This is a genomic window from Prevotella sp. CAG:255 (assembly GCF_000431195.1).
Lineage (GTDB): Bacteria > Bacteroidota > Bacteroidia > Bacteroidales > Bacteroidaceae > Prevotella > Prevotella rara.
In genome coordinates, this window is sequence record NZ_HF986835.1 from 27,307 (window position 1) to 77,348 (window position 50,042).

The following is a 50,042-nucleotide window of genomic DNA, read 5'->3' on the forward strand; positions in this document are numbered from 1 at the left end:
TTCCTGCTGCATTGGCATACATGGGAACTGCAAACAGAACAGAAAGAGGAACAGCAAACCAGTTTGTCTCTGACATATACTGTTCAAAAAAGCCTTCTGGCACATAACCATGCATGAAAGCCCCAATGCCAATACCTATTACGACATAAAACAACACACCCTTAACTATACCTAACGATTCTTTTACTATTATCGGCAAACGCTGCATGAACGGAGTATTGTCTCGTTCCCATGCATTAGAACCGGCGATGGAATTAAGTTGGATTTGCCTAACCCAATCGCTCAGATAACGCTCCAATCTCATTTTTCCCAGAATGTAACCGCCAATCATTCCAAGTAAAATGCCGCTTATTACATATATGGCAGTTATCCTTATGCCGAATGTTCCGATAAACAGTGCTACAGCCACCTCATTTACCAATGGTGAGGTTATAAGATATGCAAAAGTAACTCCCAATGGTATTCCGCCCTTTACGAAGCCTATAAACAATGGTATTGACGAACAGGAACAGAATGGCGTTATTGCACCAAACAGCGAAGCGAAAAAATACTGCAAGCCATATAACTTACGCGAAACCAGATATTCGCGCAGACGCTCTATTGGAAAATATGCATTAATAATGCCCATGATTATACTAATCAGAAGCAACAGCAGCAATATTTTAATCGTATCATAAAAAAAGAAATTAATTGACGATCCCAACGCCGTACCTGTATTAAGACCAAACACATCATACACAAGCCAATCTGCAAAACTTTGTATCATAATATCACATCTTTTATGTTTGTAAAAATACGAACAGAAAATATAAAAAAATACTATTCACACACGCAGCGGGGCAGTTCCGCTTTTTTTATTTCTGTCAGATAAAATCTGGCAAAGGCATTTTTAATCTCGTCGCGCACTCTCCTAAATTCCGTCATAATAAAATTTACGTCACCCGACAATCTTGAAGGATCATCAAAACCGATATGCAACCTCTTACCCACCCTGCCTTTAAATGCCGGACATGTTGCATCGGCATCGGAACATACTGTTATGACGTAATCCCAATACTCATCAAGATATTCCATCACATTCACAGGAATATGACTGCTTATGTCAACTCCGGCCTCTTTCATTACGGCCACAGCTTTCGAGTTTACCTGTTCAGCCGGCTTTGTTCCGGCTGAACGTACATAAAGACTATCGTCAAACGACTGTAAGAAACCATGCGCGATTTGACTCCGGCAACTGTTTCCGGTACACAATATCAAAATTTTCATATCAAATTATACATCATCAAGCCATAATATATTCCGACAAATATAAACACAACTGCAACTATACGGCTGAACCATTTCTGAAAGACTTGCATTTTATTATAGAATTTTCCTATTCCGGACACACTATAGGCTAATACCCATGCCGCCAGCATGACCGGCAAGCCTGTAGCCAGGGCATAGACAACGGGCAGGAAATAGCCCTCACCTTCCATAGCAGCCATAGGAATAAGCATACCAAAATAAAACAGTCCGCTTGTAGGACAAAATGCCATGGCAAATAATATCCCAAGAAGGAGGCTGCCCCATGCTCCTTTCAGCCTTTCAGTCCTTTCCGAGGCACTGAAACCAAATTTCGGCAAATGAAGTTTGTCGCTAAAAAGCATAAACAAGCCGATTAGAACCAATGCTGGAGCTAGAAGCAGCTCGCCCCACTCGCTAACACCTTTTTGTATAAAAAACATGTCGGCTCCACGCCTAAGCAACACTATAAGTATTGCGCCAAGGACGGAATACGCAATCATACGGCCGGCTGTGTATAACAAACCATTCAAGAATATGCGATTACGGCTGTCAAGATTTTTACTGATAAAACCTATTGCAGTAATATTGGTTGCAAGAGGGCAAGGACTTACAGCTGTAAGCAGCCCAAGCAAAAATGCTGTAACAACAGGTATCTCGCTGCTATCAAGCAAGCTTTGCAAGTATTCCATACGTAAATACTATTTCAACAACTGATTAATCTTTTTCTTAAGCTCGGTTTTAAATTGTGCCGTATTATTTCTGGCATACTTAAAACCCATACGTGTCAGGTCATTCCTTTTTTCTTTTCCGTTATTCCATCCGTTTACATATAACGAAGACCAGCTGACACGATATTTATCGGCTATCTTTTCGCCTTGAGGTGTAGAAATATCAACCTCTTTGAAACGCACCTTGCCGCTCTTGACAAACTTGGCAAAATCGTTATACACAACTTCTTTGGTGTATTTTTCAATAGCTCTACATGTCGGACATCGCTGTTTGCCATGAAAATAAATAACCTCAACATACTTGCCGGTTTGTGCAAAAACCCATCCTGTAGACAAGAACATGCACAATAATGAAAGCAACACGAATTTCTTCATAATTTCAATATTTTCATTTTGTCAAAATTGTGCGTATCTCATCTTTAGTTATACGTCCTTTGGCTACAACTTTTCCATCAACAACCAAAGCAGGAAGACTCATGACGTTATATTCCATTATTTTCATCAAATCCTCCTCTTTCACTAAATCAGCTTTTAAGCCTAACTCATTAACAACCTGCTCTACCGCAGAATAAAGTGCCCTACAATTTGCACATCCAGTACCTAAAACTTTAATTTCCATTTTACAATATTTATTAGTTAAACGTTATTCGCAAAACAACGAACATAAGACATAAAAAGAGAAGGTTGTCAGTCGCAACACCCTCCTGCTTTACATATGCATTGCCCAAAGAAGTCTGAGAATAAGGCTTTAGCCAAATTCCAATTCTCATTATTAATACAATATTTCACTTTAGGAGCCTCTACCTCACCCTGTATCAGACCGGCATCTTTAAGTTCCTTTAGATGCTGAGAAACAGTAGCCTTTGCAATAGGAAGCTCTTCATTAATGTCACCAAAATAGCAAGTTTTTTGCTTTGCCAAGAAATTCATTATGGCAATACGTGCCGGATGGCCCAATGCTTTTGCAAATCTGGCAAGCCTTTCCTGCTTTATTGTATAATCCCTTTTTTCATCCATATAATCAAATGTTGTTCGCAAATATACGAACATATTTTTAAATCAACAAATATTATTATATTTTTTTGACCAAATGGCTTTAAAAAAGAATAATGACGGAAAGCAGAACAAAGTCTATATTCCCCGCCATTATTCTTTTCTGGCACATTCAGAATAAACCTAATCTAAATATGCACGAAAGTTTATATTCCTATCTGTTCTTATTTTTAATATACCAAGTATGCGTAAACAGCAGATACATCAGCATGGCCATACATAATATTGTCAATGCCACAATGTACATAGCACTAATGTCATTATAGAAAAAATAATATCCCAAAAATATTCCTAAGGAAATACCAAATTCCCATGACAAGAAAAACGTGCTTTGCGACGTTCCACGCTGACAATGAAGGCTTAATTTCAGAAAGAACAAAAGAAAACGTGCTCCAATTATGCCAATTCCACATCCCAACAATGTTGGTGAAATTAAATTAATCGCATTCCTGTCACCCGAAAAATACATCAGGCACGCTGCCATCATCAGCAATATTCCGGTGACAACCTCACTCTTTAATTCTGCATTTACGAACACAAAACGCTGCGACAACATAGCAAGAATAAATCCCGCCATCAGCATGGCGTAAAAAGTGGACGTATGTTCTGCGGATAGAAACAACCCTACGACAACGGCAACCAATGAAAGATTTAGAAACAGCCATTTGCCTTGAGGGAGAAAGAATCTATCTAATGAAACCTTACATATCACATCTTCAGGTGCTCTGAACGGAAACTTCACCGATAATATCAAAAACGTTGACAATAAGCACAATACAGCAGAAATTAAAGTGATAGTGCTAACGCTCAACATTGGCATGAGTAATATCGATATTAATGGTCCGACAGATAATGCCAATCTGGAAAACCAAGCAGAAGAATGATTTGCTTCTGTACGTTGGAAAGACTCGCATGTATCAATTATTAATGTACTGGACAATACCATCTGAGCTAAGCCAAAGGCGGCTCCCTGAATAAACCGAAGTACAGGAATCAGTATGTATCCCTCTATCTGAAATACATGCCCACGCTGTATGTAGTAAAGTGCGCAAAAACATATGACCAATACCCAAATCGATCTGATACATACAAGATTTCTGCGATACTTCTGCACAAGATAGGAACAAAAAAAGCCAAGAGAAAAAACTCCCAGGCCAAATATTCCTAATGATACAGCTACTACACCAGGCGAAAATCCGGCATCCTTTATCATCCATATTGGCAATAAGGGTATTTGGATATAAACGGCAACTGTCAATAACAAATTGGCTACCGCCATTAGCCAAAAATCCTTATGCCAAAGCTTTACATGTACTGGAGTATTTTGTGTGTACATTAATAAGATTCGTTTTCATTCGGGAAGGAGCAATCTTTCACGTCAGTGATGTATTGTCCTATTGCATCAGTCATGATGCTATTAAGATCTGCATATCTACGTAAGAAACGAGGATTAAATCCTTTTGTTTTACCTAACATGTCATCAACAACAAGAATCTGACCGTCAGTGCCATTTCCTGCACCAATACCAATTGTAGGTATATGAATATCCTTTGAAACTTCTGTAGCTAAAACAGATGGAACCTTTTCAAGAACCAAGGCAAAACATCCTGCCTCAGAAAGCAACTTGGCATCTGAAAGCAATTTATTAGCCTCTGCATCATCTTTAGCACGTACAGCATAAGTGCCAAACTTGTTGATGCTCTGTGGTGTCAGACCGAGATGGCCCATTACAGGAATTCCGGCATCAAGTATACCTTTTATCGTGTCTATAATTTCAGCACCACCTTCAAGTTTTAAAGCATCGCATCCGCTTTCCTTCATTATGCGGATAGCATTCTTTATGCCTTCCTTGCGGTCAACCTGATAACTGCCGAACGGCATATCGCATACAACTAAAGCACGACTAACTCCGCGTACAACAGATTTTGCATGATAAATCATCTGATCTATTGTTATAGGCAACGTAGTTCCGTTACCAGCCATAACATTTGAAGCTGAGTCACCAATCAATATTCCATCAATACCGGCTCCGTCTACAATGCTTGCTGTCGTAAAATCATAAGATGTCAGCATAGATATTTTTTCTCCACGCTGCTTCATCTCAATAAAACGATGGGTTGTTACCTTACGGGTGTCGTTAACCAAATATCCTGTCATATTTATCTTTTATTTGATATGTTTTGAGTATTTACAATTAAACCCCTATCTTAAAATTGGCTGCAAAATTAATGCTTTTAAATTAAGTTACACAATATTTTGCATAAATTTTGATAATTAAGCCCTTTGAAATCAGATATGACATAATCGGAATATGGAGAAATCGACTCTTTTGTATTTGTTGTAGCCAATCCTACAACCATCATTTGTGCGGCCCTTCCCGATTTCAGTCCGTTAAAACTATCTTCAAATACAACACATTCATCATGTGACAGACCAAAGTGTTTTGCACCTTTTAAATAACAATCAGGATCTGGCTTGCTTCTCTCAAAATCCTCAGAAGTAAGTATAATATCAAATAATGATTTAAATTCTGGTCTTGACTCATACACTGAATTCATTTTCATTATATTAGAACTGGTAACTACCGCTGTCTTTATATTATTCTCCTTAAGATCCTTGATAAAATCAATAAATCCGTCTACATACTCGAACTTCATTGTATGCTCAAATTCATCGAGTCGCTTTACTATTTCAGACTGTTCTTTCTCCATTCCTGCAAAATACTTATCAAATATTTGCACAAGAGTTTGTCCTTTGATGGTATATTCCAATCCAGGTTTATCAGGATGATATAAACGGCACTGACTGCCCCAGAAAACAGTATACTGGTCCTCTGTATTAAAGACAACACCATCTAAATCAAAAAGTGCTGCACGAATCTGTTTACTTGCCATAACTAATATAATTTTACGGCTGCAAAATTAATCAATTTATAAAATAAAACAGAAATTATTTGTGGTTTTCCTTGGTTTGATTTAATTTTGCAATTAAATAGTGATAAAATGAGAAGATTAATAATTTCCTTATGCTTTGTTTTTTCCGTATTATCAATGATTTGTTCATGCGGAGGCGCATCTAGTTCCAATAAGAGTGGAACGGACAGCATCATGTTTGACAGTATCAAAATGGATTCTACAGTATTTCTTACAGAAGATACGGCAGGTCCACGATGCCATATCAGTTTATGTCTCACTTATGCAAAAGGGAAAAACGCTGAATATATAAACGATTCTATTATAAGATCTGGAGTATTGTGTCCTGACTACTTTTCTATAACACCACAGAAAATATCTGTACCTGAAGCTGCAGATTCTTTTATGACAAGGTATCTGAATGATTATAAGGTTGATTATGGTAGTTTATATAAAGCAGACAAAACTCATGGCAGTTCATACAATTGTGAATATATTGTCAAAACATATGTCAGCCAAGAAGCTGAAGATTACTATACCTATATAGCAAACATTTATAGTTATGGTGGCGGTGCTCATGGGAGTTCTGTTATAATAACAAAGAACATAGATAAAAAAAGCGGTAAAATTGTTTCATTAAAAGACCTTTTTGTACCTGGTTATGAAATTGAGCTGAATGATTTGATTGTAAAAAATCTATGTAAGACATATAATGTGAAAAATTTGAATGAACTTAACGAAAAAAGCATCTTTATGGGTATAGATGTTTACCCTTCAGATAATTTTATAATTAATGATGATGGAATAACTTTCATTTATTCGCCTGACGAAATTGCATATCATGCAGCAGGAGAAATTAGAGTTGATATTAGTAATTCTGAATTGGAAAATCTTTTTAAGAAGAAATAATGCCTAATGGAGACAATATTAAAATATTTCAGCAAACTTACAGATGCTCAAAAGCAGCAGTTTGAAGCATTGTATGATTTATATCACGACTGGAACAATAAAATAAATGTTATATCAAGAAAAGACATTGATTCTTTATATGAACATCATGTTTTACATTCCCTGGCAATAGCTAATGCGATAAAATTCAGACCTGGAACAAAAGTATTAGATTTTGGTACCGGAGGCGGATTTCCTGGTATTCCTCTTGCAATAATGTTTCCTGAAACTCAATTCAAATTAATAGACGGTACAGGTAAAAAAATATTAGTTGTAAATGAAGTCTCGAAAGCTATCGAGCTGAAGAACTGTGAAGCTGAACAAATAAGAGGTGAAAACGAGCAGGGTAAATATGATTTTGTCGTTAGCAGGGCTGTAATGCAATTGCCTGATTTAATACGCATAATAAAGAAAAATATAAGTAATAATCACCGCAATTCTATGCCCAATGGCATATTCTGCCTCAAAGGAGGAGACGTCTCTAATGAAATAAGCAAGTTTAAGCATATTGCAGAAGTTACAGATATAAGCAAAATGTTTAATGAAGAATGGTTTAAGAATAAATACCTTATTTACGTTCCACTTTAAGTTATATTAAATGCAATGCTGAACATACAAAGAATCGTATGTAACATGTTTCAAGAAAACTGTTACATTGTAAGCGATGACACCAAAGAATGTGTTATCATTGATTGTGGTGCTTTTTATGAAGAAGAGAAAAAGGAAATTACAAATTATATAAGAGACAACCAACTCATTCCAAAACATCTGCTTTGTACACATGCACATATTGATCATAATTTTGGGAATTATGCTATATATAAAGAATTTGGGCTTAAACCGGAAGTATGCATTAATGATAAAATATTGATGCATAAATTAAAAGAACAAGCCTATACTTTTATCGGATTAACTTACAACGAAGAAATCCCTGAAGTTGAAAAATATTTAAAAGAAGCAGATACAATTTCATTTGGTACACATTGTTTCAGCATACTGCAAACCCCAGGCCATACGCCCGGTTCCGTATTGTTTTATTGTAAAGATGAATCTATAGCATTTTCTGGAGATACCTTATTTAGAATGAGTATAGGCAGGACAGACTTTGAATTTGGTAGTTATAATGAAATAATAAATAGTTTAAAGAAAATTGCCTCGTCTCTCCCTGCAGAAACAATAATACTTCCTGGGCATGGCGACAAGACAACACTCAAAGACGAGATAACATATAACCCATATTTTAAATAAATATTTAAACAACGTAATGACAATTAAACCGGAAAAGATTATATTAGGCATAGACCCCGGAACAAATATAATGGGATATGGGTTGCTCAAAGTTAATGGCAACAAAGCTTCTATGATGGCTATGGGTGTCATAGATATGAGAAAAATTCATGACCCATATCTAAGACTAGGACGCATCTTCGACCGAGTGAGTAGTCTTATAAAAGAATTTTTACCTGACGAAATGGCGATTGAAGCACCTTTTTTCGGTAAAAACATACAATCGATGCTCAAACTTGGCAGAGCACAAGGAGTTGCTATTGCAGCAGCGATACACTACGATATTCCAATACACGAATATGCCCCATTAAAAATTAAAATGGCAATAACAGGACAGGGGCTTGCCTCAAAAGAACAAGTTGCTGGTATGCTCAAACGTTTATTAAATATAAAAGAAGAAGAATTGACCCCATTTATGGATGCAACAGATGCATTGGCTGCTGCATATTGTCATTTCCTGCAGTCTAACGCCCCAACTACAAGCCATACATATAGAAGTTGGAAAGATTTTATAAACAAGAATAAAGAAAAAATACATGCCTAAAAGAAGAGATTTACTTTTCTCATAAGCAAATATAATAAAAGAAATAGTAAACACACGTTTTAATTCAGTAAACCACATTTGTCCTTTTTAGAAAGAAGATTAAACTGCTTATCAATGTCGATAAATTAAGATTCTAACAATTCTATAACAATATCAGTGGTAAGCTTTTTCTAATTCGCATCTCAAAATCAATAATCTATTTCAGCCGATATTTCAACATGCAGATTATCATAGTTGCAATAATACTCATCTCCGGCATCGTATATATTGGTATAAAAATATATCGAACATTTACACACAATAATGGTCCATGTACAGGATGTCCTCTTAGTGATGCATGTTCAAAAGGAAAAAAGAAAGACAATTGTAAATCATCCGAAAAATCAAATAACATAAAATATTAGACTATAATTTTAAGTTTTTAAATTCTAGAAAAACATTATATATAATTTCGATGAGATATGGAATAATTGAAATTATGCAATAAATTATATCCTAACCAAACGACACCGCACACGTTTTATATTATAAAATAGATAGTATCTCAATGATAGAAAAATTGAGACTTGCCACAAATTAAATGACAAGTCTCAATCCTTTATTCATCAATAATATAATTGTCAGATATTATTTTTCAGTATCAGGAGTCTTCGAGGCGACCTTTTTTGTTGATGTTCTCCTTGCTGCTGGTTTTGCAGATTTTGCCTTTTCCATCTTCACCTTTAATTTTTCTTCAGCAGCCTGCATCTTTTCAACTTTGGCTTTTAAGCGTACAATTTCTTTATCCTTCATTTCGATTTCATCACCTTGATTCTTTATGGTTGTAAGTAAAGAATTAAGTTCTTCATTGTCTATCTCCTCTGGATAAAGCGTATTCACACGATTCATGAAATCACCTAATATATTCATGTAATTTGTAAAGGCATCAAAAGGAGAACTATAGATACCTCTATCTAAACCAACATTTGATGGTTTGGTTGTCATAAATCGGAAATTATTACTTGCCTGTAAGTAATCCCAATCCTGGTTAATGCGCGGATCATTTGCAATCCTGACACGATCTGCAACACTATATAATTTGTTGAATGCTTCTCTTTGCATCGGATTTCCGAGCCAGCAACTTACGTCACGCTCCTCGTCTACCCAAGATAAAGTGTCGGGAACATCCAAATCACCAACACTATTCATCTTCAAACAAATTTCTGTCGGTGTAGAGAAATTGATGCCTCTAGCTTTTGCACATGCCGGCAATGCTTTTATAAACTCAAGTATATTTGAAGACAATGGTTGAGCAATTCCTATAGCAGAAAGCTCCATAAAAATATTAATTATTTGTTCATTTTCCGGAAGAGATGCAATTCGGTCCATATAATTGTCAGCAAACAAAGGATACCCATCCCATTCACTGTTATTAAAACGTAAACTTACATCATCACTAAGTTCAATATCTCTTAATAACAGTTTAAGATTTGGAGCCATCGGACAATTATAAACATAATGTGGAGACTTCCATCCCAAAACATGTTTTGCACCTTCAGTAAGCATTCCCTTGAATCCCATCGCTGCCGCTTGTGCACCAATAGAATCTGTATAAATCAGAGAAGAGTTACGCAATACAGTAGGTTTCTTACCAAAATATTCCTGCATTTTTGCAGCCTGTTTTTTAACATCATCTGCAAATGTCTCTTCGTTGACAAGAGAAGACAAACCATGCGAATATGGTTCTGCGAGAAATTCTACACACCCAGTGTCATTTAATTCTTGCAATTTGGTTATAACCTGAGGAGCATGCATCTCCAACTGCTCTAAACCTACGCCAGAAATAGAAAATGCAAGTTTAAAATATTTTCCATTATCACGAATCATTTCTTGAAATGCATTTAATGCAGGCATATATGAGCGCTCCGCGATATCACTTATACTACGCTCATTTTCAAAATCATCATAATAATAATGGTCAGTTCCTATATCAAAGAAACGATAACGTTTTAAATGAATAATTTGATGTATTTCAAAATATAGGCATATTGTTTTCATAGCAAAAGTCTTTTTTATTTGTATTTGTCTTAAATATTATTTGTTGTATATGATTATCTGTACCCTAAAGTACGTTCATAAAGTTCACGTATCCATAAACCAACTTTCTCCCACGTAATTTCGTCAACTTCACGCTTACCCTCACTTTGCAGATATTTAAACAGGCTTTCATTGTGGCAGATTGAATAAATTGAATCTGCAAGTGCATGGATATCCCAATAATCAACTTTAATACAATTGGTCAGTATTTCAGCACATCCACTTTGCTTTGATATAATGGTTGGAGTACCGCATTGCATAGCCTCCAGTGGAGATATTCCAAAGGGTTCACTAACAGACGGCATTACATATACATCAGAATCCTTAAGGCATTCATAAACTTGCTTGCCACGCATAAAACCTGGAAAATGGAAACGGTCAGCAATACCACGTTCAGCTGCAAGATATATCATTGCATCCAACATGTCACCACTTCCAGCCATGCAAAAACGCACATTTCTTGTACGATGTAATACCATATTTGCAGCTTCAACAAAATACTCAGGTCCTTTTTGCATTGTTATTCGTCCCAAGAAAGTCACAACTTTTTCCTTATTCGTATGATCTGGACGCGGGATATCTTGTAATTCCTGACGCAATGGATATACAGCATTATGTACAGTAAAGCATTTACGTGGGTCTTGATGATACTGATTAATCACAGTTTGACGTGTGAGTTCACTAACACACATTATACAATCAGCATTATCCATACCATCTTTCTCTATAGAATAAACAGTAGGATTCACCTTGCCACGGCTACGGTCAAAATCCGTTGCATGAACATGTATACACAAAGGCTTTCCACTAATCTTTTTTGCATGTATTCCAGCCGGATATGTAAGCCAATCATGTGCATGTATAATATCAAACTCCTGTTGACGTGCAACGACGCCAGCAACAATTGAATAATTGTTTATTTCACTATGAAGATTGTCTTGATATTTACCGGAAAATTCAATACAACCAAGGTCATTTACCAACATGTAATTGAAATCAGCATATATGTGATCCCGCATTTTGTAGTACAAATCCGGATCCATTATATTACCGACACGTTCTTTCACATAATCATAATTTACATCACGATAAACTACAGGAACGGCATTCATTGCAATAACATTCAAGAAACTGCGATCTTCATCACCCCATGGTTTAGGAAGACAAAATGTTATTTCAACGTCTCCCTGAGCAGCCAAACCTTTAGTTATACCATAACTTGCAGTTCCAAGACCTCCCAAAATATGAGGAGGATATTCCCAACCAAACATTAAAACTTTCATTATAGTCCCTCCTCGATTATTTTACATATGAATATTTTTCCAAAAGATTTAAAGTACGAAGAATTTCAGCGACATTCATAGCATAAGATATCGCTCCTCTAGCCTTGAATGGCGGATTACCATCGAATAGTTCCGGAATAGTTCCTAGACAATTAATAATCATCTCATCCTCGTATCCAACCATCTGCCTTTCAATAAAACTTAATCTTGTACGCTTATATAGTTTTAGACAAGCCTCCATATAGAATCCGCCAAGCCAAGGCCATGCAGTACCCTGATAATAAGAGTAATCACGATTTGCTCCTGAACATACAGGACTATAACCTCCGCTCTTAGGTGAAAGCGAACGTAATCCTTTAGGAGTTAACAATTCACGTGTACAAATATCCAAAACACTTTTTTTCTGTTCTGGTGATAAAGGAGAATAATCAAAAGCGACCGGGAATATCATGTTCGGGCGCACACTCCAATCCATCATATTGCCATCCACATAATCAAACAGATATCCATAATCATTCAAGAATGTCCTTACGAATGATTGTTTACATGATTCTGCCAAGTCTTCCCATTGGTTAGCTTTTGTCTCATTGTTATTCTGCTTTGCTAATTTAGCTCCAAACTTAAGTGCATTAAACCATAGAGCATTAAATTCTACGATATAACCAGATCTTGGTACAACCGGCTTACCATTAACAATAGAATTCATCCATGTTATCGGCTTATCATGGCCATTTGCATAAAGAAGACCATTAGTGTCGAGACGCAAATTTGGATGTTTGCCGTCTATGATATAACATATAATATCACTTATCAACTTACCATACATGCTTATGCATTTTTCGTCACCAGCAGACTTTGCATATTGCTGTATAGCCCAAATTGCCCATAACATAACATCCGGCTGATCTATCTCCGTAATTTTAACTGTAAGTGGCTTGTTTTGCATAAACTCTCTCAACCCCTTTTCTGCCGTTTTCATAACAAGTTCAAAATAATCTTGCTCGTCTATTGAAAGGGTTAGTCCAGGAAGAGATATAAATGTATCACGAGCTCGGCATTTAAACCACGGATATCCAGCAAGAAGATACCTCTCTGTCTTATTGGCACTATTATGAAACTGATGGGCCGCATTCACTAAACAATGGAAAAAATTGTCACGCGGAGAACGGTCATCTACTTCTTTGTCAAAAAGGTGCTTCATTGTACTTGTTTTAATTTCTGAAGTTGAAGCTGCAAATACAATACTTTCACCTTTCTTTATGTTCATCTCAAAATACCCGGGGACATATAGGTCCTCAACATAAGAATAGCCGCGTTCTTGCTCTTTCGGGTATTCGATACCACGATACCAATCAGGGACAAAAACAAATTCATTTGTCTTGCTAAACTGCATATAGAGATCAGGATAACCTACATACATACAAGTTTTAATACCATTGTCAACCATCTGAAAGTCGCGGCTGGCTGTATTGTTCTCATGCGTGCATTGGTTAACACTTCTAAATGCCATGAAAGGCTTGAATCTTAAGGTTGTTTCACTATGTGCATCCAACAATGTATAACGTATCAATATACGATGCTCGTAATGCTGAAAAACAACTTCTTTTTTCAAGAGAACTCCTCCAACACGATAAATTGTTGTAGGCACTTTTTCACAATAAAATTCACGAATGTATTTATGCCCTTTTGGACTAAAGTTATTACCTTGATACTTATGCAGTCCTAAATTGAACTCAGCACCATGCTGAACCACAGTAACGTCTAACGATGAAAGCAAAACATGATTATCATCATCTAGTTCCGGAACAGGAACAACAAGTAAACCATGATACTTACGAGTGTTACAATCCACAATTGTAGAACATGAATAAGCCCCTGAACGGTTTGTACGCAACAACTCTCTTGAAAGAGATTCTTCAAGATTAGTCATAAGAGCTTTTTCGAATCGAAGATAACTCATAGTTGTATATATATAAGATTTAAAGTTTGCATTTCTTAAATCATTTTGAGACCAATTGATCCTATCATCTCAAAAGACAGTTCAAAAGTACTAAAATTATTTTTAAAACAAGAACAAATTCTATTTTTTTTAATTGAATAAGCCTACTTATAAACAATTTATCATTAAGGATTCTATTTTATAGGCGTATTCTAATAAAATCCATCTGTGATTAACAGATTTCACGCCAACTTTACTTTCAAAATTGAGTAAAGTTATTAAATATAAAAGTAATTTTATGTACCATTTAAATATATACTACGGAGATATAAACCGCATCTTATATGCATAAAATTACATTATGGTAAAAACTATTCTTTACAGAAGATTGTCTTCACAAAGACAGCATTATATTTTTGACAATATTCTTCTTACAAATATTTTCAAAACTTATTAAAATTAGCAGGCCTCAAGAGCTGATAATACCACAAATATTTAAAATATCTTTTATTTCTACCCATTTTAGATAGAAATAAAAGACATTTAACCTAATACTATATTAGAACGTACTCGACTTAATGTTTCGGGAGTCATCTGCAAATAGCTTGCAATATAAACCAATGGGGCACGAAGTGTTACTTGCGTAGCCAGTTTACACATTTTGCGATATCTGTCTTGCGCAGTTTCAAACCTAAGTAAATCTGCATGTATCTGTGAGAGGATTAATGACTCCTCCAATATTTTCCTATACAATATTTGTATATTCACATTATGCAGAGCAACTTCCTCCAAACGCGCTTTTGGTAAAGCATATATCAATACAGGCTCCAAAGCCTCCACCTGCAGACTCGTAGGTTCTTCTTTAAAAAGGCTTTCTATACACATAACGATATTGCCCTCAACAGCCATATGCTCTGTAACTTCTTTACCTTTTTTAAAATAGAATTGCCTGACAAGCCCCTTCTCTATATAGTAAATGTGCTTACATATCTCGCCCTCACTTAGAATCATCTGCCCCTTTGCAAATTTCATCGGCACAAGGATATTCTCTAATATGTCTAGCTCATCATGAGTCATCGTACTATATTTACGCGCAAGCTCACGTGCAATGTCCCGTGTTGTTTTCAATACTTCCTTCATTGTGTCCTCCTTCTTCTTGATTAAGATTAATCCAATTTTAATACTGCAAGAAAAGCCTTCTGGGGTACTTCTACATTACCGATTTGCTTCATTCTCTTCTTTCCTTTCTTCTGCTTTTCAAGAAGTTTGCGCTTACGGCTGACATCTCCTCCATAACACTTTGCTGTTACGTCTTTTCTGACACATTTAATTGTTTCTCTTGCTATTATTTTTGCTCCGATAGCAGCCTGAATTGCAATATCAAATTGCTGACGCGGAATCAGCTCCTTCAACTTTTCACACATACGTCGCCCAAAGGTTGCAGCATTATCCTGATGAGTTAAAGTAGACAATGCATCTACAGGCTCACCATTCAACAATATGTCAAGTTTGGCAAGTTTTGAAGGACGGAAGCAGTCAACATGATAATCAAAAGACGCATAACCCTTTGATACACTTTTTAATTTATCATAAAAGTCTATGACGATTTCGCCCAAAGGAATCATAAAATGAAGTTCAACTCTATTGCCACTAACATATTCTTGATTTATGAGCTCACCTCGCTTGTCAAGACACAATTTCATTATCGGGCCAATGAAATTAGAACTTGTTATTATTGAGGCTCTGATATATGGTTCCTCTATATGGTCTATCAATGTGCTGTCAGGTAGTCCTGACGGATTATGTACTTCTTTAACATTGCCGTGCTTATCATAAACCATATATGAAACGTTCGGCACTGTTGTTATCACGTCCATATCAAACTCACGGTCAAGACGCTCCTGAACTATCTCCATATGAAGAAGTCCCAAGAAGCCGCATCTGAAGCCGAAGCCTAACGCTACAGACGATTCCGGTGAGAAAGTCAAAGACGCATCATTAAGCTGCAACTTCTCTAATGATGCTCTCAAATTTTCATAATCCGACGGGTCTATAGGATAAACGCCAGCAAACACCATTGGTTTCACTTCCTGGAATCCAGAGATAGCTTTCTCACATGGACGTGCCACATGCGTAATAGTATCACCGACCTTAACCTCCTTACTGTCTTTTATACCGCTGATAATGTATCCGACATCTCCAGTTGACAGCCTTTGTCGCGGAATCATATCCATTTTTAATACGCCAACTTCGTCAGCAGTATACTCCATTCCGGTATTGTAAAACTTAACTTTATCACCTTTTGCTATACTGCCATTTTCAATCTTGAAATAAGCAATAATTCCCCTGAAAGAATTGAATACAGAATCAAAAATAAGAGCCTGTAGAGGGGCATCAGGATTACCTGACGGATGAGGAATACGTTCTACAACTGCATTAAGAATTTCCGGAATACCTTCACCGGTTTTTCCTGACGCACGAATTATTTCCGTTCTGTCACAACCCAACAAGTCTACAATTTCATCTTCAACTTCGTCGGGCATAGCAGAAGGCATATCTATTTTGTTTATAACAGGAATAATTTCCAAATCATGCTCTAACGCCATATAAAGGTTACTAATAGTTTGAGCCTGAACACCCTGAGTTGCATCAACAACCAGCAAGGCTCCTTCACATGCAGCTATACTACGTGAAACTTCATAAGAGAAATCGACATGCCCCGGAGTGTCAATAAGATTAAGTATGTATTTTTCTCCGTTCAGCTCATACTCCATTTGTATTGCATGGCTTTTGATTGTTATTCCACGTTCACGCTCTAGATCCATATCATCAAGCATCTGACCTTCTGTTATTTGAATGGTTTTTGTATACTCAAGAAGTCGGTCAGCTATAGTTGATTTTCCGTGGTCAATATGTGCGATTATACAGAAGTTTCTTATTTCGTTCATCAGTAATTTATTTTTGGAACGCAAATATACAAAAAAATGCATTTCGTTCCTAATAAATTAGCCGTTTTTATGAATAAAATAAAAAAAACAATATACATTGGTTCTTATCAAAAGATATTAATTACTTTTGCAAACAAAATAAAGAGGATTTATGAAAAAGTATTTGTTTATTCCATTTGTTGCCGTCTTTCTGGCCTCATGCCATGAAAGCCTCGAGGAAAGGGCCGAGCGTGAAGCCAAAGAGTTTACCAAAAAGAATTGTCCCATGAAAGTATCTGAATATGTCACAAACGATAGTATGACATACGAAAAAGACTCCCGCACGATACACTATTATTACTCAATAAAGGGCAAGGCTGATACAACTGCATTAGACAAGAAGCAGGCGAAAGCAGAGCTGATAAAAGGAATAAAAGATGCGACAGGAATACGCAACTACAAAGAAAACGGTTTCAACTTTGCATACACTTACTATTCAACGAAGAACAAAGGCCAAATACTATTGGATGTAAAAATCACTCCAAAAGAATACAATACCAAATAGGATCAAACCTGATATATAATTTTGCCGTTAACCCAAGTTCTAAGTACATTTGGATTAACGGCAAAAAATTTGACTATTTATTACTTATAAAGTTCATCAATAGCCCTACAAAGCTGATCAGGACAACTTGTCGCCTTGTAGCCACAACGTATTCCGTCTAACCGCGCTTTAACATCGTTGACATTCATCCCTCTTACCAAGGAACATATTCCCTGTAAGTTTCCGTTGCAGCCGCCTTCAAAGCTAACGTCTACTATGCAGTCATTATCATCAACCTTTAGATTAATCATCTGGCTGCAAGTGCCTGAAGTCTTATAAGATATACTTTTCATTATTACAAAAAGTCAAGGAATGATTATTCCGGTTTCATGTTTGTATAAACGTTCTGAACATCGTCATCATCCTCAAGCAGCTCAACCATCTTATCGATAGTTTCACGCTCTTCCGGCGTAACGTCTTTCAGGTCGTTAGGTATGCGTGTAAACTCAGCACCGGTAACTTCAAAGCCGTTCTCTTCAAGGTGTTTCTGAATTTCACCGAAACATTTCGGATCGCCATAGATGGTTATTTCACCAGATTCCTCATCTGTGTCGTATTCGTCATCAACACCATAATCGATAAGATCAAGTATCAGCTCATCCATTTCAACACCATCCTTTTTCTTGAATGTGAACACACATTTATGATCAAAAAGGAAAGACAGACTTCCCATTGTGCCGAGGTTGCCGCTGAATTTATTAAATATAGCTCTTACGTTTCCTACCGTACGTGTTGTGTTGTCTGTGGCAGCATCAACAAATATGGCTATTCCGTGAGGACCATATCCCTCATATGTAACCTCCTTATAATCACTCTGATCCTTACCCATAGCGTTTTTGATTGCACGCTTAACATTCTCAAGCGGCATATTCTCACGCTTAGCGTTAAGAATGATAGAACGAAGATGAGGATTGTTGTCCGGATCCGGTCCACCTGCTTTCACAGCTATAGCGATCTGCTTACCAATTTTTGTAAATGTTCTGGCCATGTGGCCCCATCTCTTTAATTTCGTAGCTTTACGATACTCAAACGCTCTTCCCATTATATCTATATTTTAATATTCAACAAAAGTTTTATCTAAGTTCGGCTTTAAGCTCTTTCTTCAAGTTAGCTATAATCTTTGTCATTATAGCATCTATCTGCTTGTCGTTCAATGTCTTGCTTTCATCTTGCAGGATAAAGTTGACAGCATAGCTCTTTTTGCCTTCCGGAAGATTCTTACCTTCATAAACATCGAAAAGGTCAACTTCCTTAAGGAATTTCTTTTCAGACTGATATGCAATACGTTCAATTGCTTCAAACTTTACATCCTTATCGAGCAACAAAGCCAGGTCACGGCTCACAGCAGGATATTTGCTTATCTCGCGGAAGCTTATTGTCGATTTTCTTACAGCCTTTGTAACAGCAGTCCAATTGATATCTGCATAATAGACCTCGTTATCTATGCCCATAGCCTTTTGCAGCTTCTTGCATATAATGCCTAACTCTGCCAGAAGTTTGCCTCCACGATTCATGACAGAAAGTCCCTTATGGTAAATATTATTAGAACTTTCCTTGAAAACAACGCCTCCTAATGGCAAACCAATACGGCGGAATATATTCAACACATGAGCTTTAAGTTCAAAGAACGAAGAATCTTCATCTGCATGAATCCAGCTTCCTGACACTCGCTTACCTGTTATCCATAGTCCAAGATGTGTTTCTTCCTTATAAGCCTGCATTGGATTGTCATTGTTCTTCTTTTCGGGAGAATAATGATAAACATTGCCGAACTCAAAGAATTTAAGATCAGGATTCTTTCTGTTTGCATTGTATGCTATGCTCTCCAAGCCGCCGAAAAGCAACGTTCCTCTTAAAACATTCAGGTCAGAACTCAGCGGATTCATAATCTTAACAAGATTTTCCTGACTATAACAATTAAGGTCTGTATAATATGCAGCCTTTGTCAGAGAATTGTTAAGAATCTCGTTAAAGCCATCACCTACGAGCTGTTCGCCTATAAGGTTTTCAAGCTTATGCTTATTGTCTTCATCGCCCTTAATAACCAATGAGCTTTTAAGCTGTGTAGAGATTTCCACATTATTATAACCATATATTCGGAGAATGTCCTCTACAACGTCACATGGACGCTGAACATCAACACGATATGGCGGCACGCACAGTTCAAGACCTTCAGAAGTTTCGCTTTCTATCTTCATTTCAAGGCTTGTAACAATGCTTTTAACCGTTTCTGCAGGTATTTCCTTTCCCACAAGGCTATTGACATAGTCATATTTCAATGACACCTTGAAGTCCTGTATTGGCTCCGGATAAACATCCTTTATCTCCATTGAAACCTTACCACCGGCAAGTTCCTTACACATTATGGCGGCTTGTTTCAAAGCATAAATTACTCCATTGGGATCAATACCACGTTCAAATCTGAACGACGCATCGGTGCTAAGTCCATGACGGCGCGCGCTCTTTCTAATCCATGTCGGATGGAAATATGCACTTTCAAGAACTACATTTGTAGTTGAATCATATGTACCACTACCCTTTCCACCAAACACACCGGCTATACACATGGCATCTTCCTCGTTGCATATCGCGAGGTCATGATTGCTCAGCTTGTGCTCCTCGCCATCCAGCGTAACAAATGGCGTGCCTTCCGGCATTGTCTTAACGACAATATGATGTCCTTTAACCATGTCCGCATCAAAGCAGTGCAGCGGCTGTCCATAGGCCATCATGATGTAGTTTGTAATGTCAACTATATTATTTATCGGTCTCAGACCAATTGTGCGTAATTTATTCTGAAGCCACTCAGGACTTTCCTTTACGTCACATCCTGTAATACTTACACATGCATAACGCTTGCAGGCCTCGTTGTTTTCAATGGTTACTTCTACAGGCAAATCTTCATTGTCAACACAGAATGCTTCACAATCAGGACGATGAAGTGATGTTTTGTATCCATTTTGCACGAGCCAAGCGTACAAATCACGCGCTACGCCCCAGTGAGAAAGGGCATCTGCCCTGTTGGCTGTTATATCTACTTCTATCAGCCAGTCGCTTTCCAGATTATAATATTCTGCAGCAGGCATACCGACCTTAGTATCTTCAGGCAAAACTATTATGCCGTTATGATCTGTGCCAACGCCTATTTCGTCTTCAGCACAAATCATTCCAAAGCTTTCCACTCCGCGTAATTTTGATTTTTTAATGACAAATTCCTTGTCACCATCATACAACACGCATCCTAAGTCTGCAACAATAACTTTCTGACCGGCAGCAACATTTGGTGCGCCACAAACAATTTGCGACGGAGTCTCACGACCCAAATCAACGGTCGTAACATGCAGATGATCAGAATTTGGATGCATTTCACATGTAAGCACCTTGCCTACATACAGGCCTTTCAGGCCGCCTTTGATGCTTTGAACCTCCTCAAGAGCATCAACTTCAAGACCTTCTGACGTAAGTGCGTCACACACTTCTTGTGGAGTCAGGTCGAAATCGACATACTCTTTGAGCCACTTATAAGATATATTCATTGAAATTAGTTTTATACTTTCCTTTAATCGGACGCAAAAGTACTAATTTTAAATCATTTATACAAACGTTTCAAATAAAAACTGACTTATGTATTACCTGATATTCCATGCAAATAAAAACATAGCAATAGACCGGCAAACATTCCGTATATCAAGTAAACGTATATTAACCTAATGTCAGTTAAATTATCGCATTTGTGTTAAATTCAAGCCTTATATTTCATATTATTTCCAATATTTGGCTATAGTTTTCTGCGAAACAGACACAAAACAACACCGATATAACAGCCTGAATATCAGATACTTATAATATCACTTAGAGAACACATAAAAAAACGCACCTATAATATACCGCCTTTTACCGGCTAATTAAGCATGTTTCATAACACAAATCAATGTGTTTTGACTTATAAAACAATATGTTTTTGTGTAGAAATAATCATAAATCAATGATAACATCCCTACTAAAAAACAGAAAAACCGAACAGAAACTGTCCTATCGGTATTACTTATCGAACAAAAGCAAAGCTAGAGTACACGCAACAAAAGTGTTAACGCAAATCCGTCGAAAGTTAATTTTTGCATACAGCAATGTTAACCAGCCTTAAACCCGCTAAAAACGACATTGTTTGATTAAGACACAAAATGCAAATTATATGACACTACAATTTGCCTTAACACAGATTATTATATGCAATAAAAATACTTATTAAGCAATCTGTAATGTTGCAAATTTGCAAATTAAACATTAATTTTGCAATTATGAATACTAGTTTTGACACCAGCAATAGCCCCTTAGTAAGTTTTATTATTACATGCAGAAACCTGCCTGTAAAACAAATAACAGAATGCCTAGACAGCATCACAGGCCTATCGCTTAGAACACAAGAGAAAGAAATAATCGTTATCGACGACGGTTCTGATGTTTCGATAATTGACTGTTTAGAAAAATATCGCGATGAAATAATATATGTCAGACAGAAAAAGAACGGCGTCAGTTCAGCAAGAAACCTTGGCTTAAGAATGGCCTCTGGTAACTTTATACAATTTATAAATGGTGAAGACAAACTAATCCCTGATGCATACGAACATTGTTTGGATATAGTCAGATATAACGTACCCGATATTGTACTGTTCAACTCCTCCGGTAAAAAGAAGGAAACGTCATCTTTTTACATACCGGAGCCTATGGATGGTGCCCACTATATGCGTCATAACAATCTTCATGCCACGGCATGGGGTTATATATTTAACCGAAAAATATTGTTGGACTTACGTTTCAACCCAAGCTTATTGAATACGGATGAAGAATTCACCCCACAACTTTTTCTACGTGCTGAAAAAGTTTACAGCACAGACATTGTCGCCTATTCATACAAGAAACGACCATCTGATTCGATAAAGAATAAAGATCCCCGACTTATACTAAAACGCCTGAATGACATAGAACACATTATATTTCATTTGAAAGAACTATCTGAACAATTGCCAATCGCAGACAGCCAGGCATTACAAAGACGTGTTTCACAACTTACGATTGATTACATCTTCAGCATTATAAGGCTTACACGTTCTTCTAAACAGCTTAGCTCACGCTTGAAACGCCTTGAAGATTGCGGACTGTTCCCATTGCCGGATAAAAGATATAGTCGCAGTTACACTATATTAAGAAAACTGACTAAGAACAGAATGCTGCGGAAATGCTTGTCTTTGGTTCTAAAATAAAGATTGGTCTTCATATATTTTTAATCATAAAAGCCCATTGAACGGAAGACTGTAACCAATTGTAAAAGATATAGAATAGTTCTTTTCATACAAAAGACATTCACCAATAAAATGTAATAAAGCCGAAAAAGAATATTAAAATATTTCTCTTTCGGCTTAATTGCTAAGATACTAAGGCATAAACATTGCCCAATTATCCAAAATTATCATACATTATAGATTCTGGTTCAACTCCAAGACTGTCGAGCATCTTTACTACTGCATTACTCATTGGACCAGGACCACACATATAATATTCAATATCCTCAGGAGAGTCGACAAACTTAAGATAAGTATCATACATTACCTGATGTACAAATCCTGGTGTATATTTTACACCGGCCTTATCTGCCTCTGGATCCGGTCTATCCAATGCCAGATGGAAATGGAAATTATCAAACTCCTTCTCTAATTCCAAGAAATCATTAAGATAGAACACTTCTGCAAGCGACCTTGCTCCGTAAAAATAATGAAGTTCACGATCTCTAACATTCAACGTTTTCGTCATATGCATTATCTGTGAACGCAAAGGAGCCATACCAGCTCCGCCGCCAACCCAAATCATTTCTTTCTTGCTGTTGAAAATAGGATGGAAATCTCCATAAGGTCCGCTCATTATTACCTTATCACCAGGTTTACGACTAAAAATATAGGATGACGCTATTCCTGTAGGAACATCCTGAAAGCCGACCTGAGGCCTTGGTTTGAATGGAGGCGTGGCAATACGGACTGTAAGCATGATCCTGTCGCCTTCTGCAGGATAATTTGCCATTGAATATGCCCTAATTGTTGGTTCTGGATTATTTGCCTTTAGCGAGAATATATTAAACTTCTCCCACATAGGAAGAAATTTTTCCCCTATGCTGTCTTTGTCAATATCCTTGTCATAATCAATACAATCATATGCAGGTATTTTAATTTGAGCATATGATCCTGGAACGAAGTCCATATGCTCGCCTTCAGGAAGGGCAACAATAAATTCTTTAATAAAAGAACTTACGTTTTTGTTGCTGATTACAGTACATTCCCACTCCTTTACGCCCAAAACACTTTCTGGAACTCTAATCTTTAAATTACCCTTCACCTTGCATTGACATCCAAGTCGCCAATGATCTTTTATTTGCTTACGTGTAAAGTGTGGTTTTTCTGAATCAAGAATTTCCCCACCTCCTTCAAGCACCTGAAGCCTGCATTGTCCGCAGCTTGACTTTCCACCACAGGCAGACGGAAGGTATATACCATTTTCTGTCAGTGTAGACATCAGCGACGCTCCTTGAGGCACCGATATAGTTGTCTTGTCATTTATATTGATACTGACATTGCCGCTTGGCGACAAATAGCGCTTTGCAATCAGCAAAATAGTAACGAGCAAAAGAATTATTATAAGAAATACTGCTATACTCGTAAAAATAAACTGTACCATATTAAATTTATATTTTAAATCCAGAAAAACACATCATTGCCATCGCCATGAGACCTACCGTTATAAATGTAATGCCTAGCCCTTGCAAGGGACGTGGCACATCACAATATTGCATTTTTTCTCTTATAGCTCCCATAGAAACAATTGCTAAGGTCCAGCCAATTCCGCTACCTGCCGCATATACCACAGCATCTACAACAGAACCGATATACTGAGAATTAGACGGATCAAGATTTATTCGCTGCTGCATAAATAAGGACGCTCCCATAATAGCACAGTTAACAGCTATCAAAGGTAAAAATATTCCTAAAGAAGAATATAAAGATGGTGAGAATCTTTCTACAACCATCTCCACAAGTTGCGTTATTCCTGCTATAACGGCAATAAATAGAATAAAGCTCAAATATGACAAATCAACGCCTTCCGCAAGACAGTCTGGTCCTAATACATAGACCTGCAACAAATAGTCAACAGGTACAGTGATAATAAGAACAAAAGTAACTGCCACACCAAGCCCCAATGAGGTCTTAACATTTTTTGAAACAGCTAGAAACGAACACATTCCAAGAAAGAATGCGAAAATCATATTGTCAACAAATATTGACCTGAAAAATAAACTTATAATGTGATCCATAACAAATATCTTATTCAAAACATTTAATCTTTTTCGGAAAAGAATGCCCTATGTATCCAAATAACACAACCCAGAAGTATCAATGCCATAGCCGGCATTGTCATCATACCGTTATTAATATAACCGGCATCATAGAAACTGTCAGGAATAATCTGTATTCCCAACAAAGAACCTCTACCAAGAAATTCTCTCACAGCACCGACTATTACCAATATCATCGCATATCCAAGACCGTTTGACAAACCGTCTATAAAGCTTGGAATGGGTTTATTTATCATGGCAAAAGCTTCCAGACGTCCCATTAATATACAGTTTGTAATAATAAGACCGACATATACAGACAACTGCACACTTACGTCATATGCCACAGCCTTTAGAATCTGACTTACTATAGTTACTAATGCCGCAACAACTACAAGCTGGACTATAATTCTGATTCGGTTGGGTATGGTATGTCTTATAAGAGATATTATTACATTTGAGAAAGCCGTAATGATTGTTACAGCAAGCCCCATAACTATCGCAGGTTTCAATTGAGAAGTAACAGCCAAGGCAGAACAAATACCAAGGACCTGAACAAGTATAGGATTATCTACACTCAACGGCGTGGTGAAAATCTTTTTATTTTCTTTTGAAATTAACTTTCCCATAACACATTATTTTTTATTTGTCATTAAGAAAACTCATATATTTGCCTAAACAATCCTTTAGCATTAAGTCAACACCATTAGATGTCAATGTCGCTCCAGTTATGCCATCACATTGCGTGTGTTTGTCTTTAACGTCATTCTTTTTTACCACAGAAAGAGCTATACCGGAAACACCATCTTTTGTAAGTTTTTTACCGATAAACTGTTTTTGCCATTCTATATTATCTTTAATTTCTGCACCCAAGCCTGCCGTTTCGCTTTCATGTGTGAAATATGCTCCGAAAACGGTGTTCTTGTCATAATCAATTGCTATATATCCGCTTATCGGTCCCCAAAGGCCCATTCCATATACGGGTATAACATATTTTGTTTCATTATTAATCTTGCAGACATACAAAGCAAGACGTCCAGCTTTGAAGTCTGCACTATTTAATTTAAATCCGGCCTGCTCTCCTCCTTTTGTTCCTTTTGTCAAAATCTGATTATCGGAGTTTATAACATCATCACTTTCTACAATACTTTTGTATTGTTCAGCTACCTCATTATCACTAAGCCCACGAATATTAAGTGCTGCCAATATCTGCTTTTTCTTATCTAATGCTACGTTTACATCTTGTGCAGGCTTCAGATAACTTGAAATAAATGCAAGCAAAAAAGCAACAACAACAACAATTATCGCAGAATAAACGATGGTATAAATATTTGAATTAGTATTCAATATCTTTTTATCTTTTGCCATAATGCTATTAATTTAGATTTTTTGTGAAGTACGCTTAGCTCTCTTTGAAATATTGTGCTGAACAACACAATGATCAATAAGAGGCGCAAACATATTCATTAATAATATGGAGAGCATCATTCCCTCCGGATATCCTGGATTCATAATCCTTATTGCTATTGCAACAACGCCAATAAGAAATCCATAGATATATTTTCCGGTTTCAGTCCTTGCAGATGTAACAGGGTCAGTAGCCATAAACACAGCACCAAAGCAGAAGCCTCCAAGGAACAAATGTTCATACCATGTAATAGATGTCATACCTAATTCTTTAAAGACAAAGGCCATAAATGCCCCGCCAAAGAAGACACTTAACATTGTCTTCCAACTTGCGATGCCCGTAAACAATAGTATTAATGCTCCTATGCCTATAGCAATTACGCTTGTTTCACCAATAGAACCAGGTATTAAACCAACAATAAGCTCACGAAGGTCATATCCAATACTCATATTCTGTGCTGTCAGAGCCAAAGGTGTTGCCTGCGTAAATGTATCAGGCAAGACATTACCCAAACCAAATATTGTGTCATTTGCTATCCACACGCTGTCACCACTCATTTCTGTTGGATAAGAGAAAAATAAAAATGCACGTGCTCCCAACGCCACATTAAAGATATTCATACCTGTACCGCCAAAAATCTCCTTTACAAAGATTACAGAAAACGCGACAGCAATAGCCAATATCCACAGCGGGCAATTAATTGGTATAATTAAAGGTATTAATATTCCACTAACAAGATAACCTTCTTGAATTTCTTCCCCTTTCATCTGAGCCCAAATAAACTCGATGCCCAAGCCAACAATATAACTAACAAGAATTTTAGGCAAAACGGCGAGAAATCCATATATGAAGAGATCAAAAAAAGTTGCATCAGCCAACCGGCCAGCAGCCAAATAATTCTGATAACCGACATTATACATACCAAATAATAAAGCGGGCAGCAATGCTATCACGACAATGCTCATAATACGCTTTGAATCAATAGCGTCATGTATATTTGTCCCCGTCTTTGATGTGGAATTTGGAACATATAAAAATGTTTCTATACCTTCAAAAACACTACGAAAACAATGGAGCTTTCCATCATCCTCAAATAAAGGCTTTATTTTATCTAAATAATTTCTCAACATATTAAGTAATATTTAAGCATTCTCTTTACGCAACATATCCAACCCTCTTCTCACTATATCTTGAAGTTCCAGTTTTGAAGAATCAACAAATTCAGGCAAAGCAAAATCTTCAGGAGAGACTTCGTATATACCCAATGCTTCCATTTTGTCAATATCTCCAACAATTATTGCTTTTATAAGATATTCACCTAAAATATCCATGGGCAATACGCTGTCATACTCTCCACTCATTATCATATTTCTTCTGCCACCTTTTACTCTCGCATCTAATGCATATTCTTTATTCTTCGTCAACCAGCTAAAATAGCTTCTATTAACAGAATAGTCCTTGAAACGCGGCATAATCCATCCAAACAGTTCATTTGTATCATCACCTTCAGGAATCACAGTCAGTTCTGAAGCATGAGCATCTACAAAATCATTTAAAGAACACTTACGTCCTGTAAGTACATTTCCATTAATGATTCTGACATTTCTTTCGTGTGAAATTTTATCTTTCAATAAAGTTTCTATCTTCTGCCCTACCAAGACATCAGCATAACAAGGCTCATGCACTTCACTTCCAACAATAGCTATTGTGTGATGTAAGTCCACTTTACCTTTATTAAATAATCTTCCAATATAAATGACAGTAGTAGGATCTACGGTCCAAACAACATCTCCCTTATTCACAGGATTAATATGATTTATCTGAACGCCTACATTACCTGCCGGGCACGGACCATCAAATATGTTTACCTCAACATCCTTCACACGGCGCAAACTTTCAGAACACTGATTACGTCCAATGCCCAAATATGTCTTCGATATCCTTGATAAAGCAGTCAAACCCGTTTGAAAATCTATTTCATTACCTGTCAGTTCATACTCAAAATCACAAGCAAGGGGTTTATCGCGTAATGCGCTAATAAATATTCCTTTTGGCAAAACATCTGGATTTGTAGATATCGCATAAGGTAATTGATTTATATAACCGAAAAGCCCAGCACGCAGCAATGAGTCGATTATTTCTTTCGAAGAGACATCATTAACATTTCTTACTCCAAAATCAACGTATTCCTGATTTTCGTCCAAACTAATAACAACCTGTAAAACCTTTCTTCTTTCACCTCGTACAATTGAAGAAACATTTCCACTGACAGGAGAAGAAAAACCCACTGATGGGAATTGCTTATTGACAAATAAGATTTCACCTGCTTTTACATGTTCACCTTCTTTCACAACAACTTTAGGCTGTATTCCGGGAAAAGAATCCGGGCAAAGCGCAACTTCTTTGCCAATATTGATTTTCATTTTTACTTTCTCGGCCTTGCCTTTAAGGTGAATGTCTAATCCTTTACGTAATTTAATAACTTTTGTCATAGTGTCAGTTAAAAGAACTGGATATTTTAATTTATTATGGCGCAAATCTACATAAAATCAACGTAAAAAACGAACAAAATTTAAGAAAAGTGTATTATTTACATGCGCAATAACTAATCTAAATAAATCAAAAATTAAAGTTTGTGCTATCCAAACAAATTAATCATACTCATAATACATCCAATGTAAATGTTGTTTACACCATTTTCCATATTTTATTCGTTTATTACAATGAATTCATGTATTTTTGTAGGAAATTTCGAAATGGCTATACCACTTTTGCCTTTAAACATTCATTAAATCATAACGAATATTGAAAACATTAAAGCATATTGTTAATGGGATATTATGGACTGCAATAATTGGATATTGGTCTATAATCATATTTATTCATATACCGTTTATACAAAATTGGTTCGGTACACGCATAAGTAATGCCCTATCAACAAAACTCAACACACATGTAAGCATTGGAAATGTTGACTTAGGTTTTCTAAATAGAATAATTATCGATGACGTTGAAATATATGATCAGACATCAAAAAAAATGATTTCTGCATCACGCCTTGCAGCAAAAATAGACTATTATCAACTAATTAAAAACGGATGTATATATATATCTTCTGCACAGATATTTGGATTTGACGGGAACTTTTACAAAAAGACTAACACTTCAAAACCAAATTACCAATTCGTATTAGACTCACTTTCATCTAAAGATAAAAATAAAAAATCAAATTTAAAGCTAAGTATTAATTCATTAATAATCCGACATGGCGCCATTCGTTATGATATCTATGACGCACCTTATACATCATCACATTTCAATCTCAAACACATCAAATTAAATGACATCAGCGCTCATATTATTATTCCATATTACACACAGGACAGCACCTACATTTCTGTAAAAAAATTATCCTTTAAAGAGTCTTCAGGCTTAGACTTGAGAAGGTTATCGTTTGATTTCTCTTTCAATAAGAAGTGCGCTAAGCTTCATAATTTCAACTTATCTTTACCAAACTCCAAAATTGAATCTGAATCACTATCTTTAGTTTACAAAACAATTAACGGCAAAATCGACAATAAGACCATCGCTTATTCAGGAGCCATAAATATCAATAGAATTAATTTTTCTGACCTAAAATGCCTTCTGCCTAGAATTAAACATAACATCACGCCCTTATCATCAAAAGCCACATTTACAGGAACTTACAATAGTATTAACATAGAAAGCTTTAATCTGCATTCTATAGATAAAGGATTAGTCTTTATTGGTAATGGCAAGCTAAAAAAAGATAAAAACGGTTTCATTTGGAATGCTAATATCAGAAAGATAGAAAGTTCTGCTGAATGGATTGCACATACTATCAAAGAAATAAATCCAAATACAAAATTACCTGATTTTATAAATAGTATAGGTAAAATCTACTATACCGGCAACACTAATGGACATGATAAATATATATCGATTAATGGTAATTTAAAAACTGACATAGGAAATATTTTAGTCAAATTAAGCAAAAATGTTAACGACATTTATGCCAATATTGATACAGATAATATTAATTTGGGCAAATTATTTCCCAATAAGCATTTTGGGCAAATCTCATCAAAAATAATAGTTAAATACAATAACATATCAAAAACAAATAAAAACATATATATTGATGGCATTTTTCCAAGATTTGAATATAATAATTACCAATACAAGAATATAATTGTAAAAGGATTATATGACAAAAATATATTTGATGGCCTTTTCAAATTGGATGACCCCAATGGGCAAATAAACATTGAGGGCAGACTATCAACAGATCTATCAAAAGAAACATCCATAATTGCATCTGTCAGAAATTTGAATTTGTCAAAACTTAATATTACAAATAAATGGAAAGATACAAAATTCAATTTTGATATAAACTCAAACATAACTTATAATCATCAAAATATAAATCCGTTTAATGGTAATTTAGCCATAAAAGATTTCACAATGGTTTCCTCATCGGATTTATATACAATCAAAACAATAAGCTTAAATGCTTGTCAAGATTCAATGTCACTGCAAAGCGATTTTGGAAATATCGCTATAAATGGCCAATATAATATTAGCACATTAGCTAAAAGTATAAACAATTTGCTCCATGAAAAATTACCGACAATGTTTATGGAGCAGCCTAATGTATGCAATAAATTTCAAATTAAAGCAAATATATCTAATTCTGAATGGGTTAATAAATTTTTCAACGTTCCTTTAGAGTTAAAAGCGCCGATGAACTTAACCGCTACAATCAATGACGAAAAGAAGACATTTTCAATGTATTGTAAGGCGGATAAAATTATATACAAAAATAATCCTTATGAAAATATCTTCATTAATGCCCATACCCCTAACGATACATTATTATTAGAAGGTAAAATTGATAAAATCATGAACAATGGTCAAAAGTTGTCTCTTGATTTAAATTTAAGTACCATTAACGACAAATTATTAACAGAGATTAAATGGAACAACAATCAAAGTAAGCCTTTTTTAGGATCTCTAAATGCAGAAACGAGATTTATTAAGAATGATACAGGTAAACCAGACATCAGCGTTGACATCAAGCCTTCAGATATACTTATCAATGATACCACATGGCATGTACAACCTGCAAGCATAAAATACAATAATGGCAATTTAATGATAGATCATTTTTCTATTGAGCATAATAAACAACATATCAAAATATATGGTATGGCAACAAAGGATTTGTCAGATTCAATCGTTGTCGACATGCAAGATGTTGATGTCAATTATGTATTGAATTTGGTAAATTTTCATTCTGTCGACTTTAAAGGCTATTCAACAGGCAAAGCTTTTATCAAATCTGTTTTTTACGATCCTGAGTTATATGCAAATCTAAATATCAGTCAATTCAAATTTCAAGATGGCCGTATGGGAGATTTAGCTGCCCACGTATCATGGAATAAATCAGAAAAACAAATTGATATCAACGCTATAGCTAAAGATAAAGATAATGTAGAAACCAGAATTGAAGGTTATGTTTCTCCTGACAGGAATTATATTGATTTAAACATTGGTGCAAGGAATACAAACATTGAATTTCTTGAAGGCTTTTGTGGATCATTTATGAATAATATTATAGCTAATGCAAACGGAAGCGTTAGACTACATGGTCCATTAAACAACATTAATCTAACAGGAAATCTCGTAACAAATGGCAGCATAAGAATAATCCCCTTAAATACAACTTATACGTTAATAAACGACACGATACGATTCCGTCCTGACAATATTATCTTTGCTGCAGACACAATAAGAGACAGAAATGGAAATATTGGTATCGTCAGCGGGGCACTCCACCATAAACATTTAACAAACCTAACATACGATTTAAACATAAGGACTCACAACCTGCTGTGTTATGACACACAAAGTTATTCTAATAATACATTTTACGGTACTGCATACGGCACCGGACTATGTACGATAAAAGGAGGTAACGGAAGAATAGACATAGATATAAATATTACTCCGGAAAAAGGCTCCTTTATAGAATATAATGCCGCAAGTCCTGAAACAATATCAGACCAGCAATTTATTACATGGCATGACAAAACGGCAATCAGCCAAACAGTTAGTAAAGACTCTATAGCCAAAGAGTCTGTCAAGGAAGCTGCTGAGATTGACAAACCTTCTGATTTATATATTAACTTCCTCGTTAATATGAATCCAGATGCGACATTACGCGTATTAATGGACCAGTCAAACTATGACTATATTGCTTTAAACGGAACTGGCAGCATTCGTGCCACATACTTTAACAAAGGCTCATTTAACATGTTTGGTACATACCAAATTGAAAATGGTATATATAAACTTACGATACAAAATATAATTAAGAAAATCTTCCAATTCCAGAATGGTGGCACCATTGTATTCGGAGGCGACCCTTACAATGCATCACTTGACCTTAAAGCCTTATACACCGTAAATAGTGTGCCTCTTTCTGACTTGCAAATCGGCAATAGCTTCTCGAGCAACAACATCAGGGTAGATTGTATCATGAATATTAGCGGTACGCCACAAACACCTCACATCGACTTTGACCTTGACCTGCCAACCGTAAGCAATGAGGCAGAACAGATGGTTCGCACTGTAATTAATAGTGAAGAAGAAATGAATCAGCAAGTTGTATATTTATTAAGCATTGGACGATTTTATATGCAAGACAACAACAATTCATCAAACCAAGAAAATCAACAGAACCAAACAAGCCTTGCAATGCAGAGTTTGCTGAGCGGAACAATAAGCCAGCAAATAAACTCTCTTCTAGGAAATCTGGTTAAAAACAACAATTGGACATTTGGAGCCAATATTAGCACCGGTGATGAAGGTTTCAACAATGCAGAATATGAAGGCTTATTATCCGGAAGACTATTAAACAACCGTCTGATAATTAACGGACAGTTTGGATATCGCGATAACGCAAATGCTACGACATCGTTTATCGGTGACTTCGATGTGAATTATTTGCTACTTCCAAATGGAAATATATCGCTCAAAGTCTACAATCAAACAAATGATCGATATTTTACTAAATCATCATTAAATACTCAGGGAATTGGACTAATCATGAAAAAAGACTTCAACTCACTAATGGAATTATTTGGATTTAAAAGAAAAAACAGAAAAAGTATTTTACAAGACAAATAATTATCCATTAAATGGAATCGGACATAAAGCAATTCCCCCCTATTATGTATTTTAAATAAACAGCCCATCTCTTTCCTATATTTAGACGGGCTGTTTATTTATCTAAAACAATTACAATTCTACTGGAACATATTCTAAATTGAAGACATCTGCAACGGCCTTATTAGTTACCTTACCTTCAACAATATTCAATCCCTTGCATAAAGCAGCATCATCCTTGCATGCTTTCTTCCACCCTTTATCAGCTAAAGCCAAGGCATACTTCAGTGTTGCATTAGTCAAGGCATATGTTGATGTGTTTGGCACCGCTCCGGGGATATTAGCTACAGCATAATGTACAATTCCATCAACGACATACACAGGATCGCTATGCGTTGTTGGATGTGATGTTTCAAAACATCCTCCCTGATCAATAGCAACGTCAACCAAAACCGTTCCAGGCTCCATTATCTTTAACATGTCTTTTGTAATCAAATGAGGGGCTTTATCACCGGGAATAAGCACAGCACCAATAACGATGTCAGCATCCTTAATCTCATTAACGACATTATGATGCGAAGAATATATAGCATTAACATTTGCAGGCATCGTAATTGACAATTCTCGCAGTAAGCTTAAAGAAATGTCTGTTATAACCACATCTGCACCCATTCCTGCAGCAACACGTGCTGCAGCCTGACCAACAATTCCACCACCAAGGACTACTACTTTAGCCGGACGCACACCAGGCACTCCGCAAATGAGTTTACCCTTACCGCCTTTGGTCTTCTGTAGATAATATGCGCCGTTAATTGTCGCCATTCGACCGGCAACTTCACTCATTGGTGTCAACAACGGAAGTGAATTATCATCTAATTGTACGGTCTCGTATGCAAGACATACGCTTTCACTTTCAATCATTGCCTCTGTTAATTTCTTATCACATGCAAAATGGAAATAAGTGAAAACCAGTTGCCCTTTTCGTATAAGTTTATATTCCGATTCTATTGGCTCTTTAACTTTAACTATCATATCAGCAGTCTGATAAACATCTTCAATAGTCGGCAATATGGTTGCTCCAACATTTTCATACATTTCGTCTGAAAATCCACTATTTACACCCGCAGTATGTTGAACATATACAGAATGGCCATGTTTTACTAACTCTGATACACCAGCCGGAGTCATACCGACCCTACTCTCGTTGTTCTTAATTTCTTTTGGAATTCCGACTTTCATAATAAATAGGTTTTAAAGTTAAAAAATTAATTCAATGGCAAATATAAGAAAAAGAATGATATACACTTAGAAAAAACAAAATATTTATACATGATTTTTACATAAAATAAATTATAATTTCTTTTATTTTAATTTGCAAAATAAAATTACATTATTTTTGCAACTTTATTTAAGCGTATAAAGAACACTTTAATGTTATTATTTATTATTTTTTAACCACAGAACGGCACAACGTATTGATATTTTTTGTAATTTTGCAGCGTTTTCAGAAACAATCAAGCTATTGGCTTGAAAATCAGGTACTTACAAAATATAAGGCAAATAGATGAGACAATTAAAGATTCAGAAAAGTATTACCAACCGTTCAAGTGAAGCCTTGGATAAATATCTTGTAGAAATAGGTAGAGCTCCTTTAATTTCAATTGACGAGGAAATAGAGTTAGCTCAGAAAATAAAAAAAGGCGGACCTGAAGGCGAACGGGCTAAAAACAAACTTGTAACAGCAAACCTGAGATTCGTTGTATCTGTAGCCAAACAGTATCAACATCAGGGACTCACATTAACCGACCTTATAGATGAAGGTAATATTGGTCTGATTAAAGCAGCTCAAAAGTTTGACGAGACTCGCGGATTTAAATTTATCTCTTATGCAGTATGGTGGATTCGTCAAAGCATTTTGCAGGCTATTGCTGAACAAAGCCGTATTGTCCGCCTGCCATTAAATCAAGTTGGCTCTCTAAATAAGATCAATCATGAAATAAACAAGTTCGAACAGGAAAACCAGCGTCATCCATCTGTTTCAGAACTATCAGAAGTAACAAAACTTGATGAAGACAAAATTGGCCAATCTTTAGCAGCTGACGGTCATCATGTTAGTATTGATGCTCCATTTCAGGATGGTGAAGACAACTGCATGCTTGACGTAATGCCTAGCGGAGATGACAGCCGAACAGACAGACACGTTGATCATGAATCAATGGCACTAGAGCTTAATACAGTATTAAGCAAAGTTCTAAAAGAGCGTGAAATAACCATTATACGCGAATGCTTTGGTATCGGATGCCATGAGAAAGGTCTTGAAGAAATCGGTGACCAATTAGGTTTAACACGAGAGCGCGTACGTCAGATTAGAGAAAAAAGTATCGCGAAATTGCGTGAAAGTGGAAATGCAAAAATATTAATAAAATATTTAGGATAAGCATATTTTTCACACTAATAATATTTTAATGCCAAAATAGGAGATTAATATATTTACTCACTATTTTGGCATTATTATTTACAACAACCCACCCTATCATTTTTACATAACTATAGTCAAAACAAAAGTCAATGGTTTCCATTATAAAACTCAGTGTATTTCAAGATAAAACTCACTGAATTCTGCCCCATAAACCTATGGTTTTTAATCTAAGTCACAATATAGTCAAATGTCAGTACTTTAGACGAGTAAATTACAGTACGACATCATGCCGGAATAAGAAAATTAATAACTTCTTGTTCAACAGTAATTTTATATGACCCGACCGGTGTTTTCATTAACCGACCGTCAATACTCACCATTGCCTTAACCGCTTCATTAACGATAATTTCTCTAGTTCTATAAGGATGTACGCTATGATGATTGAGAAATTTACCTGTAAATAACAAATAAAATCCTTCAAAAAGCTGTGTCATCTCCGGATGGTAAACAACAGAAACATCAAGGAGACCATTATATGGAACAGCATTGGGAGTTTGACCATAACCAGACGCATTCCCAATACACACTGTCATAATTTTCCTTTTAATAATATCCGAATTAATTTTTAACGACATTTTATAATCCAAACGTTGAAAAATCATCAAAATTAATGAAAACAGAAAAGACAGTGTTCTGGAGCCAAAAAGTCTGTGTGTGCGCTGCCTCAAGTTCATTATTGCCGAAATGAGTCCAATATTAACGCAATTCAAGAAGTATCTATGACAAATATCTCCTTCTGAGTTTGTATAATGAATACAGCCCAAATCAATTTTCCTAACACGATGCTGTTTTATCCATCCGATTATCTGATTAACATCGTTTTCTTTCAATTGCCAGTAATGAGCAAAATCATTCATCAGTCCATTAGGTATCAAACCCAAACATATCTTTTCACGTATAGAAGAATCTACAGACATAAGACAATTTACTGCGTCATTTAATGCAGAATCGCCGCCAACAATTACAATGGTTTTATATCCATTGTTTATAAACATATTAATAAGTCTTGTAACACTGCTTTGATCCTCACTTTGGACAAAATCAAACTTTATATCATTATCCTTCAAGCAGTTCTCAATTTTTGCCCATCTCTTTTTAGATGCCGTTATACCATGTTTCGGACAATATAATATTCCCCAACGATTATCTTCACCTGACATATTATAATCTTATTTTATAGTAAATAATTAGATTATTAATTATAAATAGCTTTTTACATATTTAATTTTTTGTTCCATCGGAAGTGAAAAATCAATCCAATGTATTTTAAATCCTCTTCTTTCCATGCCTCTGAACCATGTCATTTGACGCTTTGCAAACTGATGTATCGCAATCTCCAATGAACGGAACATATCATCATAAGTTATTTCATTTATCAAATATTTGGTGACATATTTGTACTCAAGTCCATAATAAATCAAGTCTTCAGGCAAAATACCTCTGTCGAGCAACATCTTAACCTCATCTACCATGCCATTATTAAGGCGCTGCAATAGCCGCTCTGTTATTCGCTTGCGCCGTAAATCTCTATCTATTTCAATTCCAAAAATCAACGAGTCAATTGGAGGAATATTACGTTCTTCAAGATTGTGGCAATTTTTATAATATGTTTCAATTTCAATTGCCCGTATCGCCCGCTTCTTATTATCAATATCGGTAGAATTATGCATATTAGACTTATTGTCTCTTTTTAGCTGTATAAGTAATTTTGTCAACTCATCCAAATTCTTCTTCTCTAATTCCAAACGGAGTTCCTTATTCTCCGGCACAGGCAACAACTTATATCCATTCAACACAGCCTCAATATACAATCCTGTTCCACCACATAATATCGGTGTGACTCCTCGCCCTATAATATCATTGTATACATTATAGAAATCCTTCTGATATTCAAATAAATTATATTTTGTACCAGGTTCAGCAATATCAATTAAATGATACTTTATAAGCTTATCACCAATTTTATAATCGTCAAGATCCTTACCCGTACCTATATCCATATTACGGTAAACTTGTCTACTGTCTGCACTAATTATTTCAGCATTAATTTCTGCAGCTAAAGCAGCTGCAAACGATGTCTTTCCTGATGCAGTCGGACCTAAAATGGTTATCATATTTTTATGCAATATAAAGTTTAATGATACTGAAGTCTGTACAAAATTAATAAAAAAAAACCATCCGACAATGTCGAATGGTTTTTTTTATCAAATTATAATCAAGTATCAATTATCCGTTGTGCTTCTTCATAATCTTGATGAGATCTACAACCTTGTGTGAGTAACCGATCTCATTATCATACCAAGAAACAACTTTTACAAATTTATCTGTAAGATAAACACCTGCATCAGCATCGAAGATTGATGTCAAAGGACAACCCAGGAAGTCAGAAGAAACAACCTTATCTTCTGTATATCCTAAGATACCTTTCAGTTCACCTTCAGAAGCCTCTTTCATTGCTTTGCAGATATCCTCTTTTGTTGCTGAGTTCTTCAGATTAACAGTCAAGTCAACAACTGAAACATCCAAAGTAGGAACACGCATAGAGATACCAGTAAGTTTTCCGTTAAGCTCAGGGATAACCTTACCTACAGCCTTAGCAGCACCAGTAGAAGAAGGTATGATGTTTCCTGCTGCAGCACGGCCACCACGCCAATCCTTCAAAGAAGGACCGTCAACTGTACGCTGTGTAGCTGTTGTAGAGTGAACAGTTGTCATAAGACCATTCTCAATACCGAACTTGTCATTCAGTACCTTTGCTATAGGAGCGAGACAGTTTGTTGTACAAGATGCATTTGAAACAATCTGCTGGCCAGCATATTTATCTGTATTAACACCACAAACGAACATATCAGCCTGACGTCCGTCCTCACCCTTCTTTGAAGGAGCAGAAAGAACAACATATTTAGCACCAGCCTGAAGGTGTTTCTCTGCACGGTCCATTGTCAGATAGAAACCAGTTGACTCAACAACATATTCTGCACCGATTTCATCCCACTTAAGATCAGCAGCGTCTTTTTCAGCTGTAACACGGATGTGGTTTCCGTTTACTATCAATTCATTTTTTGCAGTGTCAACTTCAATTGTACCGTCAAACTGGCCGTGCATTGTATCATACTTCAGCATATATGCCATGTAATCAACAGGCAGAAGGTCATTGATACCTACTACAACTACATCGTTCTTGTTTGCCTCTTCAAGAGTTGAACGGAATACGAAACGACCAATACGGCCAAATCCGTTAATACCAATTTTAATCATCTTTTTTTATTTTAAAGGGTTAAAATAATTTCCTTAAATAATTATACCTAATGTTTGTTAAAAGCGCTGTCTAATCAACGTTAATTACTCCTAAGTGTCCGCATTAAATACGGCCTTTCTTTTTTCGCCCGCAAAGTTACATTATTTTTTTATAATAAAGTTATTTCATATTATTAAATTATATAAAATATTGGGTACGATTGGCCGAAAGTACAAAATCGACTAATTATTAGTGTCATTTTGACATGTCGAGTTTCTAAATTAAGGCTACTGTCAGACCTGCCATCACAATACTAACCATCGACATCAGCTTAATTAATATATTTAAAGAGGGACCTGAAGTATCCTTAAAAGGATCACCAACCGTATCACCTACAACTGCCGCCTTATGGCAAGAAGAACCTTTACCGCCAAAGTTACCTTCTTCAATCATTTTCTTAGCATTATCCCATGCCCCTCCAGCATTTGACATAAAAATAGCAAGAGTAAATCCAGTGGACATTCCACCTATTAAAAGTCCCAGAACGCCGGAAACACCTAGAACTATACCTACTAACACAGGAATAGCTATAGCCAATAAAGAAGGCAATATCATTTCACGCAAAGCTGACTTTGTAGAAATTTGTATGCATCGGCCATAATCCGGAGTTGCTATACCTTCCAAGATACCCTTTATCTCTCTGAATTGTCTTCTAACCTCTTCTACCATTGAACCTGCTGCACGTCCAACAGCTCCCATCGTGATACCACTGAATATAAATGCAGACATAGCACCAATAAAGATTCCTATTAAAACCTTTGGGTTCATGAGGTTAACCTGGAAGAAACTTATCATATCTAACAGCTGAGCATTTTTAGGTTCAAAAACATTTCCTAAATTATCAATAAAGACAACACCTTCGTTAGCCGCTCTTACCATATTTATTTTTATTTCCTCAATATATGACGCCAATAAAGCGAGAGCTGTCAATGCTGCACTTCCTATAGCAAATCCCTTTCCTGTTGCGGCTGTAGTATTTCCTAAAGCATCAAGTGAATCGGTCCTTTTTCTTACATCCTCTCCCAATCCACACATCTCGGCATTACCACCTGCATTATCCGCTATAGGGCCATAAGCATCCGTCGCTAATGTTATACCTAAAGTTGAAAGCATGCCGACAGCAGCAACACCTATACCATATATTCCTTTAGAAATACTTTCTGAATTCATAGACATGTCAAAGCCGTTCGCACACAAATAACTTAACATTACAGCAACAGAAATTGTAATTACAGGAATCATGGTAGAAATCATTCCTGTGCTTATACCTTTAATAATTACTGTTGCTGATCCCGTTTCGGAAGACTTAGCCACATCCTTTGTCGGACCATAACTTTGACTTGTATAGAACTCGGTTGCTGCTCCTATTATAACACCTGCGAGAAGTCCACTAATTACAGAAAACGAAAGTCCGATCCAATTTTCAACTTTTAACAAATACAAGATTAAAAATGATGCAACTGCAATAAGAACAGCCGAAACGTTTGTACCTAAATTTAACGAATGCAGCAAATCCTTCATTGTAGCATTGTCCTTTGTCTTAACCACAAAAATGCCGATTAAAGATAAAAATATTCCAACACCCGCTATTAGCATTGGAGCTATAACTGCTTTAAGCTGCATTTCATAATTAACCCCAAAAGCCATGGCACCCAATGCAGCAGCACTTAAGATACTGCCACAATAACTCTCATATAGATCAGCACCCATTCCTGCAACGTCACCGACATTATCGCCGACATTATCTGCAATGGTTGCCGGATTTCTCGGATCATCCTCCGGTATGTTTTCTTCAACCTTACCGACAAGGTCTGCACCAACATCTGCAGCTTTAGTATAAATACCTCCACCTACACGGGCAAACAAGGCTTGAGTAGACGCACCCATACCAAATGTAAGCATTGTTGTCGTAATTGTAACAAGAGCATTGGCTTCACCATCATAAAATGCATTTAATATGACAAACCACAATGCTATATCCATAAGGCCTAAGCCAACAACAACCAAACCCATTACAGCTCCACTCCGAAATGCAATTTTTAATCCATTATTAAGGCTATGCCTAGCTGCATTTGCAGTACGTGCCGATGCATATGTAGCTGTCTTCATGCCAAAGAAGCCACATAATCCAGAAAACAAACCGCCTGTAATAAATGCAAACGGTACCCATGGATTTTGCACGTGTAGCACATAAGACATAAATGCAAATATCAGACTGATAACAACAAATATAATTATTACAACTTTATACTGCTGTCTTAAATATGCCATTGCACCAGTTCTTACATACCCTGCAACTTCTCTCATTCTTTCTGTGCCCTCATCTTCTCTCATCATTGACTTATAAAAATAAAAAGCCATTATTAACGCACAAACAGATGCGAAAGGCACAATCCAAAATACTGACGGTATATTCATGGTATTACATTTTTTAAAATCTGAATGATAACTGTGTATCAATCATACTATAATTATGTTTTTCTAAAGAACGGTCATTAACCAATATGTATTCTGCTGAAATCTTCAAATTCTTTACGAATTCATAATCTGCACCAATTTCATAATATGCCTTGCTATTATTCCATTCTGCACTTGGCCGATACATATCATAACGAGCTTTTACATGAAACTTATTTTTTATTATTGGCGCTATAGCTAATGCATAAAATCCATCAGCCTTATTACCTGTTTCATAATCTACTTCAGTTTCACTTAAATTTGTTTTATCATTATAAACAGTTTTAAAGCCATATCCTGTAGAGTGTATGTATTCAGAACGGAAAGTCCAGTCATTTGTAACATACTCACCACTAATGGCATAGCGACGTTTAGATAAACTTTTTATTCCATTATTGTCTTTACGTGCATATGAACCAGTCCACCCGAATGCTCCTAAACGCATACCAGATATTGGCATAACCCACAATCCCCCAATAATATCCTTCTGGTTATCTACATCCTTCGTATTTATACCCTGGCCATTAAACACACCTATCTGATAATGTAACAGTGCCCTCCCTTCTTTTATTTTTAGTAAATCACCTTGTAATTGTATTCCAATATCACGACCATTCGATGAATGTTCACCTGTTCTATCATTAAATCCCGAAAGATTAGTCACATTTTGAGCATAGCTCATAAACCCCTGGTCAATGGGATTCATAGGATTCTCAAAAGTAAACGGACGTTTAAACTGTCCTACTTTTATCTTGATAAAATCATATTTCTGCCATTCAATAAAGACGTCAACGATTCGCGGACTTTCACCAAGAGTTGTTGTATTTCCATTAACTTGTCCCTGGAGTTTATATGCAAAGTCATTTAATATACGTCCGTCCAAAGACAATCTAACCATTCGTAAACTAAAAGTATTGCTTTCTGAATTATATTTACCAGAATATTGGTATTGCCCAATTGCATAACCGCTTAACTTAGGCATACTAAACACTTCTTTCTTTTGCGCACACACATTGCAAATAATCGCACAAAATACAAAAAATGATATTATTCTTTTCAATTTTCTATAAATTTAAACCTGTAAAAGCTAATAATTCACACACAATATATAAAATAAAGGTATAACCTTATCATCAAAATTTAATTTACGCGTCTGTTTAATAACACGACGTTTTCAACATGAGGCGTATGCGGGAACATATCTACAGGCTGTACTGCAACGACCTCATATAAATCATCCAAAAGAGATAAATCACGTGCCTGTGTTGCAGGGTTACAACTTACATACACTATTCTCTTTGGAGCTGTTTTAATTATAGTTTGAACCACATCAGGATGCATTCCTGCTCTAGGAGGATCTGTAATTATTATATCAGGAGTACCATTTTCAGATATAAACGATTCCGTTAATATATCTTTCATATCACCTGCAAAGAATAAGGTATTAGATATATTATTTATTTCAGAATTAATTTTAGCATCCTCAATAGCCTCCGGGACATATTCAATACCTATAACACGTTTAGCATATCTAGAAACGAAATTAGCAATCGTTCCAGTTCCTGTATATAAGTCATAAACAAGTTCGTTACCTGTAAGATTTGCAAAATCACGTACTACGGAATAAAGATGATAGGCCTGCTTCGTGTTTGTCTGATAAAAACTTTTAGCTCCAACTTTAAATGTCAAGCCGTCCATAGTTTCATATATATAATCATTACCTTTAAACACTTCAATATTTAAATCATTAAAGGTATCGTTACCTTTTTGATTATTAACATATAGCAACGACGTTATCTCAGGGAAACAGTCTGCAATATGCTGAAGTAAGTTTTTGGCAATAACCTCATCTTCATCCTTTTCATAATGAAATTGTATTAAAACCATCCACTCTCCTGTATCAGAGTTTCTGACCATAATATCACGCAACAACCCGCATTGTCTCCTGATATCATAGAATACGATATCATGTTCATAGGCATAGTCTCTGATTGCATTTCTGATTTTATTTTGCAGATCATCCATTAACCAACATTTTTCTATCGGCAAAATTTTATCAAACGCACCTGTTATATGGAATCCAACAGCATTCATCTGTGTAAAATCCGAACCTGAAGCTATTTCATCTTGAGTTAGCCATCGTCTATTCGAACAGCCGAATTCCAATTTATTACGATAGCCTTGGGTTTTAACAGAGCCTAATATCTGATTGAATTCCGGTAGATTAACTTTACCAATACGAGTCAGCTGATCATAGACCTGCTTTTGTTTCATTCTAAGCTGCTCATCATATGGTATGTTCTGCCATTTACATCCTCCACAAATTCCAAAATGCTGACAGAATGGCTTAACCCTCCTTTCGCTATATTTTATAAATCTTATTATCTCTGCTTCACAATAGCTATGTTTCTTTCTCCGCACCTGCAAATCAACAACGTCACCAGGAACAGCAAATGGGACAAACACGACAAGTTCATTAACTCTTGCCAAAGCCTTTCCCTCTGCTGCATAATCAGTTATTGTTATATTTTCTAAAACTGGTAGTGATTTTTTCTTTCTGCTCATTTTAATATTAATTAATGTAATGCAACACCTCACATACATATTAATAAAGCGGCCCGAACCAACCCATATTTATACGCATGCATATAATTATTATGCAAAGTTAACTGATATTTTTAAAATACAACAACGTATAATCTAAAAATTAAGAAAATAACAATTTACCTTATTAATAAAGAAGTCAATAAGACATACACAAATGTGTGTATGATTAAAACTTTACATGAATAGCACTAAATGTCATAACAATTTAGGCGAGTACAATCCTGCTAAGCGCCATCATCAGAACACTACTTAATTATAACAAATATAATCAAAATACACCCGAACGGAATATATCCTAACGCCCAAAATACTTTATGTCAGAATAAAAAAGCAAATACCCTTAAATGATAATCTGAAATCATCTAAAGATATTTGCCTTTATACTAAAAATAGCTAAACTTGCTTATCTATAAATTATCCGCAATAGAAAGAAGACTCAACTAACTTCTGCATCAGTTTGCTATCCTTTTCTGCAGACTCACGCAAGTTAGAGTCATCCTGTTTGTTTAAAGCTCTAATGATACCATCTATCATTCTTGCAGAGAAGACACCTTTGTCCTCATATAATCCACGCTGCTTCTCAAGCCATTTTGCAGAAGCCACACATGAATCAGGAAGCTGCTCAAATTTTGACAGACCTTTTTTAGCTTCATCAATTCCGACATACTTATCTGTAGCAATCTGTAAGGCCTCTTCTTTTTCCATCTCCAAGCCATATCTACATGCTACGCACAAACCTGCCATAAGCTGATATATATCTGCAGAAGCGTCAGGTGAGCGCATCTCAACAGTCTGTTTGAGAGTTGTATCATTATTAGCTTCTGCTTCAAGAGTGTTAACCTGAACAGACATGTCACGGCCAGAAGTCCAACCAAGGGGAACGCGCACAAGTACAGATCTGTTGCAATCACCCCAACAAACATTTGTTGGCGCTTCCTGATGAGGAACCAATCTGAAGTATGACACAGATGTCTTATTGCCAAATGCTGTAATAGATGGAGCTAAAATCATCATACCGGCAATAGCTCTTCTAGCCTCTTCTGAAAGCTTGTGGTCTTTAATCATGCAATTCTTTCCGTCTTTCATCATACGCATATGTATGTGTAAACCTGAGCCGGCCTTTCCTACAGTTATTTTAGGAGCGAAAGTAACATCAAGCCCATTCATTTGTGCAAGATTTCTGATTACCCATTTTGCCAACACCAACTGATCAGCTGCTGTTTCTACAGGGTTTGGCAAGAACTCTATTTCATTCTGCTCATAAACTTTTCCATCTTGAGTAAAGTTTCCAACCTCAGAATGTCCATACTTGATTTGTCCGCCAGTCTGAGCAATGTATGCCATACACTGCTTACGGAACTCATTAAACTTTGCAAAAGGACCTGATTCGTGATATCCTCTCTGGTCTACAGCAGGGAACATTCCATTATCATCAGCTATAACATAATATTCCAATTCGCCCATTGCCTCAAAAGTCATGCCTGTAGACTCTTCAAACGCTGCTGCTGCTCTATGCAACGTACGTTCAGGAGAACATTCAAATGGTTCACCATTCTTGTCAAAGAATGAGCATAACATGCACAAAGTAGGAATCTCTGAGAACGGACTTACAAATGCAGTGCGGAAACGTGGTATTACATACAAATCACTACTTTCTGCCTCTATAAATGAAGGGAACAAGCTAGAACCGTCAACTCGCTCGCCGTCTGTTAATATAGTTTCAAGATAAGCATAATCATTAATCATAAAGTTTAGAGTTTTTATGCGTCCGTCTTCAGCCGGATACATAAAATCTATCATACGTATACCCTTTTCACGTATAAATGCAATTATGTCTGCTTTAGTAAAGCATTTTGAAGGTTTACGCAGGAACTCAACTAGTGGGTTCGCATTCATTTCAATTGTCTTATCCATACAATAAAGTGTTTAATATAAGTAATTTAGATTTAAAATATAATCACATTAAATTTATAAAGGGCATTACACCTATTTTGTTTCCGCTATCCTTATATAATAAGGTATATTCAGAATCACAATTATAAAGTGCAGGATTGAGCGGAATCCCCATACAACAGGGCGTACCCATATCATCTCCATACCCATTTACATTCTTTTACAAAGGTAGAAATTTTAATTAGTAAAACAAATTTTCCAATTCTATTTTAGCATACATTCAAATATAATCACATTGCTAAGGCATAATTGACATTTATCTGCCCGCCGCATAAGTTTCACATTGAAACATTTATTTGCATCATGCTTACTTTTTGGATTTACAAACAGCTAAAAAAAACAGTAACAGACCTTAATATAACAAATTACATCCACAAAACGCACAGGAATCCAGCCACAATAACACACTGGAAATCAATACATTACAAAAAGCACAAGAATCAAACAGTACAAATCCATATTAAATACATTGCCAAACATATGCTTTTACATATAAATTTATATTGATTTAGAGTCCGAAACTCAATGAATTACATGTTAAAAAGCGGTTAATTATCAAACACAAGCCACAAGTTTCGCACAAAAATGTTCATAAACCGCCGATATAGCCATGACATTAAGTAATATAAAGCCTATTTCATCCCATTGTTCCTACGCACAACTACTAACACATTGAACCGCTTTTCAGTAAAAACATTACAAATTGTCAATTAGCCATATAATGCACGCAAATTACATTATTTAACATTTATATAATTAAACTTGTAAAATGGCCTGTTTACAAAAAAACGAGTATGCAAACAATAATTTCCAAATGACATAATAAACGCATATTTAGAAAACAAATTATATTGATTGTACCTAAAAACAGAGAAAAAAATTTGTTAGTTAATAAAATTTAAGTATATTTGCACATAACAAAAATCTTGGATAAAAAATATACATGAAAACCATAAATTAATATGACAGAAAAAAGAGTTTACACCTTCGGTAACGGAAAAGCTGAAGGAAAAGCAGATATGCGTAATCTGCTAGGCGGAAAAGGTGCCAACTTGGCCGAAATGAACCTTATCGGAGTGCCAGTTCCTCCTGGTTTCACTATTACAACAGATGTTTGTAACGAATATTTTGAAAAAGGCAAAGAAAGTGTAGTTGCACTTTTAAGCGACGACGTAAAAGCATCTGTACATCATATAGAAACTTTGATGAACAGCAAATTTGGCGACGTAGAGAATCCTCTGCTCGTCAGCGTACGTTCCGGAGCACGTGCTTCAATGCCTGGTATGATGGATACAATCTTGAACCTCGGTCTAAACGACAAGGTTGTTGAAGGTTTGGCAAAGAAAACCGGAAATGAACGATTCGCATACGACAGTTACAGACGTTTTGTTCAAATGTACGGTGATGTGGTTTTAGGAATGAAACCAGTAAACAAAGAAGACATCGATCCGTTTGAAGCTATAATTCAGAAGGTAAAAGCTGTACGAAATATAACTCTTGACAATGAAATGACTGTTGACGAACTCAAGCAACTTGTCAAATTATTCAAAGAGGCTATAAAGAAACAAACAGGCAAGGAATTCCCTGACGACCCAATGGAACAACTTTGGGGAGCTATATGTGCCGTATTCGACAGCTGGATGAATGAACGTGCCATCCTTTATCGTAAGATGGAAGGAATACCTGCAGAATGGGGTACTGCTGTAACTGTTATGGCCATGGTATTCGGAAACATGGGACAGACATCAGCAACAGGCGTATGCTTTAGCCGTGACGCAGCCACCGGAGAAAACTGTTTCAATGGTGAATACCTTGTTAATGCACAGGGTGAAGACGTTGTTGCCGGAATACGCACACCTCAACAGATAACAAAGGCACGCTCTATCGAATGGGCTAAACAGCAAGGCATTTCTGAAGAGGAGCGAATATCTAAATACCCGTCAATGGAAGAAGCTATGCCTGAAATATATGCACAGCTCAATGCACTTCAGGAAAAGCTTGAACATCACTATCATGACATGCAGGACATGGAGTTTACCGTTCAAGAAGGAAAGCTTTGGTTCCTGCAGACACGCAACGGAAAACGTACAGGTACAGCAATGGTTAAAATTGCTATGGACCTGCTGCGTGAAGGAGAAATAGATGAAAAGACAGCCTTAAAACGTTGCGAGCCTAATAAGCTAGACGAGCTGCTCCACCCTATTTTTGACAAGAACGCATTAAAGACCGCAAAGGTACTCACAAGAGGTCTTCCTGCTTCACCTGGTGCAGCTTGCGGACAAATTGTTTTCTTTGCCGATGATGCGGCAAAATGGCATGATGACGGAAAACGCGTAATAATGGTCCGTATAGAAACTAGTCCTGAAGATTTGGCTGGTATGGCAGCAGCAGAAGGTATTGTTACAGCAAGAGGCGGTATGACTTCTCACGCTGCAGTTGTTGCAAGAGGCATGGGTAAATGTTGCGTGTCTGGTGCAGGAGCTTTGAATATTGATTATAAAGCACGTACTGTTGAAATAGACGGTGTAATGCTTAAAGAAGGCGATTATCTCTCTATAAACGGATCTACAGGTGAAATCTATCTTGGTGAGGTAAAAACCAAGCCGGCAGAGGTTACAGGTGATTTTGCTTCACTTATGGATTTGTGCAACAAATACACAAAACTCGTCGTACGAACAAATGCAGACACTCCGCACGATGCAGCTGTAGCTCGTAATTTTGGTGCAGTCGGAATCGGACTCTGCCGCACAGAACACATGTTCTTCGAAAATGAGAAGATAAAAGCAATGCGCGAAATGATTCTGTCGGATACAGTTGAAGGTCGCGAAAAAGCACTTGCAAAACTTTTACCATATCAGAAACAAGATTTCTATGGTATATTGAAAGCAATGGACGGATATCCTGTCAACATCCGCTTACTTGATCCTCCTTTGCACGAGTTCGTTCCCCACGATCTTGAAGGTCAGCAAATCATGGCTAAAGAAATGGGAATAACCGTTCAGGAGATTCAGCAGAGAGTAAACTGCCTAAGTGAGCACAATCCTATGCTTGGTCACCGCGGATGCCGCCTTGGCAACACATATCCCGAGATTACGGCAATGCAGACAAGAGCCATATTGGGTGCTGCAGTTCAGTTAAAGAAAGAAGGATTTGATCCTAAACCAGAAATCATGGTACCTCTCATCGGTATCGTCAATGAGTTTGATATGCAGGAGAAGGTCATTCGTGAAACGGCAAAAGAGATTTTCGAAGAGGAAGGTATAGAAATAGCATTCCGTGTTGGAACTATGATTGAGATACCGCGAGCAGCTTTAACAGCTGATCACATTGCTGCGAAAGCAGAATACTTTAGCTTTGGAACTAACGACTTGACACAGATGACATTTGGATACAGCCGCGACGATATCGCTAGCTTCCTGCCTGTATATCTTGACAAGAAGATACTTAACGTTGACCCATTCCAGGTTCTCGACCAGAATGGTGTTGGACAGCTTGTTAAGATGGCAGTAGAAAAAGGCCGCGCAACTCGTCCTGAACTTGTATGTGGAATTTGTGGAGAACATGGAGGTGAACCTTCATCAGTTAAGTTCTGCCATAAAGTTGGCCTAAATTACGTCAGCTGCTCTCCATTCCGCGTGCCTATCGCACGTCTTGCGGCCGCACAAGCTGCGGTTGAAGATACA

At 36.4% G+C, this 50,042-nt stretch carries 40 protein-coding genes; 9 read left to right on the forward strand and 31 right to left on the reverse strand.

Annotation, left to right across the window (positions count from 1 at the left end):
* The 9 genes from QVO66_RS10545 to QVO66_RS10585 all read right to left on the reverse strand — a co-directional run.
* Positions 1 to 766, reverse strand: a 766-nt coding sequence (locus QVO66_RS10545; RefSeq protein WP_288172821.1) for a permease, incomplete at its 3' end; no start/stop codon positions are given.
* Between the two features lie 53 nt (positions 767 to 819).
* Positions 820 to 1,266: an arsenate reductase ArsC gene (locus QVO66_RS10550; RefSeq protein WP_021855455.1), complete on the reverse strand. Its 447-nt coding sequence runs from the start codon at positions 1,264 to 1,266 to the stop codon at positions 820 to 822.
* On the reverse strand, positions 1,263 to 1,976 hold the full coding sequence (locus QVO66_RS10555; protein ID WP_021855456.1) for an aromatic aminobenezylarsenical efflux permease ArsG family transporter: 714 nt from the start codon (positions 1,974 to 1,976) through the stop codon (positions 1,263 to 1,265). Before QVO66_RS10555 ends, QVO66_RS10550 begins: the two co-directional genes overlap by 4 nt.
* A 9-nt stretch (positions 1,977 to 1,985) precedes the next feature.
* On the reverse strand, positions 1,986 to 2,390 hold the full coding sequence (locus QVO66_RS10560) for a nitrophenyl compound nitroreductase subunit ArsF family protein (protein ID WP_021855457.1): 405 nt from the start codon (positions 2,388 to 2,390) through the stop codon (positions 1,986 to 1,988).
* Between the two features lie 13 nt (positions 2,391 to 2,403).
* Positions 2,404 to 2,634, reverse strand: a complete 231-nt coding sequence (locus QVO66_RS10565; RefSeq protein WP_021855458.1) for a thioredoxin family protein — start codon at positions 2,632 to 2,634, stop codon at positions 2,404 to 2,406.
* 68 nt (positions 2,635 to 2,702) lie between these two features.
* Positions 2,703 to 3,032, reverse strand: coding sequence for an ArsR/SmtB family transcription factor (locus QVO66_RS10570; RefSeq protein WP_021855459.1), 330 nt, complete (start codon positions 3,030 to 3,032; stop codon positions 2,703 to 2,705).
* 190 nt (positions 3,033 to 3,222) lie between these two features.
* Complete coding sequence (locus QVO66_RS10575; protein WP_021855460.1) at positions 3,223 to 4,404, reverse strand: MFS transporter; 1,182 nt, start codon at positions 4,402 to 4,404, stop codon at positions 3,223 to 3,225.
* Positions 4,404 to 5,225 (reverse strand): 3-methyl-2-oxobutanoate hydroxymethyltransferase, encoded by an 822-nt coding sequence (panB, locus tag QVO66_RS10580; RefSeq protein WP_021855461.1) that lies wholly within the window; start codon positions 5,223 to 5,225, stop codon positions 4,404 to 4,406. Before panB ends, QVO66_RS10575 begins: the two co-directional genes overlap by 1 nt.
* A gap of 77 nt (positions 5,226 to 5,302) precedes the next feature.
* The gene (locus QVO66_RS10585; protein ID WP_021855462.1) at positions 5,303 to 5,962 is read right to left on the reverse strand and encodes an HAD family hydrolase; all 660 of its coding nucleotides are present in this window, start codon (positions 5,960 to 5,962) and stop codon (positions 5,303 to 5,305) included.
* A gap of 108 nt (positions 5,963 to 6,070) precedes the next feature.
* Here QVO66_RS10585 and QVO66_RS10590 point away from each other — a divergent pair, with 108 nt between their 5' ends.
* The 4 genes from QVO66_RS10590 to ruvC are packed head-to-tail and all read left to right on the forward strand — an operon-like array spanning position 6,071 to position 8,759.
* Entirely contained in the window at positions 6,071 to 6,889 is an 819-nt protein-coding gene (locus QVO66_RS10590) for an RsiV family protein (protein ID WP_021855463.1), read from the forward strand.
* 6 nt (positions 6,890 to 6,895) lie between these two features.
* Positions 6,896 to 7,516: a 16S rRNA (guanine(527)-N(7))-methyltransferase RsmG gene (gene rsmG / locus QVO66_RS10595; protein WP_021855464.1), complete on the forward strand. Its 621-nt coding sequence runs from the start codon at positions 6,896 to 6,898 to the stop codon at positions 7,514 to 7,516.
* Between the two features lie 15 nt (positions 7,517 to 7,531).
* On the forward strand, positions 7,532 to 8,176 hold the full coding sequence (locus QVO66_RS10600; RefSeq protein ID WP_021855465.1) for an MBL fold metallo-hydrolase: 645 nt from the start codon (positions 7,532 to 7,534) through the stop codon (positions 8,174 to 8,176).
* 16 nt (positions 8,177 to 8,192) lie between these two features.
* The gene (gene ruvC, locus QVO66_RS10605) at positions 8,193 to 8,759 is read left to right on the forward strand and encodes a crossover junction endodeoxyribonuclease RuvC (protein ID WP_021855466.1); all 567 of its coding nucleotides are present in this window, start codon (positions 8,193 to 8,195) and stop codon (positions 8,757 to 8,759) included.
* Positions 8,760 to 9,386: 627 nt separating this feature from the next.
* Here the strand turns inward: ruvC and QVO66_RS10610 are convergent.
* From QVO66_RS10610 to lepA, 5 genes are all read right to left on the reverse strand, one after another.
* Positions 9,387 to 10,796, reverse strand: a complete 1,410-nt coding sequence (locus QVO66_RS10610; RefSeq protein ID WP_021855467.1) for an alpha-amylase — start codon at positions 10,794 to 10,796, stop codon at positions 9,387 to 9,389.
* Positions 10,797 to 10,849: 53 nt separating this feature from the next.
* Positions 10,850 to 12,118, reverse strand: a complete 1,269-nt coding sequence (locus QVO66_RS10615) for a glycosyltransferase family 4 protein (protein WP_125104320.1) — start codon at positions 12,116 to 12,118, stop codon at positions 10,850 to 10,852.
* Positions 12,119 to 12,134: 16 nt separating this feature from the next.
* A complete protein-coding gene (locus tag QVO66_RS10620) occupies positions 12,135 to 14,078 on the reverse strand; it encodes a glycogen debranching enzyme N-terminal domain-containing protein (RefSeq protein WP_288172822.1) in 1,944 nt (647 codons plus the stop codon).
* Between the two features lie 522 nt (positions 14,079 to 14,600).
* Complete coding sequence (locus QVO66_RS10625; RefSeq protein WP_021855470.1) at positions 14,601 to 15,197, reverse strand: Crp/Fnr family transcriptional regulator; 597 nt, start codon at positions 15,195 to 15,197, stop codon at positions 14,601 to 14,603.
* A gap of 26 nt (positions 15,198 to 15,223) precedes the next feature.
* On the reverse strand, positions 15,224 to 17,005 hold the full coding sequence (gene lepA / locus QVO66_RS10630; protein ID WP_053398556.1) for a translation elongation factor 4: 1,782 nt from the start codon (positions 17,003 to 17,005) through the stop codon (positions 15,224 to 15,226).
* 151 nt (positions 17,006 to 17,156) lie between these two features.
* Between lepA and QVO66_RS10635 the strand changes: the two genes are divergently transcribed.
* Entirely contained in the window at positions 17,157 to 17,549 is a 393-nt protein-coding gene (locus tag QVO66_RS10635) for a hypothetical protein (RefSeq protein WP_021855473.1), read from the forward strand.
* 80 nt (positions 17,550 to 17,629) lie between these two features.
* On the opposite strand, the gene QVO66_RS10640 is transcribed toward QVO66_RS10635, so the two are convergent.
* Genes QVO66_RS10640 through pheT form a run of 3 tightly spaced genes read right to left on the reverse strand, consistent with a single transcriptional unit; the run spans position 17,630 to position 21,124 of the window.
* Positions 17,630 to 17,881 carry a TIGR03905 family TSCPD domain-containing protein gene (locus QVO66_RS10640; protein WP_021855474.1) on the reverse strand — a complete coding sequence of 84 codons (252 nt, stop codon included), beginning with the start codon at positions 17,879 to 17,881 and terminating at the stop codon, positions 17,630 to 17,632.
* A gap of 23 nt (positions 17,882 to 17,904) precedes the next feature.
* Positions 17,905 to 18,630, reverse strand: coding sequence for a YebC/PmpR family DNA-binding transcriptional regulator (locus QVO66_RS10645; RefSeq protein ID WP_021855475.1), 726 nt, complete (start codon positions 18,628 to 18,630; stop codon positions 17,905 to 17,907).
* Between the two features lie 31 nt (positions 18,631 to 18,661).
* The gene (gene pheT / locus QVO66_RS10650) at positions 18,662 to 21,124 is read right to left on the reverse strand and encodes a phenylalanine--tRNA ligase subunit beta (protein ID WP_021855476.1); all 2,463 of its coding nucleotides are present in this window, start codon (positions 21,122 to 21,124) and stop codon (positions 18,662 to 18,664) included.
* Between the two features lie 762 nt (positions 21,125 to 21,886).
* On the opposite strand from pheT, the gene QVO66_RS10655 reads away from it, so the two are divergent.
* Positions 21,887 to 22,849, forward strand: coding sequence for a glycosyltransferase family 2 protein (locus QVO66_RS10655; protein ID WP_288172823.1), 963 nt, complete (start codon positions 21,887 to 21,889; stop codon positions 22,847 to 22,849).
* A 193-nt stretch (positions 22,850 to 23,042) separates the two neighbouring features.
* Here the strand turns inward: QVO66_RS10655 and nqrF are convergent, their stop codons facing one another.
* The 6 genes from nqrF to QVO66_RS10685 are packed head-to-tail and all read right to left on the reverse strand — an operon-like array spanning position 23,043 to position 28,866.
* Positions 23,043 to 24,311: an NADH:ubiquinone reductase (Na(+)-transporting) subunit F gene (gene nqrF, locus QVO66_RS10660; RefSeq protein WP_021855478.1), complete on the reverse strand. Its 1,269-nt coding sequence runs from the start codon at positions 24,309 to 24,311 to the stop codon at positions 23,043 to 23,045.
* 7 nt (positions 24,312 to 24,318) lie between these two features.
* The gene (gene nqrE, locus QVO66_RS10665) at positions 24,319 to 24,945 is read right to left on the reverse strand and encodes an NADH:ubiquinone reductase (Na(+)-transporting) subunit E (RefSeq protein ID WP_021855479.1); all 627 of its coding nucleotides are present in this window, start codon (positions 24,943 to 24,945) and stop codon (positions 24,319 to 24,321) included.
* A 23-nt stretch (positions 24,946 to 24,968) separates the two neighbouring features.
* Entirely contained in the window at positions 24,969 to 25,595 is a 627-nt protein-coding gene (locus QVO66_RS10670; RefSeq protein WP_021855480.1) for an NADH:ubiquinone reductase (Na(+)-transporting) subunit D, read from the reverse strand.
* A 13-nt stretch (positions 25,596 to 25,608) separates the two neighbouring features.
* On the reverse strand, positions 25,609 to 26,334 hold the full coding sequence (gene nqrC / locus QVO66_RS10675; protein ID WP_021855481.1) for an NADH:ubiquinone reductase (Na(+)-transporting) subunit C: 726 nt from the start codon (positions 26,332 to 26,334) through the stop codon (positions 25,609 to 25,611).
* Between the two features lie 12 nt (positions 26,335 to 26,346).
* Complete coding sequence (locus QVO66_RS10680) at positions 26,347 to 27,504, reverse strand: NADH:ubiquinone reductase (Na(+)-transporting) subunit B (protein ID WP_021855482.1); 1,158 nt, start codon at positions 27,502 to 27,504, stop codon at positions 26,347 to 26,349.
* 12 nt (positions 27,505 to 27,516) lie between these two features.
* The gene (locus QVO66_RS10685) at positions 27,517 to 28,866 is read right to left on the reverse strand and encodes a Na(+)-translocating NADH-quinone reductase subunit A (RefSeq protein WP_021855483.1); all 1,350 of its coding nucleotides are present in this window, start codon (positions 28,864 to 28,866) and stop codon (positions 27,517 to 27,519) included.
* A gap of 313 nt (positions 28,867 to 29,179) precedes the next feature.
* Here QVO66_RS10685 and QVO66_RS10690 point away from each other — a divergent pair, with 313 nt between their 5' ends.
* The gene (locus QVO66_RS10690; protein WP_021855484.1) at positions 29,180 to 33,586 is read left to right on the forward strand and encodes a translocation/assembly module TamB domain-containing protein; all 4,407 of its coding nucleotides are present in this window, start codon (positions 29,180 to 29,182) and stop codon (positions 33,584 to 33,586) included.
* A 111-nt stretch (positions 33,587 to 33,697) separates the two neighbouring features.
* On the opposite strand, the gene ald is transcribed toward QVO66_RS10690, so the two are convergent.
* Positions 33,698 to 34,804 (reverse strand): alanine dehydrogenase, encoded by a 1,107-nt coding sequence (gene ald, locus QVO66_RS10695; protein WP_021855485.1) that lies wholly within the window; start codon positions 34,802 to 34,804, stop codon positions 33,698 to 33,700.
* 325 nt (positions 34,805 to 35,129) lie between these two features.
* Between ald and QVO66_RS10700 the strand changes: the two genes are divergently transcribed.
* Positions 35,130 to 36,002 (forward strand): sigma-70 family RNA polymerase sigma factor, encoded by an 873-nt coding sequence (locus tag QVO66_RS10700; protein ID WP_021855486.1) that lies wholly within the window; start codon positions 35,130 to 35,132, stop codon positions 36,000 to 36,002.
* A 266-nt stretch (positions 36,003 to 36,268) separates the two neighbouring features.
* Here the strand turns inward: QVO66_RS10700 and QVO66_RS10705 are convergent, their stop codons facing one another.
* The 7 genes from QVO66_RS10705 to QVO66_RS10735 form a co-directional block, all read right to left on the reverse strand.
* A complete protein-coding gene (locus QVO66_RS10705) occupies positions 36,269 to 37,204 on the reverse strand; it encodes a diacylglycerol/lipid kinase family protein (protein WP_021855487.1) in 936 nt (311 codons plus the stop codon).
* A 39-nt stretch (positions 37,205 to 37,243) separates the two neighbouring features.
* Positions 37,244 to 38,158 (reverse strand): tRNA (adenosine(37)-N6)-dimethylallyltransferase MiaA, encoded by a 915-nt coding sequence (miaA, locus tag QVO66_RS10710; protein WP_021855488.1) that lies wholly within the window; start codon positions 38,156 to 38,158, stop codon positions 37,244 to 37,246.
* Between the two features lie 112 nt (positions 38,159 to 38,270).
* Positions 38,271 to 39,302 carry a type I glyceraldehyde-3-phosphate dehydrogenase gene (gap, locus tag QVO66_RS10715; RefSeq protein WP_021855489.1) on the reverse strand — a complete coding sequence of 344 codons (1,032 nt, stop codon included), beginning with the start codon at positions 39,300 to 39,302 and terminating at the stop codon, positions 38,271 to 38,273.
* Between the two features lie 256 nt (positions 39,303 to 39,558).
* A complete protein-coding gene (locus tag QVO66_RS10720) occupies positions 39,559 to 41,760 on the reverse strand; it encodes a sodium-translocating pyrophosphatase (protein WP_021855490.1) in 2,202 nt (733 codons plus the stop codon).
* A gap of 13 nt (positions 41,761 to 41,773) precedes the next feature.
* A complete protein-coding gene (locus QVO66_RS10725) occupies positions 41,774 to 42,781 on the reverse strand; it encodes a porin (RefSeq protein ID WP_288172826.1) in 1,008 nt (335 codons plus the stop codon).
* A 158-nt stretch (positions 42,782 to 42,939) separates the two neighbouring features.
* Entirely contained in the window at positions 42,940 to 44,364 is a 1,425-nt protein-coding gene (rlmD, locus tag QVO66_RS10730; protein ID WP_021855492.1) for a 23S rRNA (uracil(1939)-C(5))-methyltransferase RlmD, read from the reverse strand.
* 456 nt (positions 44,365 to 44,820) lie between these two features.
* On the reverse strand, positions 44,821 to 46,320 hold the full coding sequence (locus QVO66_RS10735) for a glutamine synthetase family protein (protein WP_021855493.1): 1,500 nt from the start codon (positions 46,318 to 46,320) through the stop codon (positions 44,821 to 44,823).
* Between the two features lie 1,001 nt (positions 46,321 to 47,321).
* On the opposite strand from QVO66_RS10735, the gene ppdK reads away from it, so the two are divergent.
* Positions 47,322 to 50,042: pyruvate, phosphate dikinase (ppdK, locus tag QVO66_RS10740; protein ID WP_288172824.1), on the forward strand; the 2,721-nt coding region annotated here is incomplete at its 3' end.

What these genes read in the sequence shown, in the direction of transcription:
- QVO66_RS10565 (WP_021855458.1), bottom strand. Translation starts at nt 2,634, where the DNA reads ATGGAAATTAAAGTTTTAGGTACTGGATGTGCAAATTGTAGGGCACTT.
- QVO66_RS10620 (WP_288172822.1), bottom strand. Translation starts at nt 14,078, where the DNA reads ATGAGTTATCTTCGATTCGAAAAAGCTCTTATGACTAATCTTGAAGAA.
- lepA (WP_053398556.1), bottom strand. Translation starts at nt 17,005, where the DNA reads ATGAACGAAATAAGAAACTTCTGTATAATCGCACATATTGACCACGGA.
- QVO66_RS10640 (WP_021855474.1), bottom strand. Translation starts at nt 17,881, where the DNA reads ATGAAAAGTATATCTTATAAGACTTCAGGCACTTGCAGCCAGATGATT.
- QVO66_RS10670 (WP_021855480.1), bottom strand. Translation starts at nt 25,595, where the DNA reads ATGGGAAAGTTAATTTCAAAAGAAAATAAAAAGATTTTCACCACGCCG.
- QVO66_RS10700 (WP_021855486.1), top strand. Translation starts at nt 35,130, where the DNA reads ATGAGACAATTAAAGATTCAGAAAAGTATTACCAACCGTTCAAGTGAA.
- QVO66_RS10645 (WP_021855475.1), bottom strand. Translation starts at nt 18,630, where the DNA reads ATGGGAAGAGCGTTTGAGTATCGTAAAGCTACGAAATTAAAGAGATGG.
- gap (WP_021855489.1), bottom strand. Translation starts at nt 39,302, where the DNA reads ATGATTAAAATTGGTATTAACGGATTTGGCCGTATTGGTCGTTTCGTA.
- QVO66_RS10680 (WP_021855482.1), bottom strand. Translation starts at nt 27,504, where the DNA reads ATGTTGAGAAATTATTTAGATAAAATAAAGCCTTTATTTGAGGATGAT.
- ruvC (WP_021855466.1), top strand. Translation starts at nt 8,193, where the DNA reads ATGACAATTAAACCGGAAAAGATTATATTAGGCATAGACCCCGGAACA.
- QVO66_RS10655 (WP_288172823.1), top strand. Translation starts at nt 21,887, where the DNA reads ATGAATACTAGTTTTGACACCAGCAATAGCCCCTTAGTAAGTTTTATT.
- QVO66_RS10590 (WP_021855463.1), top strand. Translation starts at nt 6,071, where the DNA reads ATGAGAAGATTAATAATTTCCTTATGCTTTGTTTTTTCCGTATTATCA.
- QVO66_RS10705 (WP_021855487.1), bottom strand. Translation starts at nt 37,204, where the DNA reads ATGTCAGGTGAAGATAATCGTTGGGGAATATTATATTGTCCGAAACAT.
- rlmD (WP_021855492.1), bottom strand. Translation starts at nt 44,364, where the DNA reads ATGAGCAGAAAGAAAAAATCACTACCAGTTTTAGAAAATATAACAATA.
- miaA (WP_021855488.1), bottom strand. Translation starts at nt 38,158, where the DNA reads ATGATAACCATTTTAGGTCCGACTGCATCAGGAAAGACATCGTTTGCA.
- QVO66_RS10685 (WP_021855483.1), bottom strand. Translation starts at nt 28,866, where the DNA reads ATGACAAAAGTTATTAAATTACGTAAAGGATTAGACATTCACCTTAAA.
- QVO66_RS10555 (WP_021855456.1), bottom strand. Translation starts at nt 1,976, where the DNA reads ATGGAATACTTGCAAAGCTTGCTTGATAGCAGCGAGATACCTGTTGTT.
- ald (WP_021855485.1), bottom strand. Translation starts at nt 34,804, where the DNA reads ATGAAAGTCGGAATTCCAAAAGAAATTAAGAACAACGAGAGTAGGGTC.
- QVO66_RS10570 (WP_021855459.1), bottom strand. Translation starts at nt 3,032, where the DNA reads ATGGATGAAAAAAGGGATTATACAATAAAGCAGGAAAGGCTTGCCAGA.
- QVO66_RS10625 (WP_021855470.1), bottom strand. Translation starts at nt 15,197, where the DNA reads ATGAAGGAAGTATTGAAAACAACACGGGACATTGCACGTGAGCTTGCG.
- panB (WP_021855461.1), bottom strand. Translation starts at nt 5,225, where the DNA reads ATGACAGGATATTTGGTTAACGACACCCGTAAGGTAACAACCCATCGT.
- QVO66_RS10550 (WP_021855455.1), bottom strand. Translation starts at nt 1,266, where the DNA reads ATGAAAATTTTGATATTGTGTACCGGAAACAGTTGCCGGAGTCAAATC.
- pheT (WP_021855476.1), bottom strand. Translation starts at nt 21,124, where the DNA reads ATGAATATATCTTATAAGTGGCTCAAAGAGTATGTCGATTTCGACCTG.
- QVO66_RS10610 (WP_021855467.1), bottom strand. Translation starts at nt 10,796, where the DNA reads ATGAAAACAATATGCCTATATTTTGAAATACATCAAATTATTCATTTA.
- nqrE (WP_021855479.1), bottom strand. Translation starts at nt 24,945, where the DNA reads ATGGATCACATTATAAGTTTATTTTTCAGGTCAATATTTGTTGACAAT.
- rsmG (WP_021855464.1), top strand. Translation starts at nt 6,896, where the DNA reads ATGGAGACAATATTAAAATATTTCAGCAAACTTACAGATGCTCAAAAG.
- nqrC (WP_021855481.1), bottom strand. Translation starts at nt 26,334, where the DNA reads ATGGCAAAAGATAAAAAGATATTGAATACTAATTCAAATATTTATACC.
- QVO66_RS10560 (WP_021855457.1), bottom strand. Translation starts at nt 2,390, where the DNA reads ATGAAGAAATTCGTGTTGCTTTCATTATTGTGCATGTTCTTGTCTACA.
- QVO66_RS10735 (WP_021855493.1), bottom strand. Translation starts at nt 46,320, where the DNA reads ATGGATAAGACAATTGAAATGAATGCGAACCCACTAGTTGAGTTCCTG.
- QVO66_RS10725 (WP_288172826.1), bottom strand. Translation starts at nt 42,781, where the DNA reads ATGCCTAAGTTAAGCGGTTATGCAATTGGGCAATACCAATATTCTGGT.
- QVO66_RS10575 (WP_021855460.1), bottom strand. Translation starts at nt 4,404, where the DNA reads ATGTACACACAAAATACTCCAGTACATGTAAAGCTTTGGCATAAGGAT.
- QVO66_RS10615 (WP_125104320.1), bottom strand. Translation starts at nt 12,118, where the DNA reads ATGAAAGTTTTAATGTTTGGTTGGGAATATCCTCCTCATATTTTGGGA.
- QVO66_RS10585 (WP_021855462.1), bottom strand. Translation starts at nt 5,962, where the DNA reads ATGGCAAGTAAACAGATTCGTGCAGCACTTTTTGATTTAGATGGTGTT.
- nqrF (WP_021855478.1), bottom strand. Translation starts at nt 24,311, where the DNA reads ATGGTACAGTTTATTTTTACGAGTATAGCAGTATTTCTTATAATAATT.
- QVO66_RS10720 (WP_021855490.1), bottom strand. Translation starts at nt 41,760, where the DNA reads ATGAATATACCGTCAGTATTTTGGATTGTGCCTTTCGCATCTGTTTGT.
- QVO66_RS10600 (WP_021855465.1), top strand. Translation starts at nt 7,532, where the DNA reads ATGCTGAACATACAAAGAATCGTATGTAACATGTTTCAAGAAAACTGT.
- QVO66_RS10635 (WP_021855473.1), top strand. Translation starts at nt 17,157, where the DNA reads ATGAAAAAGTATTTGTTTATTCCATTTGTTGCCGTCTTTCTGGCCTCA.